At 72.0% G+C, this 57458-nt stretch carries 46 protein-coding genes and 1 pseudogene (1 of these 47 running past the window's edge); 22 read left to right on the top strand and 25 right to left on the bottom strand.

The features are described from left to right. Positions 1 to 474: 474 nt before the first annotated feature. Positions 475 to 1899, bottom strand: a complete 1425-nt coding sequence (locus ACFZBU_RS03490; protein ID WP_391581795.1) for a helix-turn-helix domain-containing protein — start codon at positions 1897 to 1899, stop codon at positions 475 to 477. A gap of 285 nt (positions 1900 to 2184) precedes the next feature. Here ACFZBU_RS03490 and ACFZBU_RS03495 point away from each other — a divergent pair, with 285 nt between their 5' ends. Then, positions 2185 to 2442: an SCO5918 family protein gene (locus ACFZBU_RS03495; protein ID WP_391581796.1), complete on the top strand. Its 258-nt coding sequence runs from the start codon at positions 2185 to 2187 to the stop codon at positions 2440 to 2442. A 387-nt stretch (positions 2443 to 2829) separates the two neighbouring features. Here the strand turns inward: ACFZBU_RS03495 and ACFZBU_RS03500 are convergent, their stop codons facing one another. After that, the gene (locus tag ACFZBU_RS03500) at positions 2830 to 3324 is read right to left on the bottom strand and encodes a winged helix-turn-helix transcriptional regulator (RefSeq protein ID WP_391581797.1); all 495 of its coding nucleotides are present in this window, start codon (positions 3322 to 3324) and stop codon (positions 2830 to 2832) included. 71 nt (positions 3325 to 3395) lie between these two features. On the opposite strand from ACFZBU_RS03500, the gene ACFZBU_RS03505 reads away from it, so the two are divergent. Continuing rightward, on the top strand, positions 3396 to 5006 hold the full coding sequence (locus ACFZBU_RS03505) for an MFS transporter (protein WP_391581798.1): 1611 nt from the start codon (positions 3396 to 3398) through the stop codon (positions 5004 to 5006). A gap of 313 nt (positions 5007 to 5319) precedes the next feature. Here the strand turns inward: ACFZBU_RS03505 and ACFZBU_RS03510 are convergent, their stop codons facing one another. From ACFZBU_RS03510 to ACFZBU_RS03520, 3 genes are all read right to left on the bottom strand, one after another. Continuing rightward, entirely contained in the window at positions 5320 to 5916 is a 597-nt protein-coding gene (locus ACFZBU_RS03510; protein WP_391581799.1) for an HhH-GPD-type base excision DNA repair protein, read from the bottom strand. A 206-nt stretch (positions 5917 to 6122) separates the two neighbouring features. Then, positions 6123 to 6806 (bottom strand): response regulator, encoded by a 684-nt coding sequence (locus ACFZBU_RS03515; protein ID WP_391581800.1) that lies wholly within the window; start codon positions 6804 to 6806, stop codon positions 6123 to 6125. Then, positions 6803 to 7873, bottom strand: a complete 1071-nt coding sequence (locus ACFZBU_RS03520) for a sensor histidine kinase (protein WP_391581802.1) — start codon at positions 7871 to 7873, stop codon at positions 6803 to 6805. The genes ACFZBU_RS03515 and ACFZBU_RS03520 overlap by 4 nt, the downstream gene beginning before the upstream one ends. A 315-nt stretch (positions 7874 to 8188) precedes the next feature. Here ACFZBU_RS03520 and ACFZBU_RS03525 point away from each other — a divergent pair, with 315 nt between their 5' ends. From ACFZBU_RS03525 to ACFZBU_RS03535, 3 genes are read left to right on the top strand one after another with little or no spacing between them, the layout of a single operon-like run. Next, positions 8189 to 9121, top strand: a complete 933-nt coding sequence (locus ACFZBU_RS03525; RefSeq protein WP_391581803.1) for an ABC transporter ATP-binding protein — start codon at positions 8189 to 8191, stop codon at positions 9119 to 9121. Then, the gene (locus ACFZBU_RS03530) at positions 9118 to 10608 is read left to right on the top strand and encodes an ABC transporter permease subunit (protein ID WP_391581804.1); all 1491 of its coding nucleotides are present in this window, start codon (positions 9118 to 9120) and stop codon (positions 10606 to 10608) included. Before ACFZBU_RS03525 ends, ACFZBU_RS03530 begins: the two co-directional genes overlap by 4 nt. Further along, positions 10605 to 11393 (top strand): ABC transporter permease, encoded by a 789-nt coding sequence (locus tag ACFZBU_RS03535; protein ID WP_391581805.1) that lies wholly within the window; start codon positions 10605 to 10607, stop codon positions 11391 to 11393. Before ACFZBU_RS03530 ends, ACFZBU_RS03535 begins: the two co-directional genes overlap by 4 nt. Here the strand turns inward: ACFZBU_RS03535 and ACFZBU_RS03540 are convergent. Continuing rightward, a complete protein-coding gene (locus ACFZBU_RS03540) occupies positions 11374 to 12348 on the bottom strand; it encodes a serine hydrolase (RefSeq protein WP_391581806.1) in 975 nt (324 codons plus the stop codon). The two genes, ACFZBU_RS03535 and ACFZBU_RS03540, sit on opposite strands and share 20 nt — an antisense overlap. A 321-nt stretch (positions 12349 to 12669) precedes the next feature. Between ACFZBU_RS03540 and ACFZBU_RS03545 the strand changes: the two genes are divergently transcribed. Together ACFZBU_RS03545 and ACFZBU_RS03550 are read left to right on the top strand one after the other, a co-directional pair. Continuing rightward, complete coding sequence (locus ACFZBU_RS03545; RefSeq protein WP_391581807.1) at positions 12670 to 13530, top strand: DUF5984 family protein; 861 nt, start codon at positions 12670 to 12672, stop codon at positions 13528 to 13530. An 8-nt stretch (positions 13531 to 13538) separates the two neighbouring features. Next, positions 13539 to 13766 carry a hypothetical protein gene (locus ACFZBU_RS03550; protein ID WP_391581808.1) on the top strand — a complete coding sequence of 76 codons (228 nt, stop codon included), beginning with the start codon at positions 13539 to 13541 and terminating at the stop codon, positions 13764 to 13766. Between the two features lie 136 nt (positions 13767 to 13902). Here ACFZBU_RS03550 and ACFZBU_RS03555 read toward each other — a convergent pair whose 3' ends face one another. Next, complete coding sequence (locus ACFZBU_RS03555; protein WP_391581809.1) at positions 13903 to 15579, bottom strand: AMP-binding protein; 1677 nt, start codon at positions 15577 to 15579, stop codon at positions 13903 to 13905. A 334-nt stretch (positions 15580 to 15913) separates the two neighbouring features. On the opposite strand from ACFZBU_RS03555, the gene ACFZBU_RS03560 reads away from it, so the two are divergent. The 3 genes from ACFZBU_RS03560 (at position 15914) to mtnC (ending at position 18359) form a co-directional block, all read left to right on the top strand. Beyond that, positions 15914 to 16771, top strand: coding sequence for a LuxR C-terminal-related transcriptional regulator (locus ACFZBU_RS03560; RefSeq protein WP_391581810.1), 858 nt, complete (start codon positions 15914 to 15916; stop codon positions 16769 to 16771). Positions 16772 to 17034: 263 nt separating this feature from the next. Continuing rightward, positions 17035 to 17616: an acireductone dioxygenase gene (locus ACFZBU_RS03565; RefSeq protein WP_391581811.1), complete on the top strand. Its 582-nt coding sequence runs from the start codon at positions 17035 to 17037 to the stop codon at positions 17614 to 17616. Continuing rightward, the gene (mtnC, locus tag ACFZBU_RS03570) at positions 17613 to 18359 is read left to right on the top strand and encodes an acireductone synthase (RefSeq protein WP_391581812.1); all 747 of its coding nucleotides are present in this window, start codon (positions 17613 to 17615) and stop codon (positions 18357 to 18359) included. Before ACFZBU_RS03565 ends, mtnC begins: the two co-directional genes overlap by 4 nt. Positions 18360 to 18576: 217 nt before the next feature. On the opposite strand, the gene ACFZBU_RS03575 is transcribed toward mtnC, so the two are convergent. The 8 genes from ACFZBU_RS03575 to ACFZBU_RS03610 form a co-directional block, all read right to left on the bottom strand. Next, complete coding sequence (locus ACFZBU_RS03575; RefSeq protein WP_391582434.1) at positions 18577 to 19332, bottom strand: ferredoxin reductase; 756 nt, start codon at positions 19330 to 19332, stop codon at positions 18577 to 18579. A 91-nt stretch (positions 19333 to 19423) separates the two neighbouring features. Then, the gene (locus tag ACFZBU_RS03580) at positions 19424 to 20038 is read right to left on the bottom strand and encodes a sulfite oxidase-like oxidoreductase (RefSeq protein WP_391581813.1); all 615 of its coding nucleotides are present in this window, start codon (positions 20036 to 20038) and stop codon (positions 19424 to 19426) included. Between the two features lie 77 nt (positions 20039 to 20115). Beyond that, positions 20116 to 21528, bottom strand: coding sequence for an amidohydrolase family protein (locus ACFZBU_RS03585; RefSeq protein ID WP_391581814.1), 1413 nt, complete (start codon positions 21526 to 21528; stop codon positions 20116 to 20118). Continuing rightward, complete coding sequence (locus ACFZBU_RS03590; protein ID WP_391581815.1) at positions 21525 to 22313, bottom strand: nucleoside phosphorylase; 789 nt, start codon at positions 22311 to 22313, stop codon at positions 21525 to 21527. The genes ACFZBU_RS03585 and ACFZBU_RS03590 overlap by 4 nt, the downstream gene beginning before the upstream one ends. Further along, the gene (locus ACFZBU_RS03595) at positions 22310 to 23278 is read right to left on the bottom strand and encodes an ABC transporter permease (protein WP_391582435.1); all 969 of its coding nucleotides are present in this window, start codon (positions 23276 to 23278) and stop codon (positions 22310 to 22312) included. Before ACFZBU_RS03595 ends, ACFZBU_RS03590 begins: the two co-directional genes overlap by 4 nt. Before the next feature lie 2 nt (positions 23279 to 23280). After that, positions 23281 to 24585 (bottom strand): ABC transporter permease, encoded by a 1305-nt coding sequence (locus tag ACFZBU_RS03600; protein WP_391581816.1) that lies wholly within the window; start codon positions 24583 to 24585, stop codon positions 23281 to 23283. 13 nt (positions 24586 to 24598) lie between these two features. Continuing rightward, on the bottom strand, positions 24599 to 26221 hold the full coding sequence (locus ACFZBU_RS03605) for an ABC transporter ATP-binding protein (protein WP_391581817.1): 1623 nt from the start codon (positions 26219 to 26221) through the stop codon (positions 24599 to 24601). A 265-nt stretch (positions 26222 to 26486) separates the two neighbouring features. Further along, positions 26487 to 27560, bottom strand: coding sequence for a BMP family ABC transporter substrate-binding protein (locus ACFZBU_RS03610; RefSeq protein WP_391581818.1), 1074 nt, complete (start codon positions 27558 to 27560; stop codon positions 26487 to 26489). An 818-nt stretch (positions 27561 to 28378) separates the two neighbouring features. Between ACFZBU_RS03610 and mtnA the strand changes: the two genes are divergently transcribed. Beyond that, a complete protein-coding gene (gene mtnA, locus ACFZBU_RS03615) occupies positions 28379 to 29374 on the top strand; it encodes an S-methyl-5-thioribose-1-phosphate isomerase (RefSeq protein WP_391581819.1) in 996 nt (331 codons plus the stop codon). Between the two features lie 1066 nt (positions 29375 to 30440). On the opposite strand, the gene mtnB is transcribed toward mtnA, so the two are convergent. Then, on the bottom strand, positions 30441 to 31088 hold the full coding sequence (mtnB, locus tag ACFZBU_RS03620; RefSeq protein ID WP_391581820.1) for a methylthioribulose 1-phosphate dehydratase: 648 nt from the start codon (positions 31086 to 31088) through the stop codon (positions 30441 to 30443). A 300-nt stretch (positions 31089 to 31388) separates the two neighbouring features. Continuing rightward, positions 31389 to 32372 carry a LysR family transcriptional regulator gene (locus ACFZBU_RS03625; RefSeq protein ID WP_391581821.1) on the bottom strand — a complete coding sequence of 328 codons (984 nt, stop codon included), beginning with the start codon at positions 32370 to 32372 and terminating at the stop codon, positions 31389 to 31391. 230 nt (positions 32373 to 32602) lie between these two features. On the opposite strand from ACFZBU_RS03625, the gene snpA reads away from it, so the two are divergent. The 3 genes from snpA to ACFZBU_RS03640 all read left to right on the top strand — a co-directional run bounded on the left by snpA (position 32603) and on the right by ACFZBU_RS03640 (position 35033). Then, positions 32603 to 33274: a snapalysin gene (snpA, locus tag ACFZBU_RS03630; protein WP_391581822.1), complete on the top strand. Its 672-nt coding sequence runs from the start codon at positions 32603 to 32605 to the stop codon at positions 33272 to 33274. A gap of 750 nt (positions 33275 to 34024) precedes the next feature. Continuing rightward, the gene (locus ACFZBU_RS03635; RefSeq protein ID WP_391581823.1) at positions 34025 to 34444 is read left to right on the top strand and encodes an NTP pyrophosphohydrolase; all 420 of its coding nucleotides are present in this window, start codon (positions 34025 to 34027) and stop codon (positions 34442 to 34444) included. Between the two features lie 133 nt (positions 34445 to 34577). Beyond that, on the top strand, positions 34578 to 35033 hold the full coding sequence (locus tag ACFZBU_RS03640; RefSeq protein WP_391581824.1) for a hypothetical protein: 456 nt from the start codon (positions 34578 to 34580) through the stop codon (positions 35031 to 35033). 335 nt (positions 35034 to 35368) lie between these two features. Here ACFZBU_RS03640 and ACFZBU_RS03645 read toward each other — a convergent pair whose 3' ends face one another. After that, positions 35369 to 36343: a hypothetical protein gene (locus tag ACFZBU_RS03645; RefSeq protein WP_391581825.1), complete on the bottom strand. Its 975-nt coding sequence runs from the start codon at positions 36341 to 36343 to the stop codon at positions 35369 to 35371. Positions 36344 to 36800: 457 nt separating this feature from the next. On the opposite strand from ACFZBU_RS03645, the gene thpR reads away from it, so the two are divergent. From thpR to ACFZBU_RS03660, 3 genes are all read left to right on the top strand, one after another. Beyond that, entirely contained in the window at positions 36801 to 37388 is a 588-nt protein-coding gene (thpR, locus tag ACFZBU_RS03650) for an RNA 2',3'-cyclic phosphodiesterase (RefSeq protein ID WP_391581826.1), read from the top strand. 598 nt (positions 37389 to 37986) lie between these two features. Next, on the top strand, positions 37987 to 38802 hold the full coding sequence (locus ACFZBU_RS03655) for an alpha/beta fold hydrolase (RefSeq protein WP_391581827.1): 816 nt from the start codon (positions 37987 to 37989) through the stop codon (positions 38800 to 38802). A gap of 1294 nt (positions 38803 to 40096) precedes the next feature. Then, positions 40097 to 40840, top strand: a complete 744-nt coding sequence (locus ACFZBU_RS03660; protein WP_391581828.1) for a hypothetical protein — start codon at positions 40097 to 40099, stop codon at positions 40838 to 40840. A gap of 311 nt (positions 40841 to 41151) precedes the next feature. Here the strand turns inward: ACFZBU_RS03660 and ACFZBU_RS03665 are convergent, their stop codons facing one another. Further along, positions 41152 to 43371, bottom strand: coding sequence for an NADP-dependent isocitrate dehydrogenase (locus ACFZBU_RS03665; protein ID WP_391581829.1), 2220 nt, complete (start codon positions 43369 to 43371; stop codon positions 41152 to 41154). Between the two features lie 256 nt (positions 43372 to 43627). Next, positions 43628 to 45124, bottom strand: a complete 1497-nt coding sequence (locus ACFZBU_RS03670; RefSeq protein ID WP_391581830.1) for an MFS transporter — start codon at positions 45122 to 45124, stop codon at positions 43628 to 43630. 292 nt (positions 45125 to 45416) lie between these two features. On the opposite strand from ACFZBU_RS03670, the gene ACFZBU_RS03675 reads away from it, so the two are divergent. Further along, on the top strand, positions 45417 to 46007 hold the full coding sequence (locus tag ACFZBU_RS03675) for a TetR/AcrR family transcriptional regulator (protein ID WP_391581831.1): 591 nt from the start codon (positions 45417 to 45419) through the stop codon (positions 46005 to 46007). Positions 46008 to 46134: 127 nt separating this feature from the next. Here ACFZBU_RS03675 and ACFZBU_RS03680 read toward each other — a convergent pair whose 3' ends face one another. Continuing rightward, entirely contained in the window at positions 46135 to 47256 is a 1122-nt protein-coding gene (locus tag ACFZBU_RS03680) for a glycerophosphodiester phosphodiesterase (protein WP_391581832.1), read from the bottom strand. A gap of 469 nt (positions 47257 to 47725) precedes the next feature. Next, complete coding sequence (locus ACFZBU_RS03685) at positions 47726 to 48826, bottom strand: saccharopine dehydrogenase family protein (protein WP_391581833.1); 1101 nt, start codon at positions 48824 to 48826, stop codon at positions 47726 to 47728. A 666-nt stretch (positions 48827 to 49492) separates the two neighbouring features. Here ACFZBU_RS03685 and ACFZBU_RS03690 point away from each other — a divergent pair. The 4 genes and pseudogenes from ACFZBU_RS03690 (at position 49493) to ACFZBU_RS03705 (ending at position 52659) form a co-directional block, all read left to right on the top strand. Further along, positions 49493 to 50893: a M1 family metallopeptidase gene (locus ACFZBU_RS03690; RefSeq protein WP_391581834.1), complete on the top strand. Its 1401-nt coding sequence runs from the start codon at positions 49493 to 49495 to the stop codon at positions 50891 to 50893. Positions 50894 to 51082: 189 nt separating this feature from the next. Beyond that, positions 51083 to 51316: pseudogene (locus ACFZBU_RS03695) on the top strand (FAD-dependent monooxygenase); the annotation flags it as partial. A 40-nt stretch (positions 51317 to 51356) separates the two neighbouring features. Then, the gene (locus tag ACFZBU_RS03700) at positions 51357 to 51449 is read left to right on the top strand and encodes a hypothetical protein (protein WP_391582436.1); all 93 of its coding nucleotides are present in this window, start codon (positions 51357 to 51359) and stop codon (positions 51447 to 51449) included. A gap of 745 nt (positions 51450 to 52194) precedes the next feature. After that, positions 52195 to 52659: a winged helix-turn-helix domain-containing protein gene (locus ACFZBU_RS03705; protein WP_391581835.1), complete on the top strand. Its 465-nt coding sequence runs from the start codon at positions 52195 to 52197 to the stop codon at positions 52657 to 52659. Positions 52660 to 52769: 110 nt separating this feature from the next. On the opposite strand, the gene ACFZBU_RS03710 is transcribed toward ACFZBU_RS03705, so the two are convergent. The 3 genes in view from ACFZBU_RS03710 to ACFZBU_RS03720 are tightly spaced (at most 52 nt apart) and all read right to left on the bottom strand, a layout consistent with a single transcriptional unit that may run on beyond the window. Continuing rightward, positions 52770 to 54140, bottom strand: coding sequence for a condensation domain-containing protein (locus ACFZBU_RS03710; protein ID WP_391581836.1), 1371 nt, complete (start codon positions 54138 to 54140; stop codon positions 52770 to 52772). After that, positions 54137 to 57196, bottom strand: coding sequence for an amino acid adenylation domain-containing protein (locus tag ACFZBU_RS03715; RefSeq protein WP_391581837.1), 3060 nt, complete (start codon positions 57194 to 57196; stop codon positions 54137 to 54139). Before ACFZBU_RS03715 ends, ACFZBU_RS03710 begins: the two co-directional genes overlap by 4 nt. A 52-nt stretch (positions 57197 to 57248) precedes the next feature. Continuing rightward, positions 57249 to 57458, bottom strand: the final stretch of a protein-coding gene (locus tag ACFZBU_RS03720) for a phosphopantetheine-binding protein (RefSeq protein ID WP_391581838.1). 3093 nt of this gene lie beyond the right edge of the window; 210 of the gene's 3303 nt are visible here — the last part of the coding sequence; its start codon lies off the right edge, out of view; its stop codon occupies positions 57249 to 57251.

The raw sequence follows: 57458 nt of genomic DNA on the forward strand, positions 1-57458 counted from the left end.
CCTTGGCGAGACTGTCCAGGCCGCTGGCGGCCGCCCGGTCGGCGGCGGATACCGCGAGTGCCTGGGGGTTGGCGGGGGGAGGGGACGGGTCGGCGGCGGCCGAGGGTCCGGCCGCGCCGATCGCCAAACCGGCGAGCATGGCCAGGACGGTCCCGGCCGTGGTCGTTCTGCGATTCATCGAGGCTCCTTGGGTGGAAGGCAGACCTCGACCACGTCGCCGGCATGCGCCGCGTACGCCTTGTGAGCGACGCGGGCGACCGTGCAGGCCGGGTTCGTGCCCGAGCGAGCGAAACACTCACACGGGTGTGGGGACTTGGTGAAGTGATCGGCAACGGCCGGCAAATTCTGGCAAACGCCAAGCAGACCCCGGGAGTCGCGGGAGTGCCGGGTCAACCGATCGGGCGGCCGTTCGCTGATTTCGGTGCCTGCTCCGGGGCTGTTCCGACGACCCCGGGACCTGCGCCGATCCGCCTCTCAGTGACCGGGCATCTGCTCCAACAGGTCGCGGACCTCGGGCAGATCGCTCCAATGCTGGGTCAGACGCCGACGCAGGCTCAGTAGTTCCCGATTGGTGGTGGCCGTGCCCAGTCCCGCCGCCTCGTGCACCACCGGCGCGGCGGCGAGCACCGCCGCGTCCGGCTGGCCGGCACACGCGAGCGCGTCCGCCAGGCGCACCGTAAGCAACACCCGCGCCGGTTGCATCGGCACCGGCAGCAGGTCGAGTGCCGCCTGTACCGACTTGACGGCGGAGCGGGCCGAGGCCAGGTCGCCGGTACGCGCGGCCAGATCGCGCAACGCGCCGCCGATGGTGGCCTCCATCCGCAGCCGACCGGCCAGCCCGGTCAACCACGGCGCCTCGGCCCGGTCGCGTTCGTCGAACCGACTCACGTGTCGATGTGCGGTGGCGATGCGCTGCCGACACTCGGCGATGTCGCCGCCGAGCGCGTGTCCGCGCGCCTGGTACAGCTGGGCCAGCGTGGTGATCCAGGCCCGGCCGGCGTCCACCGCCTCCAGCGCGCGGGCGTAGGCCAGCGCCGCCGCCGCGTCGCCGTCCAGGCGGGCCAACGAGCACACGTCGCCGAGCAGCGACGCGCGGGCGCCCGGGCTCTCGCACACGTCGGCCCAGTTGAGGCCGCGGTCGTACCAGGCCATGCCGATCACGCTCTGCCCCTGCTGCATCCGGAACCGACCGGCCAACTGGGCGTAGTCGGCGGCCAGGCGCAGCTGGGCGTGCGGGGAACGGCCGTGCGCGTTGAGCGATTCGGCCCAACTGACGATCCGGCGCAGCACGTACTCGACCGAGCCGACCAGTCCGGTGGTGGAGCCGTGCAGACCGGCCTGGGTGTAGCCGCCGAGCAGGGCCGTGAGCACGTGTACGACGTCGGGGTCGACACCGGCGGGGTTCGTCCCGTCGATGTCGCCCAGGATGGTGAGCGCGTCCGCGTACGGCGGCACCTCGCACTCGTGACAGCCGTCCTTGCCGTGCAGCGGGCAGGGCAGCCCGTGGTACGGCAGCCGATCGGGCCAGAACCGGTCGGCCAGCGGCGCCAGACCGGCGGGTGCCTCGCCACCGGGGATCACCGAGAAGTGGGTGCGATGCAGGGCGGGCGGCGGAATCGATCGGCTCGTCAACAGCGCGGACAGGTCCCCGCCGGTGTCCAGGAGATCGTCGAGTCGGCGCGGTAGGCCGGCGGGGGGTTCACGCAGACCTGCCTCCAGCTTGCTGATCAGGCTGTGGTGGTAGCCGACGCGTAGCCCCAGCTGCTGCTGCGTCATTCCCGCGAGGCGGCGCCGGGTCCGCAGCGTGCGGCCGAACTCCGCCCACAACGGTGTGGACGCGACCTTTAGCGGTGGGGACGCGACCTTTGTGGTGACGGGCGCGTTCGGGAGCCTGTTCACGTTCGTCCTCCCCGAGGTAACTCCGGATGGTCGACGGTTGGTCACTGCCCGGAGCAGGGTGACAGACGGCGGTGGGCGTTGTCTGCGGTGGAACGAGCCATTCCGCTTTTGCCGGATGGGTGCATGATGGGTGTACGGGGCCGGAACCCGACCTGACACGATGTGACATATCACCCCGCATTACCCGGCTGGACCCCGGACGGCGGTCGTGGACTGTGCTTGCGGCCGGGACTGCGCAAGACTTGCCACACCGGTAGCACTCACCCCTTCCTTTGCTGAGGCAATATGCGCTGCACGATCGCTGGCCAGTCCTTCCACCTGCAGATGAACGAGGTGGAGCGCGCGATGAGCGGGGTCAAGCCCGACCCGATCACCGGCGAATCGGTCCGTATCGGGCGCCGTACCTATCCGGTCAAGCAGGTGGGATCGGTGATCACGGGACAACTTCCGCGTGATTTCAGCGCGGCGGAGGTCTCGCGGGCCCTCACGAAGCTCGGATTCACCGTTCTGCCGACGGCGCCGCCGGCTCCGCCGGAGTTGTGATCCTGCGGGGTTTCGGGGCCTTCGGGGGCTTTGGGCCTTCTGGGGCTTTGGTCCTGTGCGGGCCTTGGTTCTTCGCGGGCTTTGGTCCTTCCAGGGCATTGGTTCTTCGAGGGCTTCGGTCCTTCGGGGGGCTTTGGTTCTTCGAGGGTCTTCGACCCTGGGGTCTTTGATCCTGGGGTCTTTGATCCTTGGCCCCGTGGGGTCTTTGACCTTGTAGGTCTTTCGGTTCGAATGCCGGCCGGGCTGTGACTGCTCGGCCGGCGCGTGCCGGTTGCTCGGGGGCGGGCTTTGGGCGCCCGGTGCCGAGCGTGGGGCGCTGAGCGCCGGGTGTGGAGCGCCGGGCGTGGGCTGCGGGGTATCGGGTTTCGGGGGCGTCGGGCGTCGCTTTCAGGCGCTGGGTGTTGCCTGGCGGGGCAGGCCGTCGAGGAGTCCGTCTCGGGCGCCCGGGCCGGCCGAGGCGCGCAGGTCGTGCGAGGTCAGCGGTTCGCCGCAGTGTGAGCAGACGTGCACGGCCGTGGTGGGTTGGCCGCAGTTGGTGTGCGTGACGATCAGCGGCGGGCCGTCCGGTGCGGCCCACTGGTCGCCCCACTGACGCATCGCGTTGAGTACCGGCCACAACGCGCGGCCCTTGTCGGTGAGCCGGTAGTCGTAGCGCGCCGGCTTGTCCTGGTACGCCTCGCGGGTCAGGACCCCGTGCTCGATCAGGTGTTCCAGCCGCTGGGTGAGCACATTGCGGGAGATGCCCAGCCGCTCGTGGAAGTCGTCGAAGCGGGTCACGCCCAGGAAGGCGTCCCGCACGATCAGCATCGTCCACCACTCTCCGGCCACCTCCAGGAACTGGGCGACCGAGCAGGACATCTCCTGAAAACTCTTCCGACGCATGGCGCCATTCTAGCCGGTGAGTCCTTTCATGGAACTGAGTGAGTTGCATTATAGAACTTACGCGCCCTACCTTGAGTTTCGTCATAGAACTCGACCAAGGGGGCCGCGCCTTCATGGCCAGCACCGATCCGGATCACCCGCCCCGCGCGCTCGCCGCAGTCCTGGTCTGCGCAGGCGTCGTACTCGTCAATCTCGACCTGTTCATCGTCAACGTGGCCATGCCGTCGCTGGCCGATACCTGGTCCGACGCCTCGCTCGCCGACCTGTCCTGGGTGCTCAACGCCTACACCGTGGTTTTCGCCGCGCTCCTGGTACCGGCCGGCCGACTCTCCGACCGGATCGGCCACCGGCGTGCGTTTCTGGCCGGGATCGCCGTGTTCACCGTGGCGTCCGCGCTGTGCGCCGCATCGCCCACGCTCGCGGTTCTGGTGATCGCCCGGCTGATCCAGGCGGTCGGCGCCGCGCTGCTGATGCCCGCGTCGCTCGGCCTGCTGCTCACCTCCTATCCGCCCGAGCGGCGCGGCACGGTGATCCGTGCGTGGGCCGCGATCGGCGGACTGGCCGCCGCCCTCGGGCCGGTCCTGGGCGGGCTGCTCCTCGAACCCGGTTGGCGCTGGGTCTTCCTGGTCAACCTGCCGATCGGCGTGTTCACGCTGGTACTCGGCGCGCGTCGGCTGCCCGACCCGGCGCCCACCGACCGCGGTCCGCTGCCCGACCTGCTCGGCGCCGCGTTGTTGACCGCGGCGATCGGTGCGCTGTCGCTGGGCGTGGTCCGCGCGCCGGACTGGGGCTGGTCGGCCGGTCGTACGGTGGGCGTCTGGGTGCTCACGCTGCTGTTCGCGGCCGGCTTTCTGCTGCGCAACGCGCGCCATCCGCGCCCGGTCGTCGAGGGTGCGCTGGTGCGCAACCGGACCTACGCGGTCTCGGGCATCGCCAACACCCTGTTCGGGGTCGCGTTCGCGGGGATGTTGATCTCCGGCTCGATGTGGATGCAGACCGTGTGGGGCTGGAGCGCGCTGCGCACCGGGCTGGGCACCGTGCCCGGACCGCTGTGTGTGCCGTTCGTGAGCATTCTGGCCGGCCGCTACGTGGCCCGGTTCGGACCCGGACCGCTGGTTTTGGTCGGCGGGCTCTCGTTCGGTGCGGGACTGGGGTGGTGGATCGTCCGGCTCGAACCGCACGCGCACTACGCGAGCGACCTGCTGCCCGGTTCGATCCTCACCGGCATCGGCGTCGGCCTGATCCTGCCCACGCTGATCGCCACCGCCACCGGCGCACTGACGCCGGACCGGTTCGCCACCGGCTCGGGAGTGATCACCATGCTGCGCCAGGTCGGATCGGCCCTCGGTGTCGCGGTATTCGTGGCGGCGGTGGGCGCACCGGCCACGCTCGACGGGTACGACCGGGCCTGGTACATCCTCGGCGGGGCGACCCTGCTCACGGCGACGGCGGCCTTGTTCCTGCCGCGGCAGGGGCGGGATGCGGGGGCGGGAGGTTCGGGTGTGAGGGGTTCGGAGGGTTCGGAGGGGTCGGGGGGCTCGGGCGGTTCGGACGGTTCGAGAGCTTTGGGAGATGCGGTGCGGGGTTCGACGGCGGGTGCGGGTGCGGGGGCTTCGGGGGGCTCGGTGCGGGATGCGGCGACGGCTGCGGGGGCGGGGGCGGGCGCGGCGCCGGGGGCGTGATGGTGCGCGGGGCGGCGTTGGGTGGGGGTTGAGGCTGGAGGGAGGGGGCTTCGGGGATGGGGGCTTCGGGGGGCTCGGCGCGGGAAGCGGCGGGCCCTGCGGAGGTTGGGGCGAGGGTGGGAGCGGCGCCGGGTGTGTGGTCGGCTGGGGGCCCGTGTTGGTGCGGGGGGAGCGAGGGTGCGGGTTTGTGGGCAGCCCATCTCGGTGGCGGTGGCGGTGGCGGTGGCGGTGGGGGTGGGGGTGCGGCCCGCGGCTCGGCGCGGCGTTGCGGCCGGGGGGCCCGTGGAGGGGGCCGGCCGCGACATCGGGTCGGTCAGGATTCCTTTGTTGCCTTGGCGGCCTTGGCCGCGCGCTTGGCCTCCTGCTTGTGTGCGCGGACCTTGGCCAGTGACTCGGGGCCGGTGATGTCGGCGACCGACCTGTGCGAGCCGACCTCGCCGTAGCCGCCGGCCGCCTCGCGCCAACCGTCCGGAGTCACGCCGTACTGCTTGCCGAGCAGGGCCAGGAAGATCTGCGCCTTCTGCTTCCCGAAGCCGGGCAACTCCTGGAGCCGCTTGAGCAACTCCGTGCCGGTCGTCGCGTCGGCCCACACCGCGGTTGCCTCGCCGTCGTAGTGCTCGACCAGATACCGGCACAACTGCTGCACGCGGTTCGCCATCGACCCGGGATAGCGGTGCACGGCGGGCTTGGTGGACAGGAGTTCGGCGAACCCGTCCGGGTCGTACTCGGCGATCTCGTGCGCGTCCAGGTCGGTGCGGCCCAGGCGTTGGGCGATCGTGTACGGGCCGGCGAAGGCCCATTCCATCGGGATCTGCTGATCCAGGAGCATGCCGACCAGCGCCGCCAACGCACTGCGCCCGAGCAATTCGTCCGCCTCGGCCTGCTGGGCGAGGTGCACTGTCGTATTCATCCTTCGATGATCTCCCGGTGGGCACCGGAGACGCACTCGGACTCGCCGGATCCCACCGCCCCGCCGCCACCTCTCCCGCCCTCCGCCGCAGGATCCGTCTCCGCCCCGCCGCCGCCGATGCCGCCACGACCGCCGCCGTCCCGCCGCCGCGGTCCCACCACCACCGCTGCCGCCGGCACAGCCACTTTTGCGGGGCGCGGCGGGGATCAGTGGGTGCCGGTGCGTGGGATGACCAGGCCTGATTCGTAGGCGATGACCACTGCCTGGACTCGGTCGCGCAGGCCGAGTCGGCGTAGTACTCGGCTTACGTGCGACTTGACCGTTTCCTCGCCGACCACCAGGCGCGTGGCGATCTCGGCGTTCGACAGGCCCTCGGCGACCAGGCGCAGTACGTCCACCTCCCGTGGGGTGAGCTCGGCCAGACCGGGTGGGGCCGGGCGTGGTCGCAGGCGGGTGAATTCGCCGATCAGTCGCCGGGTGACGCTCGGTGCGAGGAGTGCCTCGCCGGCCGCCACCACGCGGACCGCGTCGAAGAGGCGTTCGGCGGTCACGTCCTTGATCAGGAAGCCGCCCGCGCCCGCGACCAGGGCGTCGTAGACGTGCTCGTCGAGGTCGAACGTGGTCAGCATGAGGATCCGGGGCGGTTCGCCGTCGACGCCGCCGGCGCGGATGCGGCGGGTCGCCTCGATGCCGTCCATCACCGGCATGCGCACGTCCATCACCACGACGTCGGGGCGCTGCTCGCGGCAGTGCAGGATCGCCTCGGCGCCGTCCGCGGCGGTGCCGACCACGGTGAAGTCCGGTTGGGTGTCGAGGAGTGCGGCGAAGCCGGCTCGGACCACCTCCTGGTCGTCGGCCACCACGATCCGCAACGCCGCCTGCCCGTTCATCCCGTGCTCCCGGAGCAGGCAAGCCCCGCGCTGCCGGTCGGGCCCCGGGCGCCGGATATGCCGCCGGTGTCCGCCGGTCCACCCGTGCCCGCGACTCGGGGGGCCGGGAGCGTGGCCTCGACCACGAAGCCGCCCATCGACGTGGCCCCGGCGCGCACCTCGCCGCCCACGCTCGCCGCGCGCTCGCGCATGCCCAGCAGGCCGTGCCCGCCAGGGCCGGTGCCGGTACGCGGACCGATGTGCGGGCCGGGCCCGTTGTCGCGTACGCGCACCAGCAGCAGATCTTCGTCGGAGTAGTCGAGCAGTACGTCCACGGCGGCTCCGGGTGCGTGGCGGCGGGCGTTGGTCAACGACTCCTGGACGATGCGGTAGGCCGCCAGCTCGACGCCCGGGTCGAGCACGGCGATCCGCCCGCGCACGATCAGCCGCATGCCTGCGCCGGCGAAGTCCCGGGACTCGTCGATCAGATCGAGCAGTTGCTGGAGGCCCGGCTGCGGCCGGCGGGTCGGCTCGGCGCCCGCGTCCTCGCGCAGCACCCCGAGCAGGCGGCGCATCTCGGTCAGCGCGGTGCGGGCCGTGTCGCCGATTGCGAGCAGCCGTTCGGCGCCCTGTTCGGGCATGCCCGGAGTGGTCAGTCGGGCGGTCTCGGCCTGCACCGAGATCATCGAGATGTGGTGGGCGACGACATCGTGCAACTCCCGAGCGATCCTGGCTCGTTCGCCGCGCGCGGTGAACTCCAGCAGGGTGCTTTCGATCGCGTGCCGAGAGGCGTCCCGCTCGGCGGTGCGGGTGCGCGCGCCGCGCACCCGTATCCGCACCAGCGCCACCCACGCGGCGAGCATCGCGATCGACCCGGCGATCGGAACACCCTGATAGAGCACCCCGGTGGGCACCGCCGCCGCGGTCACCGTCACCGCGACCGTCGCCGGGCGGCGCGGCGCGAACACCAACGGCACCGTCGCGCACAGGCCCAGGATCAGCGCAACCGACAACATTCCCGCCGCCTGGCCGGAACGAAGTGCGGTGCGCACCACCGTCTCCGGCAGCGAGAACAGGCCGAGCGCCACCCCGGCCCCGAAGGAACACCACAGCGGTTCCCTACGCCATGGTCGTGGTCGCCACCCTTGTGTTCGCCACGATTGCACGTGCCACAGCGATCTGCCGCGCCACCGACCGGGTTCGGGGGCGCGGCCCGGGATCGGATCGCTGTGCTTCATGACGTCATTGTCTCGGTCGGGCCGCCGGGCCCGCTTCCCCCGGGCCGGGGAATCCGCCTCCCCCGTATCGGGGAGGTCGGCCGCGAGCTTCCCCCCGCGCGGGGAAACCGAGTTGGCTCGCATGCGTGATGCCCCGAGGCCGGCCGAATTCATAGCCTCATGGACATGGAAGCAACCATCGAAGTGCGCGGCCTGCGCAAGAGCTACGGTCCGCATACCGCCGTCGACGGGCTGTCGTTCACCGTCGAGCCGGGCCAGGTCACCGGCTTCGTCGGACCCAACGGCGCCGGCAAGTCCACGACGATGCGGATCGTCCTCGGCCTCGATCGCCCCGACGACGGCACCGCGCTGGTCGGCGGCCGGCCGTACCGCACGCTGCGCACGCCACTGCGCGAACTGGGCTCGCTGTTGGACGCGGCGGCGCTGCACCCGGCCCGCCCGGCTCGCGACCACCTGTTGTGGATGGCGCACTCCAACGGCCTGCCCGCACGTCGGGTGGACGACGTACTGGAGACCGTGGGCCTGACGTCGGCGGCCCGCCGGCCCGCCGGTGGCTTCTCGCTCGGCATGCGGCAGCGCCTGGGCATAGCCGGCGCGCTGCTCGGCGACCCGCCGATGCTGATGCTCGACGAACCGGTCAACGGCCTCGACCCCGAGGGCGTGGTGTGGATCCGGGGGCTGCTGCGCTCGCTGGCCGCGGAGGGGCGCGCGGTGCTGGTGTCCAGCCACCTGATGAGCGAACTGGAGGACAGCGCCGACCATCTCGTGGTGATCGGTCGCGGCCGGCTGATCGCCGACACGAGCATCGGCGAACTGCTCGCGGTCGCGTCCGGCGGCCGGATCGTGCTGCGTACCGCACAGCGCCGCGAGGCGATGACCGTGCTGACCGGCGCCGGCGCGACCGTCGCCGCGACCGAGCGTGACGCGCTGACCGTCACCGGTCTGTCCGCCGAGCGCATCATCGGGCTGCTCACCGAGCACGGCGTGCCGTTCACCGGGATCGCCGAGCACCGCGCCTCGCTCGAAGAGGCCTATATGGAACTCACCCGGGACGCGGTCGACTTCCGCGCCCCCGGCGAAGTCGAGGAGCGGGCATGAGCGGCCCCACGACCACGCCGTACCGCAGCACGCTGACCGGCGGGCGGGACACGTTCGGCCGGTTGCTGCTCGCCGAGTGGACCAAGCTCAGGTCGGTCCGCCGCTGGCTGCTCACGCTGATCTCGGCGGCCGTGCTGACCGTGCTCGTCGGGCTGTTGATCGCGAGCGGCACCGGTGGCACCCGGGATGTGGCGGGCGAGGGTGGGGGCGGCAAGGTCGACCTGGCCGAGCACTTCATGGACGGCGGGCAGTTCGTCGAGCGCGAGCTGACCGGCGACGGCGAACTGATCGCGCGCGTGACGACGCAGGAACGCAGCGCCGGTCGGGCCAAGGCGGGCCTGATGATCCGGGCGAGCGACGCGCGGGGCGCGGCGTACGCGGCGGTGGTGGTCACCCCCGACCACGGAGTCCGGTTGCAGAGTGCGTACGGCCGCGACCAGGCGGGTGGCGGCGGACCCGCCCCGCGCTGGCTCAAGCTGGTCCGGGCCGGTCGGACGATCACCGCGTACGAGTCGAGCGACGGCAGCGCCTGGCGCCGGGTCGGCCGGGTCGATCCGGGCAGGCTCCCGCAGACCGCCCGAATCGGGCTGTACGTCGGTTCACCGGACGCCGTCGAGGTCGAGCGGCAGTTCGGCAGCGAGGGCATCTCCGGGCAGACCACCACCGGCAAGGCCACCTTCGACCATGTGAGCCTGACCCCCGCGCAACCGCAACAGCCGACCGGGCCCTGGCGCAACCGGGTGGGACCGGACGGCTCGACGGGCCCCTCCGGCCCGGCCGTCGACCGCCCCGACGCCGGCCCGCCGCCGGGCTTCACCGAGGCCGATGGCACGTTCACGGTGATCGGCAGCGGCGACATCGGCCTGGACCGGTTCGGCGACGACGGCACCCAGACGATCCTCGGCGGCGTACTGATCGGCATGATCGCGGTGGTGGCGCTCGGGGTGTTGTCGATCACCGCCGAATTCCATCGGGACACGATCCGCACCACGTTCGCCGCCGTGCCCCGACGAGGGCGGGTGCTCGCCGCCAAGGCGATCGTGCTCGGCGCGGCCACGTTCGTGGTCGGACTGCTCGGCGCCTTCGGCGCGTTCCTGATCACCGGCCCGGTGGAACGTTCGAAGGACCGCATACCGGCCGGCCTTTCCGACCCGAACGTGCTGCGTGCGCTGATCGGGACGGCCGCGCTGCTCGCGCTGGTCGCGATGCTCGCACTGGCGATCGGTACGATCCTGCGCCGAGCCGCACCCGCGATCGCCGTGGTGCTCGCGCTGCTCCTGCTCCCGCGCATCATCGGCAGCGGCCTGTCGGTCTCCACCGCGACCTGGCTGGAACGGCTCACTCCCGCGGCCGGGTTCGCCATCCAGCGCACGTTCGACCGCTACGACAGCACGATCGGGCCGTGGACCGGGCTGGGCGTGCTGTGCGGCTACGCGGCGGTGGCCCTGGTCTTCGCCGGATGGCGGCTGCACCGGCGGGACACATGAGAAACGCCGTGCACGCCGAATGGACCAAGCTGCACACGGTGCGCTCGACCGCCTGGCTGCTGCTCGGCCTGATCACGGTCACCGTGCTGGTGAGCGTGCTGAGCACCTCGGCCATGCACACCTCGCACTGCCCGACGCCGACCGGCTGCTTCGAGGACACCACCAAGGACAGCCTGATCGGCATCCGGGTCGGTCAGATCGCGGTCGTCCTGCTCGCGGTGTCGGTGATCGGCAACGAATACGGGACCGGGATGATCCACACGTCCCTGACCGCGCTCCCACGCCGTCGCACGCTGCTCGCGGGCAAGGCACTGCTGCTCGTGGCGATGGTCGCGGTCGCGGGCACGCTCGCGGTGCTCGGGTCGCTGTGGGCGGGGCGCACGATCCTGGCCGGCAACGGCTTCACCCCCGAACACGGCTACCCCGCCCTGTCCCCGACGGACGGCCCGACCCTGCGCGCAGCCGCAGGCACGGTCCTCTACCTGATCCTGATCGCCCTGCTGTCCCTCGGCGTCGCCATCACGATCCGGGACACGGCCGGCGCCGTCACCGTGCTCCTCACCCTCCTCTACATCCTTCCTCTCCTCGTACAAACCATCACCGACCCCACCTGGCACGACCGCCTCGAAAAGCTCCCACCCATGACCGCCGGCCTGGCCATCACCACCACCCACAACCTCGACCGACTCCCCATAGCCCCCTGGCCCGGCACCGCCCTCCTCGCCGGCTACACGGCGGCGGCCCTACTTCTGGCAACCCTGACCTTCACCCGCCGCGATGCGTGAGGGCGGGAGGCGCGACCCACCCCGCTCGGTTCGGGGCGCCGGCCACAGCCGGGACGATTGCCCGGGCTGCTGTTTCGAGTTGGGTCATGCCGTCGGCCATGGAGATTTGGTTGTCGGAGAGCACGGCGATCAGGAGGGGCCGGCCGGCGTGGGTGATGTGGGCGATGCTGTTGATCACCCATAGGCCGGTGGCGTCGCGGGGGAGCCAGCCGTTTTTGAGAGCCGGGGTGGTGCCGGGGTCGGCGGCGGTGGACACGCCCCAGGTCTGGCCGGCGTCGACGGAGGTCATCAGGTCGGCGAGGTAGGCGCGGGAAGCGGCGTCGAGGGGGGAGTCGCCGGTGGTGATCGCGTCGAGCAGGCGGACCTGGTCGCCGGCGGTGGTTCGGGTCAAACCCCAGGAGAGGCCGGTCGCTTCGGTGTCGATCAGGCCCAGGATGGTGTTGGCGGCGCGGAGGCCGGCGGCGCCGCCGATGGCGGACCACAGGGTGTCGGCGGCGTCGTTGTCGCTGTGTTCGATCATGGCGGCCGCGGTGGATCGTTCGGTGGTGGTCAGGGTGCGGTGCTCCTGTTGGGCCTGGAGGAGGAGCGTGGCCAGGATGTCCACCTTGACGATGCTCGCGGTGACGTAGGGGTGGTCGGCGTTGTAGCCGACGAGTTCGCCGTCGGCCGGGTCGAGGATGGCCACCGACAGGTTGCCGGTGATCTCGGGCAGCGCGGCGGCGAGGGCGGACGCGACCGAGCCGTTGACAATGGTCGGGCCGACGGCGGGCTGCGGGCCGGCGCCTCGGGCGACGTCGGTGCGGGCGTCGGTGGAGGCGGGGGTGTCCGACGGGGGCAATGCGGGCTCCGGGCTCTCGGGCGATGCCGCCGGCGCGGTCGGCCCGGCGCGGAACGAGGCCGGCTCGGCGCGGTTGCCCGAGACGACCAGCCAGAGCAGCGTCGCACAGGCGAGCACGATTCCCGCCGGAGCGAGGAGGGTCCGGCGGCGAAGGCATGCCGCGCGATGGGCGCCCTCACGACCGTTACGCCCTTCACAACCTTTGCGATCGTCGTTACGACCGTTACGACCTTCATGATCTTTGCGAGCGGGGCTCATGGTCGACACGATGCTGCGCGGGGCTGGGCGGTGAGTGAGACGAAGATGAAGAGTCGATGAGAGTGTGCGCTCGGTCGGCCGTCGGCGGCATCCGCCATCCGCCATCCGCCATCCGGCGTTCGGCATTTCGGGACCGGGGCGCCCGGGTGACGTGGGCTACGGGCCTGGGAGACTCGCCGGATGGTGCGCTTTCGGTTCGTGCTGCGTCCGGTTTCGGCGGTTCGGCCCTGGGGTGAGGACTCCCCTCGATGGGGCTGGTTCATCCTGACGGACGGCCGGTACCGGATCGAACCGGGCGGCGACGAACTGCCGGGCCACACCGACGGTACGGCGGACTCGCAGTCGTCGGCGGGCGGGTGTGCCGGGGTGCCGGCGCCGCCCTGGGTGGACTACCACGTGGCGCGGGTGTGGGAGGACGTGGTCGACCTGATGCCACGGATCCTGGAGCCGGTGCCGGCGGACCTGCTCGACTTCGTGGCGGGCGAGTCACTCGACGTGGCGTGGCCGGCTGCGCCGGAGGTCGAGGCCGCGAGGTCCTGGCACGCGGGTCACGCGTTGGACGTGGGGCACCTGCGCACCTCGCCGGACATCCGGTTCCGGCGCACGGTCTCGGCCGACGCCGACCCCGACCCCGACGCCGACCCCGACCCCGACCCCGACACCATGACCGTCACCTGGTCGCATCCGGTCGACCCGGACGACGACGACCCGACCGGGTTCACCGCCCCGTCGACCCACCGGGTCACCCTCCCGACCGGGGCCTTCATCGCTGCGGTCACCGCATTCGACCGTGAGCTGTTCGCCGCGATGGAGGAACGGATCGCCGACCTGGAGGCGACCGGCCCACCCGCCGGGATCGCTCTCGACCTGCGGCAGCTCCGCCACGAACAGCGCGATCGCGCCACATGGTTGGGTCGAGCGATGACCCGCGGCACCGACACCGATTGGCCCGCCGTACGAGCGGGCGCCGCCGCGCTGCTCGGGCAACCGGGTGGGTCGCCGGGCGGGCCGGCGGACGCGCCGCCGGGCGGTACCGGCTGATGCCGGCCATGTGGGCTCAGGGCCGGGTTCGCACAACGGCGGAGACGCCTACCGACCCCGCAGCCGACCTGGACGCGGCTGTGGTGGTGTACCGCGAGGTGGTTGGCCCCGGAACCTGCGACCTCGCCGAGGCGGTGCGGATCGTGGCCGAGTACCGCGACGTGTGTGGTGCGGACGGCGGTTACCACGCCCGCAATCCGCACCTGATCGGCGAGGCGATCGAGCGGCTGCGCTGAGGACGGGCCCGGACGGGGCCGGGGCCGCCGCGCAGACTCGCTCTGCGCAGGTGCGTCGAGGCAGGCGCTTGCTTCGAAGTAGGCGCCTCGCCCCTTCTTGCCTGCCTCGTCGAGGGGTAGGTGCCGGGACGGGTGGTCAGGTCGGTTGTTGGTTGAGGAGTTCGATGGAGTGTTCGCGCATTTCGATTTTGCGGATCTTGCCGGTCACCGTCATGGGGAACGTGTCCACGAGGTGTACGTAGCGCGGGATTTTGTAGTGCGCCAGGCGGCCCGTGCAGAATTCGCGGAGTCGGGTTGCGGTGAGTTCGGGGGCGTCGGGGCGGAGTTTGATCCAGGCCATCAGTTCCTCGCCGTAGCGTTCGTCGGGCACGCCGACGACCTGGACGTCCTCGATGTCGGGGTGGCCGTACAGGAATTCCTCGATCTCGCGCGGATAGACGTTCTCGCCGCCACGGATCACCATGTCCTTGATCCGGCCGACGATCGAGACGTAGCCGTCGGCGTCCATCGTGGCCAGGTCGCCGGTGTGCATCCAGCCGTCTGCGTCGATCACCTCGGCGGTGCGCTCGGGATCGCGCCAGTAGCCGAGCATCACCGAGTAGCCCCGGGTGCAGAACTCGCCGGGGGTACCCTCGGGCACGGTTGCGCCGGTGGTCGGGTCGATCACCTTGATCTCCAGGTGCGGGTGCACTCGGCCGACCGTGCCGACGCGGCGTTCCAGCGAGTCGTCGCGGCGGGTCTGGGTGGACACCGGGGAGGTCTCGGTCATGCCGTAGCAGATGGTCACCTCGGTCATGCCCATCCGGTCGATCACCCGCTTCATCACCTCGACCGGACACGGTGAGCCCGCCATCACGCCGGTGCGCAGCGTGGACAGGTCGTACTTGCCCGCCTCGAGGTCGGGCAGCGCGAGCTCGGCGATGAACATCGTCGGGACGCCGTACAGGACCGTGCAGCGCTCCTCGTGCACGGCGCGCAGCGTGGCGACCGGGTCGAACAGGGCGGCGGGGATCACCATGCACGCGCCGTGGCTGCTTGCGCCGAGGTTGCCCATCACCATGCCGAAGCAGTGGTAGAAGGGCACCGGCAGGCACACCCGGTCGGCCGCCGTCCAGCCCTGGATCTCGGCGACCTGGAAGCCGTTGCCCAGGATGTTGCGGTGCGAGAGGGTGGCGCCCTTGGGGAAGCCGGTGGTGCCGGAGGTGTACTGGATGTTGATCGGATCCTCGGGACGCAGCGTGGCCTCGCGGGCGCGCAACCGTTCGACCGAGACCGTGGCGCCTTCGGCGAGCAGGGCCGGCCAGTCCGGGGTGTCGATGTGTACGACGCGCTCCAGGTCCGGGCATGCGGGGCGGACCTCGGTGACCATCGCCGGATAGTCGCTGGTCTTGATGCGCGATGCGGCGACCAGCAGCCTGGTGCCGGATTGGGCCAGCGCGTACTCGATCTCGTGCACCCGATAGGCCGGGTTGAGGTTGACCAGGATCGCGCCGACTCGGGCGGAGGCGTACTGGACGAGGGTCCACTCGGCACAGTTGGGCGACCAGATGCCGACCCGGTCGCCCGCCTCGATGCCGATGCCGATCAGGGCGCGGGCGAGGTCGTCGACGGCGGCGTCGAACTCGGCGTACGTCCAGCGCCGGCCGCTCGCGCACTCGACGAGGGCGTCGTGGTCGGGGTACGTGGCGGCGATCCGGGCCAGGTTGGCGCCGATGGTCTCGTTCGGGAGCGGCGGCGTACGTTCGCCCTGGCGGGTGGCGAGGCGATTCGGGGCCGGGGCGTCCGAGGGCTGCGGGGGCGGGGAAGCGGTCATCGCGGGTCACCTGCCTGGTCGGAATGCGGGGGGTGCCGTGGGCGCGAGGGGTGGTGCTGCGGTGCCTTGGTGCCTTGGTGCCTTGGTGCCTTGCGGCTTTGGGGCTGTGGTTCGACGGTTTCCGGGGTTCTGCGTTGTTGTCGGGGACGGTAGGCGGGGGTGGGCGGGGGCGGCGAGTGGTGTACCCCCGAATGGGGGTGATGCGATGCGGGGCTCGGCAGTACGTTGCCTTTGCGCCGGGGGCGTGGGGCTCGTGGCGGGTCGAACGCGGGTTCGTCCCGGGCCGGGTGCAGGCCGGGTGTAGGCCGGTGCAGGCCGGACGTACGGAGGAAGCATGAGCGGGTACGCGGGCTCGGTCGGCGATTCGGTGGGTCGGGCAGTCGAGCGGTTTCGGGCGCGGACCGGGGTGGATGTCGCGTTCGCCGGGCCGTGTCCCGGCGCGGGGGATCGGCTGGTGATCTCGTATCTGAGCGGGACCTCGACGCGCGTGCTCGCGGGGCTCACGGTGGTGGCGGGGACCGGGGTCGGCGGCAAGGCGATCACCACGCGGCGGCCGGTTCGGGTGGTCGACTATGTCGCGGCGTCGGCGATCAGCCACGAGTACGACCGCGCGGTCACCACGGAGGGGGTGCGTGCGGTGTTCGCGGTGCCGGTGCTCGCGGGGCGCGGGGTGGCGGCGGTGTTGTACGGGGCGCTGCGGCGGCCGTCGGACTTCGGCGACGGGATCCTGACCTCGGCCTGTGACGCCGCGCGGGACGCCGGGCGCGAGATCGCGGTTGCCCGCGAGGTCGAGCAACGGATCGCGCAGGCGGCGGAGTTGCCGGGATGGGCGGCCTTGGAGATTCGGCTGGCGTACGCCGATCTGCTGGCGCTGGCCGGGGCCGCGACGGATCCCGGGCTGGGGGAGCGGTTGCGGGAGGTCTGCGGGCGGCTGGCGCGGACGGCGGGCGCGAGTGCCGCCGGCGAACCCGCCGATGAGGGCCGCGGGGTGCGGAGGGTGCGGTTGACGCCTCGGGAGACGGATGTGCTGGCGTTGGTTGCGGTGGGGCGGACCAATGCGGAGGTGGGGCAGGCGCTCGGGCTGGGGGCGGAGACGGTCAAGAGCTACCTGCGGGCCGCGATGCGGAAATTGGGGGCGCACAATCGGGTCGAAGCGGTTGTTGCGGCGCGCGCGGGTGGGCACTTGCCGTAGGCGGTGGCGGATGGCCGCGTAGTCGCCTGAGCGGCGGGCCGGGCCGTCCTCAAGCGCCGGACGGGCTGTGAACGCACGCGGGGGCCTGCGGCCCCGCTGGTCCTCAAGCGCCGGGCGGGCTGGATGGCCGGGCGGGCCGGGTGGCTGGGTGGGTGTCTCGGGGGGTGGGCTTGGGGGTGGGTGGGTTGGGGGGAGACGGTAGTTTTGGGGGTGATCCGTTGCTTGGGGGGTCCGCCCCGATTGAGTTGCCAAGGAGGGACGTCATGTCCTTGCTGACCGTTTGGCCAGAGACCGACGCCGCCGAGGAGATCCTGCGTACCTCCGACCCCGTCGAGATCGCCGCCGCGCTGGAGCCGATCGGTGTGCGGTTCGAGCGCTGGACGGCCGACGTGGAGCTGCCGGACGGCGCGACGCAGGACGAGGTGATCGCGGCGTACCGGACCGAGGTGGACCGGATCACCGCCGCCGAGGGCTACATCCAGGTCGACGTGATCCGGCTCCAGCCCTCGGACGACCCGGAGTGGCCGGCCAAGGTCGCCGGGGCGCGGGCCAAGTTCCTCACCGAGCACACCCACGACGACGACGAGGTGCGCTTCTTCGTCGAAGGCGCGGGCATCTTCTACCTGCACATCGCCGGCCGTGTGCACGCCGTGCTGTGCGAGGCGGGCGACCTGCTCTCGGTGCCCAAGGGCATCACCCACTGGTTCGACATGGGCGTCGAGCCCTCGGTCGCCGCGATCCGGTTCTTCCACGACGAGGACGGTTGGATCGGCGACTTCACCGGCGACCCGATCTCCTCCCGCTTCCCGGACTTCGACGAGATCTGGGCCGGGTACGCGGCGTGAGCGACGGCACCACCACGCCGCTGACGGTCGTCGTCGACATCGAGGGCACCACCAGCGCCACCGGCTTCATCACGGAGCAGCTCTACCCGTACTCCCGTGCGCACTTCGCCCGTTGGCTGGACGAACACGGCGACCATCCGGACGTCGTGCGGGCGGCCGACGGCGTGCGCGCACTGATCGGCGAGCCGGACGCGGACACCAGGCGGATCGTCGAGGCGCTCAACGGCTGGCTCGACCGGGACGAGAAGGTCACCCCGCTCAAGGCCCTCCAGGGCCTGATCTGGGCCGAGGGCTTCGCGTCCGGCGAACTGACCTCGCACTTCTACCCGGATGCGATCCCCGCGCTGCGCGCCTGGCACGCGGCGGGGCATTGGCTGTACATCTTCTCGTCCGGCTCCGTCGCCGCGCAGCGCGCGTGGTTCGGCAGTTCGCCGGAGGGTTCGTTGTTGCCGCTGTTCTCCGGCCACTTCGACACCGAGAACGCGGGCCCCAAGCGGGTGGCCGACTCGTACCGGACGATCGCGGCGATGATCGGCGAGCCGCGACCGGAGCGCCTGGTCTTCCTCTCCGACCTGGTCGAGGAGTTGGACGCGGCGCGCGAGGCCGGCTGGTGGACGATCGGCGTGCGCCGGCCCGACGCGGACGAGCCGTACTACGACCGGGGCGTGGGCGACCACCCGGAGACGGCGACCTTCGCCCGCCTGGACCTGACCGGCGACCGCCCGATCCTGCGGGAGCCCTGATCCCTGATCCCTGATCCCTGAGTCCGGAGCCCTGGATCCCTCAGCCCTCGGCCTCAGCCCCGAGTCCTGAGTCCTGAGTCCCTGAGCCCTCGGCCCGTGCGGATGGCGTGAGCCCGAGTGGGCGGCGAAAAGCGGCCGGTGGCACGGAAGTTCGTGCCGCCGGCCGCCCGGTCGACAGCAGCCCCGCCGGTCCCCCGCGCGGGCCGCCCGCACTGCCTCAGCCGAACCGCTCCACCCGGATGCGTGTGGTCGGCACCCCCGCCGCGGTGAGCAACCGCCCCGCATGCTCCGCGAAGCCGGTCGAGCCGCAGACGAACACCTCGTAGCGCTCGTCCGCGAGCACCGCCGCGGCATGCGGTGCGATCGTCTCCGCGCCGAGCCGGCCCACCGGATGCGGATACCCGGCGGGCGCCGCGCGGCTGTACAGCACGGTGTGCTCCTCGCCCGGCAGTGGGGCCAACTCCCGTGCGTACAACAGGTCTTCCGGCGTACGGGCGCAGGCCACCAGGCGCAGCGGCACGGTCAACCCGCGCCGGCGCCGGTGCCGGACCATCGCCATCAGCGGGACCAGTCCCGAACCGCCTGCCACCAGCAGTGCCGGCCGGTCGCCGGGCCAGGCGAAGAACCCGCCGAGCGGGCCGCGTACCTCCAGGACGTCGCCGACCCGGGCCACGTCGTGCACGAAGCCGGACACCTCGCCGCCGGGCAAACGGTCGACGGTGAACTCGATGTGCCCCTCGTCGTCCGGCGCCGAGCCGACCGAGTAGTGCCGCTGCGCGGTGTACCCGTCGGCGGCGGTCAGCCGCAGCATGTAGTGCTGGCCCGCGACGTGCGGGTGCCACACCGGCAGCGCGAGCCGTACCGTGACCGCGTTGGGCGTCTCGCGGCGCACCTCGACCACGGTCCCCGCCTGCCAGTCCACCTTCCCGCGCAGACTCGGCGCGGCGCGGCCGGGCGCGGCGAAGGCGGGAATCGGCGGCAGGCCCGGCCGGCTGGGTTCGCCGGCTCCGTCCGACCCGTCGGCCCCGACCGGTCCGCTGCGTGCGCTCGTCGACACGGTCGCCTCAGTCACCGGAATACCTCTCCTCCGCCCACGGATCACCACGATGGTGATAGCCGTTGACCTCCCAGAAGCCCGGTTCGTCGTGGTCGAGCAGGCGCAGGCCCGCGATCCACTTGACGCTCTTCCAGAAGTACAGATGTGGCACCAACAGCCGCGCGGGCCCGCCGTGGGCCGGGGTCAGCGGCGCGCCCTCGAAGTCGAACGCGATCCAGGCCCGGCCGCCGGTCAGGTCGGCGAGCGTGAGGTTGGTGGTGTAGCCGGTGTGCGAGTAGGCCACCGCGTGGGTGGCCGTGGACCGCGGGCCCGCCTCGGCCAGGAACGCGTCCAGCGGGATACCGGAAAAGTCGGTGCTCAGCTTGGACCACGAGGTGACGCAGTGGATCGGCCCGTCGTAGGTCTCGCGGGGCAACTCGTGCGCCTGTTCCCAGTCCCACGCGCGCGGCCGGTCGACCAGTCCGTCGATCCGGAACGACCAGTCGGCCGGCGCGAGTTCGGGGGTGACCTCGGCGGAGAGCACGGGGAAGTCGTGGCGTGCGTCGTACTGGCCCGGAGGCAATCGCGGGTCGCGTTCGGCGGCCGTGTGTCGACCGACGAAGCCGCGCGTGGTGGAACTCATGTCGAGACCTCCTGACTCATGTCGAGAACCTTCCGGCTCATGCCGAGACCTTGTGGCTCATGCCGAGACCATCCCACTCACGTCGAGACGTCGTTCCGACTCACGCGGAGACGTTGCGACTCGTCCGAGAGCCCATGGCTCATACCAGGTCGCCCGGACGGGTTCGGCAGCGTGGCGGCCAGTGCGTTCAGTTCCTCGATCGCCGCGCCTTCGTCGATCGTAAGCAGTCGACGGTCGCGCATCACGACCCGGCCGTCGATCACCGTGTCCCGCACGTCGCCGGGGCCGGCCGCGTAGGCGAGCATCGACCACGGGTCGTGCCGGGGCGTCAGGTGCGGCCGATTCAGGTCCAGCACGACCAGGTCGGCCGCCTTGCCGACCTCGATCGAACCGGTGAGCGCGCCGATCCCGATCGCCCGGGCGCCGTCCGCGGTGGCCATCCGGACCGCGGTGCGGGCCCCGATCAGGGTCGGATCGGGCGTGCCGCCCGGGGTGACCCGGTGCAGCGTCGCGGCGGCGCGGATCGGGCCGAACAGGTCGAGCGCGTTGGCACTGACCGCGCCGTCGGTGCCCAGGCCCACCGGCACACCGGCGGCCAGCAGTTCGGGCAGCCGGGCCACGCCGGAGGCCAGCTTGAGGTTGGAGACCGGGCAGTGCGCCACGCCCGCGCCGGACGCCGCGATCAGCGCGATCTCCTCGTCGGTGAGGCAGACCGCGTGCGCCAGCAGCGTGCCCGGGCGCAACAGCCCCAGATCGTGCAGGAGTTCCACCGGACGGCGGCCGTACCGCTCGCTTACGGTGGTCACCTCGGCCGCGTTCTCCGCCGCGTGGATGTGCAGCAACGCGTCGTGTTCGCGGGCCAGTTCGCCGACCGCGAGCAATTGCTCCGGGTTCAGCGTGTAGGTGCTGTGCGGGGTCACGCAGCGGGCCGGCGCGGTGCCGGCGGACGCTCGGCCACCCGCCGAGCGGGCGAGCGACGCGGGCGCCAGGCGCAGCCGCGCGGCGAAGTCGAGCCCGTCCGGCGGCCCGGGCACGTCCATGAAGGTCGGCCCGGTGACCAGCCGAAAGCCCGCCTCGGCGGCGGCCGCGAGCCCCGCCTCGGGGAACCAGTACATGTCCATCGCGGTGGTCACCCCCGCCCAGATCGACTCGGCCAGCGCGAGGCGGACCGCGACGCGCACGACCTCGGCGGTCAGCACCGCGCTCTCGGCGGCCACCAGCCGCTCCAGGAACACCTGGAGGTCGACGTCGTCGGCCCGACCCCGGAACAGCGTCATCGCCGAGTGCGCGTGCGCGTTGACCAGGCCGGGCACCACCAGGCACCCGCGCGCGTCCAGGGTCGGCGCCCCCGGATACCGGGCGGCCGTCTCGGTCGCCGAGCCGACCGCGACGATCCGGCCGGCCTCGATCGCGACCGCGCCGTCGGGTACGTACGTGTCGGCGGCGTCCGCGGTGAGCACCGCCCCGCCGGTGACGAGCAGGTCGATCACGCCCGCTCCGCCGCCTCGCCGGCCTCGTCCAGGGCCAGCCGGTACAGCGCGTCCAGCGCCACCACGACGCCGCGCTCGACGCCCTCGGCGACCACCCGACGGTGCGGGTCGTACGTCGAGCTGCCGGACTCGTCGACCAGGTCGTCGGCCGCGATCCCGTCCACGACCAGTACGCCGCCGGCCCGGTGTCCGCCCAGCGCGGCGAACACCAGCAGCGCGGACAGCTCCATCTCGATCGCGAGCACCCCGGCCGCCTGGTACGGCTTCATCGGCAACTCCAGCACGCCCGGCATGAACGCGGCCCGGGTCCATACGACGCCCCGGTGGTGCGGCGCGGCGTGTGCGCGGGCCGCGGCATCGAGCGCGAGCACCACCTCGGGAGTGGAGAAGGCCGGGAACTCGGCCGGGACCAGCTGCTGGGTCACCCCGTCGTCGCGGACCGCGCCGGTGGCCACCACCAGGTCGCCGTCGCCCACGCCGCGCGCCATCGCGCCCGCGGTGCCGAGTCGGATGAAGGTACGCACGCCCGCCTCGGCCAGTTCGCCGAACAGGCACACCGCGCCGGGACCGCCCACACCGTGCGAGGACACCACGATCGGCACGCCGCGCCAGCTGCCCGCGTAGCTGACGTACTCGCGGTTGGCGCCGATCTGCCGCGCGTCGTCCAGCCGTTCGGCGACCAGTGCGGCGCGCGCCGGGTCGCCGACGACCAGCGCGTGCGCGGGCAGGCCGCTGCTGGGGATCTTGGTGATCGGCAGTATGGCCGGGCGGGTGGTGCTGCTCATGGCTGCGACTCCGAGGTGGTGCGGGCGAATCGGCGAGGACGGGGGATGCGGCCGGTGAGCCGGCCCGGGGGCGCGGCGCCGCGGCGGGCCCGCGAGCGGGTGGCCAGGAACAACGCGACCAGGGTCATCACGTACGGCGCGGCGTCGGCGGCCTGCTGCGGCATGCCTTCGCCCTGGAGGCGGAAGCCGACCGCCTCGACCAGGCCGAACAGGATGCCCGCGAGCAGGACGCCGATCGGCAGCGCGCGTCCGAGCATCACCGCGACCACCGCGATCCAGCCCCGACCGGCGGTCATGTTCTCGGAGAACAGCGTCACGTTGCCGAGCGCGAGCTGGGCGCCGGCCAGGCCGCACAGGGCGCCCGAGGTCAGGATCGCGGCGTAGCGGTAACGGGCGACGCTGACGCCGAGCGACTGGGCGGCCTCCGGCGCCTCGCCGACACCGCGCAGCCGCACGCCCCACGGGTGCCGGGACAGCAGTACGGCGATCACCACGACGGCGACCCAGGACAGGTACACCAGCGGGGAGTGACCGGACAGCGCGCGGCCCAGGAAGGGCACCGACTCCAGGCCGGGGATGTCGACCGGTTGCAGGCCCTCGAGGTCCGGGTCGCCGAAGGTGCCCTGCTTGCCGAAGACGGTACGCAGGAGGAAGCCGGTCAGCCCGACGGCGAGCAGGTTCAGCGCGATGCACAACACCACCGCGTCCGCGCCCAGCGTGACCGCGCCGATCGCCAGCAGCAGGGAGAAGACCATCGCGGCGAGCACCGCCGAGATCACGCCGACCCACACGCCGCCGCCGAACCAGCTGCCGGTGACGGCCGCGAAGCAGCCGATCAGCATGGTGCCTTCCAGCGACACGTTGAACACGCCGGCGCGTTCGCACAGCGCGCCGCCGAGGGCGGCGAACAGGATCGGGGTGAGCGCGCGCAGCGCGGAGAAGATCAGTTCGGCGTCGAAGGACATGGTCACTTACCTCCGTCGCCGCGCGCGGGGGCGGGCGGCCCGGCGACGCCGGGGTCGAGTGCGCGGGTGTCGAGTGCGCCGGTCGCGGGCCCGCCGGTGTCGAGCCCGCCGGTCGCGAGGGCACCGGTCGTCGGGGCGCCGGCTTCGAGGACGCCGGCTTCGAGATCCGGCGGTGGGTGGGCCGTGGTGTCGGGCCCTCGGCCGAATCGGCGCAACCAACCGCCCTTGCGGAACACGCCGCCGCGGACCGCGAGGAAGAGGATCACCACGGCTTGGAGCACGGCGGTGAGCTGCTGCGGCACCGCGGTCTCCTGCTCCATGCCGAAGCCGCCGATGGTCAGCGCGGCGAAGAAGAACCCGGCGGCGACCGTGCCCAGCGGGGACGCGGCGGCCAGCAGCGCGGCGAGCAGGCCGGTCCAGGTGTAGCCGGGCGTGGTCAGCGCGCCGTCGACCATGCGGTACGGGAAGCCGAGCACGGTGATCGCGCCGACCAGGCCGGCCAGCGATCCGGACGCGAACATCAGCCGCAGGGTGAGCCGGGACCGGTCCACCCCGGCGTAGCCGGCGAAGCGCGCGCCCAGGCCGGTCATCCGCACCTCGTAGCCGGCGGCGGTGCGATGGTCGACCACGAAGTAGACCACCGCGGCCAGCACGATCAGCACGATGCCCACGCTGACCCCGGTGCCCGCGCCGGATCCGGCGGCGAACTCGGGCAGCTTGACGCCCTCGGGCAGCCGCTCGGTCTGCGGGATGCCGGAGCCCTTCTGGAGCAGCGGGAAGCGCACCATGTAGGACACGAACGACATCGCCGGGTAGCTCAGCAGCAGGCTGCTGACCAGCAGCGGGACGCCGCAGCGCGTCTCCAGGACGGCGGCGAGCGCGGCCCACAGGCCCCCCGCGAGCATGCCCGCGAGCAGGGCCAGGACCACGGTGATCGCGCTGGGGAAGGGCGAGTACAGGCCGACCGAGACGGCGGCCAGACCGCCCAGCACGAGTTGGCCGTCGCCGCCGAGGTTGACCAGGCCCGCACGCAGCGGGATGGCCAGGGCCAGGGCGAGGCCGACGATGGGGATGCACTCGCCGAGCGTGTCGCCGATGCCCTCGGAGCCGAACGCCCCGGTGAGCACCGAGCGGTACGCGGTCAGCGGGTCGGCGCCGGTGCCGGCCAGGATGATCGCGCCCAGGATCAGCGCGGCCACGATGGACACGGTGACCGGGGAGAACACGGCGCCGCGCACCCGCAGCGCCACTCGTGCGACCGGGCCGGATGGATGCTCGGTGGCCGTACCGGCCTTGCTGGCAGTCATATCTGATAACCCGTCAGGCCTGGTGGGCGGTGGTCGGTGCGGTGGGGGAGGCGTCGGCGCCGGCTTCGGGGTCGGCCGCGGCGGTCGAACGCGCCGGGCCGCCGCCCGCCATGGCCAGGCCGATGGCGTGCACATCCGCCTCGGCGCGCGGCAGTTCGGCGACGATCCGGCCCTCGTACATCACCAGGATGCGATCCGACAGCGCGAGGATCTCGCTCAACTCGGCGGAGACCAGCAGCACGCCGTGGCCGGTGTCGCGATACTCGACCAGACGCGCGTGGATGTTCTCGATCGAGCCGATGTCCACGCCGCGAGTGGGCTGCTCGACCAGCAGCAGCGGCGCGTCGTGGGTGATCTCCCGGCCGAGGATGGCCTTTTGCTGGTTGCCGCCGGACAGCGTGCCGATGGTGACGGCGGAGGACGCGGCCTTGACCCCGAAGCGCTCGATCACGCGCGCGGCGTGCTCGCGGATCGCCGCGCGGCGCAGGAAGCCGCCGCGGCCGGCCAGCGGCGGGGTGCGGTGGAAGCCCATCGCGAGGTTGTCGGCCAGCGAGGCGTCGCGGGCGGCGCCGACCGTGGCCCGGTCCTCGGGCACGTAGGCCAGGCCCGCGCTGCGGCGCTGCTGTACCGAGGCGCCGCCGACGTCCTGCCCGGCCACGAGCACCCGGCCCGCGGCGATCGGGCGCAATCCGGCCAGCGCCTCGACCAGTTCGCTCTGCCCGTTGCCGGCCACGCCCGCGACGCCGACGATCTCGCCCGCGCGCACGCTCAGCGACACGTCCTCGACCAGCGGCTTGGCGCCGCGTCCGGCGGACACGGTCAGGCCGCGCACGTCGAGCACGTCGGCGGCGGGGGTGCCGGCCGGGTGGGTGCGGTCCAGATCGATTCGGCGGCCGGTCATCGCGAGCGCGATCTCGGCCGGGGTGGTCTCGGCGGTGGCGAGCCGGGCGGTGACCCGGCCGTCGCGCAGCACGGTGACCCGGTCGCTGACCGCCATCACCTCGCCCAGCTTGTGGGTGACCAGCAAGATCGTGCGGCCGGAGCGGGCCAGGCCGCGGATGACGTCCAGCAGGCGGTCCGCCTCGGCCGGGGTCAGCACGGCGGTGGGCTCGTCCAGGATCAACACGCGCGCGTCGCGGTAGAGCAGCTTGAGGATCTCCACCCGCTGCTGCACGCCGACCGGCAGGTCCGCGACCCGGGCGTCCGGCGGCACGTGCAGGCCGTGCGCGTCGACCAGTTCGGCGACCCGGGCCCGGGCGGCGGCCCGATCCACCAGGCCGCGCCGGGTGGGTTCGCTGCCGTAGACCACGTTCTCCGTGACGGTCAGCGACGGGAAGAGCTTGAAGCCCTGGTGGACCATGCCCAGTCCGGCCGCGATCGCCTGCACGGGCGAGCCGAAGGAGTGCTCGGTGCCGCGCAGCAGGATGCGGCCGGCGTCGGGCCGTTGCAGGCCGTACAGGATCGACATCAGCGTCGACTTGCCCGCGCCGTTCTCGCCCATCACCGCGTGGATCTCGCCGGACGCGACCCGCAGGTCGACCCGGTCGTTGGCCAGCACGCCCGGGAAGCGCCGGACGATGCCGCGCATCTCGACCTCGGCGATGTCACCGGGGGCGGCGGCGTGCTGATCGTTCATCGGGCGTCTCTCCGGTCGAAGGGGGCTGGGGAGGGCGGGCGTTCGCCGGTGTCGGATCCGTGGACGTTCATGGGCGTCCGGTGGCCTCCGTGGATGTCCGCGGACCTCGGTGGATGTCCGCGGACGTCCGTGGACCTCGGAGGACCTCCGTGGACCTCCGTGGACGTCCGTGGACGTCCGTGGAGCCGACACCGGCGCAGCGTGGGCCCGGTTCGGTGCCGGGCCCGGCGACGGGGTGAACGTCGCCGGGCGGGGCACTACGGCACTACTTGGCGGTGGCCGGGTCGGCCACGGTGACGCTGCCCGCGACGATCTGGTCGCGCAGACCGAGCACGGTCTTGAGCACGTCCGGGTGCTGGGCGATCAGGCACTGCGAGGTCTCCACGCCGGGCTCCATGCCGGTGAGCGTGATGCCGCCCTCCTTGAGGCCGTACGAGGTGACGCCGCCGGGCTTGCCGCCGGAGATCTGCTCGACACCCTTCTCGACCGCGATGTCGGTGCGCTTGATCACGTTGTCCACGACGGTGCCGGGCGCCGCCGAGCACTGGTTGACGTCGACGCCGTACGCCTGCACGCCGGCCGCCTTGGCCGCGTTGAACACGCCGAGGTTGCCCGCGGCGGAGGCGGCGCCCATGATCTGGTCGACGTCCTTGGCCTTGAGCGACGCGGTCTGCTCGCTGGCCCGGGCCGGGTCGTTGAACGGCTTCTGGCCGCCGACGAACAGCTGGGTGAAGGCGCTCGCCGGGTTGGTCTGCTTGGCGCCCGCGCCGAACGGGTCGGAGAAGCGGCGGATCTGCGGGCTGTCCAGGGCGACCACCGCGCCGACCTTGCCGCTCTTGGTCAGCAGGCCCGCCTCGGCGCCGGCGAGGAAGGTGCCCTCGTGCTCGCGGAACGTCGCGCAGGTGATGTTCGGGTACGGCTTGCTCGTGCACGAGTCGACGAACAGGAACTGCTGCTTCGGGTTGGCCTCGGCCTGCTGGGCGAGCACGTCGGCGAACTCGAAGCCGACGGCCACCACGACGGCGGGCTTCTGGCGGACCGCGGCCTCGACGTTCTGCTGGATCGCGCTGGTGTCCTTGCTCTCCAGCACGGTCGCGCTGCCGCCGGCCTTCTTGGCCGCGTTCTGCGCGCCGGTGGCGGCGAGCTTGAGGAAGTCGTTGACGCCGATCGGTTCGGGCGTCACCAGCACGACGTTCTTGGCGGCGTCCCCGCCGCCCGTGCCGCCGGCGGCCGGCGACTTGTCCTTGTCGGCGGAGGCGTTGCACGCCGTGGCGGCGAGCGCGGTGCCGACGACGACGGCGGCCACGGCCAGGCGGTGACGGGAGGTGATGCGGTACATGAGCGTCCTTGGGAGGAGAGTCGATCCCGGCGGGGCGGCCCGGAGTCGGCGGTTCGGGGGACGGAACCTCGCGGTTCCGTCGGTCTCGGCGCCCGATGGCGCGTTCGGTTCCGCGGGGCTGTGCTGGCTGCGGTGACTGGTGCGACTGCGGTGACTGGTGTGTCTGCGGTTGCTGTGGTGGCTGCTGCGGTGCGTTCGCGTGCCGTGATCGGCGGTCGGCGGTCGGCGCGATCGATCGGGTGCGGTCGAGGGCGGTCGAGTGCGGGCGATCAGGCTCGAACGATCAGCAGGGGCGCCGGCAACAGCGGCCGGTGCGGCGGCTACGGACGCCGCGGCCGATACAGACGCCGCGGCCGGTACAGACGCCGCGGAGGTCGCGCTTGTCGAGCGGAAGCGGCGGACGGTCACACGCCATGGAGCGGCCGCGGCACTCGATACGTACGGCGTCGCAACGCCACGTTTCGGCCACAGCCGGCTCCTTTCCGGTCGCACCAGTCCGAGTCTTGATGTGATGATCACATCCGACTGGTTTCGGGGGAGGTTAGCACCCTCACCAGGCACTTCTCGCGCTTGTTCACAATGTGGACTCATTGTCCACGATGTGAACAATGGGTTACCGCGACGATACGCACCCGTCCCGGATGCCGGGCGCGGGTCGGGAGCGCGTTTCGCTGCGACGTAGCATCCGTAGTGCGCCACCGCGTGCGCTCGCTCCCACCCGCGGTCCGCCGCCGGGTCGGTGACTTCGCACACGTTCGCGGCCTCCGCGTCCGCCGCGACCACCCGGCGCTCGCTCATCCGCCCGGAAAGGACCCCCGATGGCCTCCGAGATACGCTCGCTCGCCTGGCACGGCACCGGCCTGCGCCTGCTCGACCAGACCGCGCTGCCGCAGCGGGTCGTGTACCTCGACATCACCGACGTGGACGCCCTGATCGACGCGATCCGCCGGCTTGCGGTGCGCGGCGCCCCGGCCCTGGGCGCGGCCGGCGCGTTCGGCGTCGCGGTGGCCATGCTCCAGGGCGCACGCGAGGGCTGGGACGCGGACCGGCTGGCGGGGGAGATCGCCCGGATCCGGGACGCCCGGCCCACCGCGGTCAACCTGGCAGGCGGCGTGGACCGGGTGGTGCCGTTCGCCGCCAAGGGCGTGGAGGCCGTGCTCGCCGAGGCCGAGGCGGTGGTCCGGGAGGACGTCGAGGCCAACCACGCGATCGGCCGGCACGGCGCGGACTGGATCCTGTCCCGGGTCGAGCGCCGCCCACTGCGCGTGCTGACCCACTGCAACACCGGCTCGCTGGCCACGGCCGGCTGGGGGACTGCGCTCGGCATCGTCCGCGAACTGCACGCGCGCGGCGTGCTGGAGGTCGTCTACGTGGACGAGACGCGCCCGCTGCTCCAGGGATCGCGGCTGACCGCCTGGGAGTTGGCCCAGGAGGGCATCGCGCACCTGGTCCAGCCGGACGGCGCCGCCGCGAGCACGATCCTGCGCGGGCTGGTGGACGTCGCGGTGATCGGCGCGGACCGGATCGCCGCCAACGGTGACACCGCGAACAAGATCGGCTCGGTCGGCGTCGCGCTGGCCTGCGCCGACGCGGGCATCCCGTTCGTGGTCGCGGCGCCGCTGACCACGTTCGACGACGCGACGGCGCACGGCGACGAGATCACCATCGAGGAGCGGCCGGAGTCGGAGGTGCTGGAGGTGGCCGGCGTCCGGGTCGCCCCGGACGAGTCGCGCGCCTTCAACCCGGCTTTCGACGTCACTCCGGCTCGGCTGATCAGCGCGATCGTCAACGAGACGGGTGTGCGGGAGTACTGATTCGGGGCGAGGGTGAGGGGGAGGGCCGAGGGCGAGGGCGGTGCTCCGGTACGAGAGCAATGCTCCGGTGCGAGAGCGGTGCTCTGGTGCGAGCGGTGCTCGCCGCTTCGGTACACCGATTGGGAGAGCGGTGCTCCGGTACGAGAGCGCTGCTCTCCTGCGCTCGTTTGGGAGAGCGGTGCTCTGGTGGACCGGGGCGCGGGTAGTACGCGGGCTGGTGCCGGGAGGAGCAGTGCTCCGGTGCAAGAGCAGTGCTCTTGCGGGTTAGGAAGAGCGCTGCTCCAGTCGAGAGCACCGTTCTGGCGCGCCCGCTTGGGAGAGGCGTGGCCTGGTAGATCCGCGAGAGCAGTGCTCTGGTGTGCCCGGGAGAACGCTGCTCCGGCGGGAGAGCGCCGCCCTGATGCGAGAGCACTGCTCTGGCGTGTTTGCCTGGGGGAGCGGTGCTCTTGCGCGAGAGCACCGCTCTGGCGTGCTTGCTTGAGAGGGCGGTGTGCTCCGGGCGTGCGGACAGAGCGGTGCTCCGGTGCGAGAGCAGTGCTCTGCTGTCGTCGTGTGCGAGAGCGGCGCTTTGGTGGGCTCGGGTGGGTGGTGCGCCGACGAGTCCGCGAGAGCAGTGTTCCGGGGGACTTCGGAGAGCAGTGTTCTTGTTTGCCGGGAGAGCGGTGCTCTTGCGCGAGAGCAATGCTCTGGCGTGCTTGCTTGGGAGGGCGGTGCTCCTGGCGTGCGGGCAGAGCGGTGCTCCGGTGTGAGAGCAATGCTCCGGTGTTCCTGGGAGGGCGGCGCTTTGCCGCGAGAGCATTGCTCTGACGTGTTTGTCTCGGAGAGTGCCGTTCTGGCGCGAGAGCAGTGCTCTGGTGTCCTTGCTTGGGAGAGCGGTGCTCTCGTGGAGCGCGGGTGAGCAGTCTTTTGGTGCGTCAGGGTGAGCGGTGCTCTGATGTGAGAGCACTGCTCCTATAGGCCTTGGAAGGCCTCCGCCCAGGGCCGCCCGGGACCGGGGAAGCGGCCTCGCCGCGTCCCCGGTGTGCCCTGTGCCCGAGGGCGGGGCCGGGCTTGGTTGCCGTTGGGGTCAGCCTTCGGCGATGCGGTATTCGAGGAGCCATTCGACGACCTCGACGTGGTGGCGGGCTCGGATCGGATCCGCGCCCCACACGTACATCCCGTGCGAGGCGACCACGACCGCCGGGACGCCGGGGACCAGCGCGGCCTCGAGTCGGTCGCCGAGTTCGGTCATGTCCTGGCTGTTGGCGATCACCGGGATGGTGACCGTCTCGTCGTGCGCGGAGCGGCCGATGCCCTTGAGCATCTCCAGGTCGCGCAACTCGATCCCGGCCGGCCAGCGCCGACCCGCGCGCACCGCCGAGACGGTGTGTACGTGGAAGACCGCGCCGGCGCCGGTCAGCGCCACCACCCGCGCGTGCAGCCCGGCCTCGGCGGACGGCCGGCGCGGCGGCGTGCCGGCCTCCTCGGGGACCGGCGCGCCGGACGCGTCCACCACGACCAGGTCGTCCGCCGCCAACTCGCCCTTGTCCAGCCCCGAGGCGGTGACCGCGAGCCGCAGCGGCTCACGGGAGAGCACCACGGACAGGTTTCCGGAGGTGCCGCGCATCCAGCCGAGTCCGGCGAAGCGCGCGGCCTCGCGCGCGAGGGTGGCCCCGGCGGCGGCGCGCGCGGAGGCCGGGACCGGGGCGGGGTTTCCGGCGTCGGGGGTCGTCATGGGGGTCCTCACTGTTCAACACTGTTCACAGTCCGGTCGATCCGGCTCACAGTGTGGTCGAACCGGCAGATCAGGCCATCATTTCACCCTCGCCTCGGCGAACCCGGATCGGTACCGGTCGGGCCGCCCGCGTCGGAGCTGCGCGCGGGGGTCGGGCGGGTCGGCGGCCCCGGCGGCCGCGTGGTTCGCGGTCGGCTGCGGGATTGGCTTTCGTGTCGCGGGATCGGGCTGTCCTCGCGCGGCAGGCGGCGGTGGTGGGCGGCGTGAGGGGTGGGTCGGTGGGGCGGGTGGTGCCGTGGGTCACGGTCGGCTGCGGGATTGGCCGTCGTATCGCAGGATCGGGCTGTCCTCGCGCAGCAGCCGCTGGCGGTAGGCCACCGCGAGCCAGGCTGCCTCGCGGTAGGCGGCTTCCAACTCGTGGTAGACGGTGTCGATCAGGGCCGGGGCGGGACCGTTGTCGGTGCGATAGGCAAGGAACAACCGGACCGCGAGCGGATCGCCGGCCAGCGGCCGGACCGCCATGTCCGGCCGCGGGCGGGAAGTGGGTTGGCACGGCGTGACCACCTCGCCGATCGCGACCAGGGATGCGGCGGTGAGGTAATCACCGTGCAGGATCCGGGGGTTGATGCCGGCGTCGGACAACACCTCGCGCAGCCCCTCCCACTCGCCGTCCACGCTCGGGTCGACCATCCACTGGTCGTCGGCCAGGTCGGCGAGCTTGATCTCGGACTCGGCCGCGGCCGGATGATCCGGTGACATCGCGATGAACTGCGGTTCCCGTTCCACGAGTACGCGACGCCGGACACCCTCCGGCACACGCAGCGGGAAGCCCTCGACCTCGTGCACGAACGCGACGTCGAGCTGGCCGGCGGCGACCATTCCGAGCAGCGTGCTCGCCGACACGTCCACCCGCAAGTACGTGTCCGTGGTGGGCAGTCGCAGCCGTAGCCGGCGCAGCCAGTCGGCGATCACCCGGTTCGCGGTCCCGCCGATGCGCAGGTGTGGTCCGGCGGTTCGGACTGCCTCGGCCTGGGTGTCGATGACCAGCGCACTCATCTCGGCCATGATGGGTCGGGCCCGATGCAGCATCGTGAGGCCGAGGGGAGTGGGTCGGCTGCCGGTCCGGTCGCGGACGAACAGGGGCGCGCCCAGGGCGTTTTCGATTCTTCTGAGCTGCGCGGTCAAGGACGGCTGGGTCATGCCGAGCAACCGGGCCGCAGCGTGCAGGCTGCCGGTGTCGCCGATGGCACACAGTGCGCGGAGGTGCCTCACCTCTAGCTCCATGATGCGGAGGATAGGACGCACTATCGCGGTCGTACCAGACACCGGCGGGCGTGGGATCCGGGGGCGGGGCGTGAATCTTCCGTAACACGATCCGTGAATGCTCGGTGACGGTCCGGGAACGAGCGGTGATACGACGGTGCTATCGCCGATTGTCATCATCCGGGCCGGACCGGGCTCCCGTGAGACTCATTGCGCACCGAACAGGTCTTCGGCACCCCAAGGAGCCCCCCATGTCCCCAGTGCGTCCCCGGAATCCCCGTAAGACCGTGATCACCGCAATTCTCGGCCTCGGCCTCGCGGCCGGGCTGGTCGCCGCGCCCTCGGCAGCGGCCGGCGACGACGGAGTGGCGGCCCCCCTCCGCTCCTCCGCGCAGTACTCCGGTCAGGAAGACCAGGCGCAGAACCAGGCGTTCTTCGACGCCGTGCTGAAGTCGGTGGCGGGCAAGCGTGCCGCGACGGGCAACTCGGCGGCGGTGGTCACCGTCACCTACAGCGCCGCCAGCGCACCCACCTTCCGTACCCAGATCGCCCGTTCCGCGCAGATCTGGAACAGCTCGGTCACCAACGTGCGCCTCCAGGAAGGCAGCAACCCGGACTTCCGGTACTACGAGGGCAACGACTCGCGCGGTTCGTACGCGAGCACGAACGGCCACGGCAGTGGCTACATCTTCCTCGACTACCGGCAGAACCAGCAGTACAACTCGACCCGGGTCACCGCCCACGAGACCGGACACGTGCTCGGTCTGCCGGACCACTACTCGGGTCCGTGCAGCGAACTGATGTCCGGCGGCGGCCCCGGCCCGTCCTGCACCAACCCGAACCCGAACGCGACGGAACGCGCGCGGGTCAACCAGCTGTGGCGCAACGGCCTCGCGGCGCTTGCCGCTTCCGCGGCCTCCTGATCCGTATCCGAACGGGTGGCGCGCACCCGGATGATCCGGGCTCCCCTACGCGTCGTCCCGTCACCTGATCCGGCACCCGGCCATCGCCTTCCGCGGTGGCCGGGTGCCGTTCCATGGCTGGGCCGCGGGGATATCGGGCGGGCCGTCGGGCGCGTCGAAGCCCGAAGTCGGCTTCGTCCTCGAGCGCCGGACGGGCTGAGTTGGTCGTGTGGAGCCGGTGGGGCCGCGAGGGCCGGTCGGCGCAGTGTCCTCAAGCGCCGGACAGGCTGGGGGGTTTGGGCGGCCGGGTTGGTCGTGTCGAGCCGGTGGGTCGCGGGGCCGGTTGGTGGAGTGTCCTCAAACGCCGGACGGGCTGCGGGTTTGGGCGGTCCCGGTCCGGGTCCCCTGGTCGTGCGGAACCGGTGGAGTCGCCGGGCCGGTCGGTGGGTTGTCCTCAAGCGCCGGACGGGCTGCCCGGCCCGCCCCGCGTCCCGGCCCGCCCCGCGTCCCGCCCACCTCGCCCCGCGCCCACCCCGCGTCCCGGCCCGCCCCGCGTCCCGCCCACCCCGCGTCCCGCCTACCTCGCGCCGCGCCCGCCCCGCGTCGCTCCGCGCCCGCGCCGCTCTGCGGCCGTCCTGGTCGAGTTGTCGTGTTGTGGCGGTGCGTTTGGTGTTGGGGTGTTTGTGGGGGTGGGGCTCGTGTGTTGCTTGGTCTTTGTGTGGTCGGTTTGTTCCGTGCGGGTTTGTGGCGGTGGGGCGGGAGGATGGGGGGATGGTTGGGGAATTGGTGCCGCTTGTGGTGGTGGATGCGGCGAATGTGGTCGGGTCGGTGCCCGATGGGTGGTGGAAGGATCGTCGGGGGGCCACCGAGCGGTTGCGGGACGGGTTGGTGGGGATGGCTTCGGGTGGGCTGCCGGGCGGGGCGAGTGTGCCGGAGTGGGCGCGGAGTGGGCCGTTGCACGTCGTGCTGGTGGTCGAGGGTGCGGCCGGCGGGGTGGCCGAGGTGCCCGGTGTGCGGGTCGTACGCGCCTCGGGCAGTGGCGACGACCGGATGGTCGAGCTGGTCGCGGCCGAGCGCGCGAGTGCGTCCGCGCGTCGCTGCCTCGTGGTGACCGCCGACCGCGGCCTGCGTGACCGGGTGCGCGCGCTCGGCGCCGAGGTGACCGGTCCGCGGGCGGTGCGGCCGGGCTGATTCGGGTCCACCCCCGGATGGCGGATATCGTGAGGTACGGCGGCCCGCCCACGCGGGGCCGACACCCCGAGGTCCCGTCCGCGCCGCCGGCCGTACTCGACACCCCGCCCCGTGGGCAATCGCCGGAGGAAGCATGACCACCAACCGAGTCCGCAAGGGCGTGATCCGAGGCCGGATGGCCGCCTCCGGCGAGTCGTACGTCGTCGCCGCCCGCCGGATGACCGTCCCGCGCGGCTCCAAGGCTCCCGACACCCGGACCGCCGCAGCGCTGGCCACCCGTTACTGGGAGCCCGCCGAGAGCTTCGACCTGCCCTGCCCGTGCGGCGGCACCTGCGCTCCCGGCGAGCGCTGCACCCGTTGCCACGCGACCTACCGGCACGCCGCCCGGATCCCCGGCAGCGACACCGACGTCGAGGTCTGGCAGGACCGGTACGACTGCACCGGATGCGCGAACAGCTATTCCTTCACCGTGACCCTCCCGGACCGCCCCTGGGGCACCGTACAGACCGTCCCGCGACGCGGCGGCCAGGAACCGGTGGTCCGGATCAAGCCGTTCGAGGGCATCGACCACCCGAACCTCCGGGCCTGAGCCTGCGGCCCCGCCGGGGATCGACGGGCCGGTCGCACACGCCGGCGGCCGGGTGCTGCCCGAGCGGAATGGTTGGCGAAGGAAGGGCGCGCGGTACGTACGCGCCCGCGCCGGGGGCTGCGCCGCTGCGCCGGATGATCCTGGCGCAGAGCGCGCCGAAGAGCCGAAGAGCCGGACAGCCGGACAGCCGGAGAGCCGGACAGCCGGAGAGCCGGATGATGTTGCCGCGTCACGGGGTCGAGTTGCTGCTGACGGCCTGTGTTGCCCAGGTCTCGGCCCTCGGCCGCGGTCCTCTGGTGGGTCCGTTCGGGACGTCGACGCACGGATTGTGGAGTTCACTGCCCGGGGGGCAGGGGCTCCTTGCCCTTCACGGGTATCAGCCGGAAGCGCTGGTCGGCGGTGCCCGAGCACAGGGCCTGGGCCGCCTCGGCCTTGACCGTGGTCTCGTGGGGGCCGCCGAGGATGCCGATGCACAGACCGCTGTGGACCGGGCGGAGCCGGAAGACGCCCGGGTCGACCGGTTCGATCAGGAAACGCTCGTGGGCGGAGCCGGCGCAATCCTCGGGGCCGAGCAGCGCGCCGGGCACCATGATCGCGTCGTCCACCCGCAGGCAGCCGACACCGTCCACCGGGTTGCGCCACTTGATCAGGTAGACGTCCGGCGCCACGGCGACCAGGTAGGTGTCCGGGACCACGCCGTCGCACGGGCGCTGGACGGCGATCGGGCGGTCGGTGCGGCCGTTGCGTTCCCTGCCCTCGCCCAGGCACAACGACCCGTCGGCGATATGGGTGGGCTTGATCAGGTAGAAGCCGTCGCGGAGCCGGTTGGGGAAGATGGCACTTTCGTCACCGTCCCCGTCGTCGGTGGCGTATCGGACAGCGCCGATCACGCCGATGGCGATCAGGAGGCCGGCCACGCCGATGGCGATCGGAATCAGCCGCCGGCGGCGGCGCCAGAACGGCAGGGGTGCTGCGGCGTCCGGCACCTCGGCGGGTGCGGGCGTCGCGGGCTGTTCGCTCACCCGGCCCGCCGCGAGGTCCTCGCGGACGGTCAGCCAGCGGGCGGCGGCGTCCGCGTCGAGGCCGCAGGCGAACACCAAAGCCTCGACCAGATCGGCCCGGGGGAGGGTGCCGCGACCGAGTGCGGCGGCGACCGTGCTTGCGGGCAGCACGTGCCCGGACGCCTCGGCCTTGGCCGCCAGTTGACGGTATGTCAGCGCCGACCACTCGCGTAACTCACGTAACGCGGCCACGTACTCCGCGGCGGTGGTTGCGCCGTCCGGCCGGGGAGCGTCGTCACGCCGTGTCACAGAGACCCCGTTCGTTCACGTGGAAGAGTACGCGCGGTAGCGAATTCGGCACCCATGGTGCCGGCAGTTCGCCGAGTCGGGGAGTCCCAGAAAAGTAGCAAATCGGACGGAAGTTCAGTCGTCTGCCGACATGTTCGCACTCGGCCGGAGTGAACCCGCGGGTCGGTGATTGGTCTGAACCCCCTGTCCCGAACGGATCGGGACACATGCCGGCCGACGCCGTGACCTGCCGGGACAGGCGAGCGCCGTCCGGGACAGCCGAATCCGCCCGGCGGCGATCGCGTCGAACCCGCACCGTGGGGGTGGGCCGACGGGTCGGGCCGCCGCGCGAACGCGGTGATCGGGGGTGGTGGGTCGACCCGTCGGGTGGACCGGTGCGGCGGCCGGGATCGGCCGACTTCCCGGCCCCGGTGGGCCGGCACGCGCCGGGCGGCGGTGATGCGGTACGAAATCACCTGTGAACGACGATGCCCCGACCCCGCCCCGGACCGTACGACTGTTCGTGGCGCTGGCCCCGCCGGACGATGCCAAGGACGAATTGGCCCGGGCGCTGCGGCCGGTCCACGCCGCGCATCCCCGGCTGCGCTGGAACCGGATCGAGGACTGGCACATCACGCTGGCCTTCCTCGGCGAGGTGCCGGTCGACGTGGTCGAAACGCTGCGCGCACCACTGGCCGAGGTCGCCGCCGTGACCCGGCCGGTCGGCCTGGAACTGCGCGGCGCAGGGCAGTTCGACGAGCGGGTGTTGTGGAGTGGCGTATACGGCGAACGGGACGCGCTGCACACCCTGGCCGACGCGGTTCGCGGCGTGATCCGGGCGGGCGGCGTCGCGTTGGCGGACCGGCCGCTGCGGGCACACCTGACGCTGGCCCGGGCCCGCCGGGACAACCCCGACGGCATCGCGGCCGCCGCCCGCGAACTGGCCGGTTTCGTCGGCCGCCGCTGGTCGGCCCGGCGATTGCATCTGGTCGGCAGCAACTTCGGCCGCGGCCCCGGCCCGATCCACTACCGCGACGTCGACTCCTGGCCGCTCACCGGCCGTTGACGGGCTGCCGGCGCGCGGGTGGTCGGCTCGGCATGGCGCGGGGATGGGGATCCGAGCAACTCCCTTGCCGTCCTGGCCCGCACGGCTGGTCGTGGCCACTCGATGGGGCGGCTTCGGCGCAGCTGAGGTGCGCCGCCGAGTACTACGGCCGCTGCGCCTCGGTCGGCGCCCACGCCGGCTCGGCCGGCCTTCGCCTCAACGGCGGTACCGTCGGCCACCGGGCGCGGCACGAGGATCCGTCGGCCACGGGCCGGCCGAACTCGCCACCGGAGTCGCGCCTTCCGCCGGCCGGGGGCACGCACTGCGCCTTCCCGCACCGCGCCTTCCGCCCACCGGTGGCGGCGCGGTGCGCTTCGGTCGGGCCGGGCCGCGTGGCGCCGCGTCGTATCCGGCGGGCCGGTGGGCGCACTCCGCGTGGTCGACGAACTTCGACGATCCTGTCGATCGGGCCCCCTCCCGTTCGTCGTCATGGTGAGGGAGCGGGAGAGCCGCCTCCGTGAACCGGTTCGAGCGGGCATCTTCGCCCCGTCCGAGTCTCGTCCGAGTCTCGTCCGAGCCCCGTCCGAGCCCCGTCCGAGCCCTGTCCGAGGAGGACACCATGACCACGAGCCTTTCCGTCGCGACCGGCACCCTCGAGGTTCCCGGTGCACGTCTGCACTACGAGGTGCGTGGCACCGGCCCGCTGATCGCCCTCGTCGGGGCTCCGATGGATGCCGCCGCCTTTGCGCCGGTGGCCGACCTGCTCGCCGACCACACCGTGGCCACCATGGACCCCAGGGGCATCAACCGGAGCCCGGTCGACGACCCCGACCAGGACTCGACTCCGGAACTGCGCGCCGACGACCTGTCCCGGCTCATCGCCCACCTGAACCTCGGGCCGGCCGCCGTCCTGGGCTCCAGCGGTGGGGCCGTCACCGCTCTGGCCCTCGCGCAGACCCGACCCGACCTGGTGCACACCGTCGTCGCCCACGAGCCGCCCCTGATCGAACTCCTCGACGATCGCGAGCGCCTCCACGCCGGAACCGACGACATCATCGCCACCCGCCTCGCCGGCGACGTCACCGGCGCGTGGGCGAAATTCATGGCGCAGGCCAACATCGTGCTGCCCGACGGCGCGATCGAAGGCATGTTCGGGGGCGAACGCGCGGCGAACGAGATCGCGGACGAACTCCGTTGGTTCGGGCACGAGTTGCGTCCCACCACGCATTGGCGGCCGGACCTGACCACACTGCGGTCGGTGCCCACACGCATCATCGTCGGCATCGGTGACGCCTCCGCGGGACAACTCTGCGACCGCACCTCCCGGGCCCTCGCCGGCATGCTCGGCGGCGAACCGGTCCTCTTCCCCGGCGACCACACGGGCTTCGTCGACGACCCCACAGGGTTCACCGCCCGCCTGCGCGAGGTGCTGTAGCCCACCGGCCCACGTCTCGACCTCCACGGCCTGTCCTCGATCCTGCGTCGGGTTCCTCGGCGCCCGGTGCCGTGCATCCGGGTGCCGGGGAGACACGGGCGGCGAGTGCCGTGAGTGCGGTGAGCGCGGCGAGTGCGGCGAGTGCAGCGAGGCCGGTGAATCCCACGTCTCCTACGACAGCACGGCCCGATCGGTTCCGGATCGATCCATGCGTCCTGTCCGGATTCCGACCACGTCGTAATACGCCGAAAGCATGAAACATAACGAGCGTTATGCGACCGACGGGCCGTTCTCGGTAGAGTGCCGATGACAGCAGCCGTCGCCATGCCCGGTGGCGGCGGCTAATCCTGCACTCTATCGGGCATCGGAACCGCCGTGGAGCACGCCCCGTCGCCACCTTGGCGGGTATCCGGTCGAAGAGGATGTTTCCATTTCTTCCACCTCTTCCACCTCTTCCATTCCTTCTACTTCTTCCATTGCCGACGCGCTCCTTGGCGACGGTTTGATGGCACGCGTGCGCCGGAACTGGCGCAGGCGAAAAAGAGGGCGAATATCACCCGCGGCATCAGGTGGAGGCATGTGGCCGCCGGCGGTGGCATGCCGTCTCGACGACCCGGTTTCCGGCCTGCCCGTCCGTGCCGAAGAACGCGAAGTGGGCGATCGGGTCGCTGCGGCGGCGGCGACCCGACCGGTCATTGTCCCGAGTGAACCGGTCACTGCCACCCGGGGTCCCGGACGATCGCTTGGACATCGACAGCGGCAGGAGAAATCCGGCAACGCCTCCGAAAGCATTCGCCGGCCGGGCGAACGTACGCCACCCCGCACACCCCGTGAACCGCCCTCTCCAAAGGGCGAAGCCTCGTCTGGCCGTACTCATGAAAACGCGCGCGGGGCCGACAAAGGCAGGGACGCCGGAAATCATCAGCCATACGGCCCACATCCGTTTCGAGGGTGTGCATCGTTTCCCCGAGCGTGACCCTCCACGCATCTTCCGTTTTCACTTTCCCCGCCACCATCACCAGACGTTCGTTTCCACTGGGAGACTGGGTTCTCATCCCCCGCGCGACCACCTTCCTCAACCGGTCGCCACACGCGCATCTCGTGCGGTCGGGGGAATGCGTCCGCCTTCGCCATTGCTCCGCCGAGGTGGAGCACTTTGCCCTGACGATGGCTTTGCTCGGTGCCGCGTTCTCGCGCCGCCTCGACGACATTTTGAGCAACCGATAGCCGCGCCGCCCCGAAATTCTCGGCGCCGGTTCAGAGTGCTCATCGCACATCGCAACGAGTGAGGCACATGTACGACGGCTTCGGACCCGACCTCTCCCGCTCCTCCGCCAACCCGGTACCGCACGGCAAGGTTTCCCCGCCTCTCGACCCCGAGGAATGGCCCACGGTCGAAACGCACGCATCACTCGACGCTCATTCCGCGTCGGTCCCGGCGGAGGAGTGGCGCTTCGAGGCGGAACTCGCCCGTCTCCTGGAACAACCCGCGCCGCATGCCCCCTCAGCCATCACCGAGGGGCTTCCCGCTCGTGGGATCGGACCTCCCGCCGGCCACCGCCGCCGCACCCCGACAACCCCCGAATCGTCCCGGCCACCGGCCACCGGCGCAGCGATACTGGATCGGCTCAGCCACACCATGGTCGCGGCCACCATCGCCCTGGTCGCCACGATCAGCCTGCTCGGCGCGGCCGTCACCCTGGAACCACTGCGTCACGCCGCCCCCACCGGACACGGCCCTGCCCGTTGGTGGCCCGTTCTCGTCCACGGCCCCTGGATCGTGGCCTGCCTGTCGATCCTGCGCTCCAGCCTCCACCACCACAGGGCGGTGCACTCCTGGATCGTGGCCATCACCTTCGCCGGGCTGTCCATGGCGCTCGCCGTCACCGACGCGCCCAAGAACCTTCACGGCATCGTCGCCGCCGGCCTCCCGGCCGTCGCCATGACCGCATGCCTGCACCAACTCGTCCGCCAGATCACCCTCACCCGACCACCTCGACGAACCAACCGGAGTCCCCGCCACCACCCCCGCCTGTGACCGATCGACTCGGGCTCGTCGCCGGCCGGCACTCACGCGTACCCACCGCGCACCGGCGCCGGTCCCGAACCGGGTGAGGGCTGCCGGTAGGCCGGGTGCCTGCAACGGGACGCACGGAAGCCGGGATTTTCCGCCCTGCGCGACTCCGGCGCCGCCCACGGACGGGTCGGCCCACACAGGCGGGGATGTCCCGGCCCGGCGACGTGACGGCGGTGGCGTGGCCCCTGGCCCGGCGAGCCTGCCTGACCCGAGGCCCGCAACGCCGAACCGCCCCGGCCGACAACACACTCGGCCGGGGCGGTTCGAAGGGGTCAGCTCAGCGAGGCCAGGGCCTCGTTGAAGGTGGCCGACGGGCGCATCACGGCCGACGCCTTGGCCGGGTCGGGACGGTAGTAGCCGCCGATGTCGGCGGGCGAGCCCTGTACCGCGATCAGTTCGGCGACGATCGTCTCCTCCTGCTCGGACAACGTCCGGGCCAGACCCGCGAACGCCTCGGCGAGCGCGGCGTCCTTGGTCTGCGCGGCCAACTCCTGGGCCCAGTACAGCGCCAGGTAGAAGTGGCTGCCCCGGTTGTCGATGCCACCGAGCCGACGGCTGGGCGACTTGTCGTTGTCCAGGAAGGTGCCGGTGGCGCGGTCGAGCGTGTCGGCCAGCACCTGGGCGCGGGCGTTGCCCACGGACTGCGCGAGGTGCTCGAAGCTGACCGCGAGGGCGAGGAACTCGCCCAGGCTGTCCCAGCGCAGGTAGTTCTCCTTGACCAGCTGCTGCACGTGCTTGGGCGCCGAGCCGCCGGCGCCGGTCTCGAACAGGCCGCCGCCGTCCATGAGCGGGACGACCGAGAGCATCTTCGCGCTCGTGCCCAGCTCCAGGATCGGGAACAGGTCGGTGAGGTAGTCGCGCAGCACGTTGCCGGTGACCGAGATGGTGTCCTCGCCGCGACGGATGCGCTCGAGCGAGAACGCGGTCGCCTCGACCGGCGACATGATCTCGATCCGCAGACCCTCGGTGTCGTGCTCGGGCAGGTACTCCTCGACCTTCGCGATCAGGTTCGCGTCGTGCGCGCGGCCCTCGTCCAGCCAGAACACCGCCGGGCTGCCGGTCGCGCGGGCGCGCGAGACGGCCAGCTTGACCCAGTCCCTGATCGGCAGGTCCTTGGTCTGGCACATCCGGAAGATGTCACCCGCGCCGACGACCTGCTCCAGGACCACGGTGCCCGCGCCGTCGACGACCCGCACGGTGCCGGTGGTCGCGATCTCGAAGGTCTTGTCGTGGCTGCCGTACTCCTCGGCCTTCTGCGCCATCAGACCGACGTTGGGCACCGAGCCCATCGTGGCCGGGTCGTACGCGCCGTTGGCCCGGCAGTCGTCGATGACGACCTGGTAGACGCCGGCGTAGCTGCTGTCCGGCAGCACGGCCAGGGTGTCGGCCTCGTTGCCGTCCGGGCCCCACATGTGGCCGGAGGTACGGATCATGGCCGGCATCGAGGCGTCCACGATGACGTCGCTGGGCACGTGCAGGTTGGTGATGCCCCGGTCCGAGTCGACCATCGCCAGGGCCGGCCCGGCGGCCAGCTCGGCGTCGAAGGACTCCTTGATCTTGGCGCCCTCGGGCAGCGACTCCAGGCCCTTGAGGATCCCGCCGAGACCGTCGTTGGGGCTCAGGCCGGCCGCCGCGAGCGCCTCGCCGTGCTCGGCGAACGTCTGCGGGAAGAAGGCGCGGACCGCGTGCCCGAAGATGATCGGGTCGGAGACCTTCATCATGGTGGCCTTCAGGTGCACCGAAAGCAGCACACCCTCGGCCTTGGCCCGGGCCACCTGCGCGGCGAGGAACTCGCGCAGCGGCGCCGCGCGCATCACCGAGGCGTCCACGACCTCGCCCGCGAGCACGGGTACCGACTCGCGCAGCACGGTGGTGCTGCCGTCGTCGCCCACCAGCTCGATGCGCAGCGAGCCCGGCTCGGCGATCACCGCGGACTTCTCGGTCGAGCGGAAGTCGTCGGCGGTCATGTGCGCGACGTTGGTCTTCGAGTCCGCGGTCCAGGCACCCATGCGGTGCGGGTGCGCCCGGACGTAGTTCTTGACCGACGCGGGGGCGCGGCGGTCCGAGTTGCCCTCGCGCAGGACCGGGTTGACCGCGCTGCCCAGCGTCTTGCCGTAGCGGGCCCGGACGTCCTTGTCCTCGTCGGTCTTGGGGTCGTCCGGGTAGTCCGGCAGCGCGTAGCCCTGCTCCTGGAGCTCGGCGATGGCCGCCTTGAGCTGCGGGATCGAGGCCGAGATGTTCGGCAGCTTGATGATGTTGGCCTCGGGCGTCTTGGCCAGCTCGCCGAGCTCGGCAAGCGCGTCCTCGATGCGCTGCTCGGCCTTCAGGTGCTCCGGGAAGTGCGCGATGATCCGCCCGGCCAGGGAGATGTCACGGGTCTCCACCTTGACCCCGGCCGTCGCCGCGTACGCCTGGACCACGGGCAGGAACGAATACGTCGCCAGGGCCGGGGCCTCGTCGGTGTGCGTATAGATGATGGTCGGGTCAGTCACAGGATGCTCCGCTCCATGTCCGCAACATTGCTCGACATCAAGATATCTTGCGGCGGATCCCTGCGCGTCGCGGCCCCGGGCCGGACACTCGGCGAGCCGACCCGTCCCGGGGCCGCCGTGCCACGCCGTTCGCGTACGGACGGCGGGTCACTCCGGCGGTGCCGTGCCGGGCCGCTCCGGACCGGAGTCGGGCGGCGTGGCGAGGCGCTGTGCTACCGGGTCTCGGGCTGCGGCGGGCCTCGGTCGCCGGTGGTGATCAGGTCGGGCGTTCGGCGGTCGAGCGTTCGGGAGCCGGGCGGGCCGGCCGGATCACCAGGACGGATACGGCGAGGGCGCAGAGTGCGAAGACCGCTGCGCCGACGGTCGCGCCGGCGATGCCTTCGGTGAGTGCGTGGCGGGCGCTCTGCTCGGGATTCGTGCCGGTCGGCGGGTGCTGCGCGGCGTCCCTGCTCGCGGCGTTGGAGACGGCGGCCAGGATGGCCAGGCCCAGGCTCGCACCGACCTGCTGGAGGGCCTGGAGCAGCCCGGAGGCGGCGCCCGCGTCCGCGGCCGGGACCTCGGACAGGATGATCAGGTTCAGCGGCATGAAGCTCAGTCCCGAGCCGATGCCGAACAGGATCATCGGCCCGAGCACCGCGCCGGCGTAGCCGGCGGTGTCGTCGATACGGGTCAGCCACAGGATGCCGGCGGCGACCAGGACTCCGCCCAGGACCAGGATCGGCTTGGCGCCGAATCGGGGCAGCAGCACGGGTGTTGCCCGGGCGCAGGCGAATTGGCACAGGGCCATCGGCAGGAACGCGCAACCGGCCTCGAACGGGCTGAGGTTCAGCACGTTCTGGAGGAACTGGGTGAGGAAGAAGAACATCGCGAACATGGTGGCGGGCAGCAGCAGCATGTTCAGGTAGGCGCCGGCCCGGTTGCGGTGCGCGAGCAGGCGCAGCGGGGTGATCGGCTGGACCGCCCTCGTCTCGATCGCGACGAACGCGCCGAGCAGCACACCGGCCGAGGCCAGCGCGCCGAGGGCGATGCCGTCGCCCCAGCCGTGTGCGGCGGCGCGGATGCACCCGTAGACCAGCAGGACCATGCCCGCGGTCGAGGTCAGCGCACCCGGGACGTCGAACCGGCCGGGGTGGCGCTCGGGTTGGCGGATGTGCCGCGGGGCCAGGACGAGGATGGCGATGCCGATCGGCACGTTGACGAACAACACCGCGCGCCAGGATGTGGTGTCGGTGAGCAGGCCGCCGCAGACCAGGCCGAAGGCCAGCCCCGCGCCGGAGACCGCCGAGTAGATGCCCAACGCCCTGGCCCGGGCCGGACCTTCGAAGTTGGTGTTGAGCAGTGCGAGGGTGCCGGGGGCGGCGAACGCGGCGCCCACCCCCTGGACGGCCCGGGCGGCGAGCAACATGCCTGCGGAGTCGGCGAATCCGCCGACCAGTGAGGCGACGGTGAACAGTGCGATGCCGGCGAGGAACACGCGCCGACGGCCGAGGATGTCCCCCGCCCGGCCGCCCAGCAGGAGCAGCCCGCCGAAGGCGAGCGTGTACGCGTTGATGATCCAGGTCAGGCCGGTGGGCGAGAAGCCCAGGGCGCGGCGCATGTCGGGCAGGGCGATGTTCACGATGGTGGCGTCCAGGACGACCATGAGTTGGCAGGCCAGGATGACGGCCAGCGCGAGGCCGGGGCGGGGTGTGCGCGGCTCGCCGGGTGGGGCGGGCGGGGCGGTAGAGGTACCTGATGCGGGTGAAGTGGACATGGTGCCCCCGTGGAATAAGCGGAGAGTGTCTCGACTTAAAATACGGAGAGAGTCTCGACTTTTCAATCGGCAGGCAACTCGCGGACCGGGGAGGGTGGTTCGGGTTGGGCTGGGCAGGGTCGGTCTGGGCAGGGCGGGGCAGGGGAGGGCCGCGGGCCGGCCGGGGCACGGAGTGGGGACCGGGGGCGCCGCTCGCGCGGCCCGGCCTACCCTGGGGCGCGGTGGCTGACGCGGATCATCGGGCAGCCGGACGACCAGGCAATCGGGCAATCGGGCAACCAGGAGATCGGCGATGACCACTGACCGGCCGCCGGCGCGGGCGATGCGCGCGGACGCGCGGCGCAACTACGAACGGCTGATCGTCGCAGCCGGGGAGGTCTTCTCCGAGAACGGCCCGGACGCGCCGCTGGACGACATCGTGCGTCGGGCCGGAGTCAGCCCCGGCACGCTCTACCGCAACTTCCCGACCCGGCACGCCCTGCTGGAAGCGGTGTTCCACGACGGCGTGGAGGGGCTGTGCGGCGAGGCGCAGGAACTGCTCGGCGCGTCGGTGCCGGAGGAGGCGTTGGCTCGCTGGCTGCGTTCGGTGATCGCCTACGCGACCACCTATCGAGGGCTGGCGGCGTCGCTGATGGCCACGATGGTGCACCAGGAGGACGGGACGTCCTCGTGTCACACCCGGATGCGTTCGGCCGGCGCGGCGCTGCTCCGGCGCGCCCAGCAGGCCGGTTCGGTGCGCTCGGACACCGACATCGGCGACCTGCTCAAGCTCGCCAACGGCATCGCGTGGGCGGTCGAACAGGCGCCGGGCGACGCGGGCCAGACCGACCGGCTGCTCGAGGTGATGATGAGGGGCCTGCGCACGGGTTCGACGGCGGGCTGAACTACCGTGTGAGGTAACGGAGTTCGGCGCGCGCACGAAAGGGCCCCGGGTCGCGTGGGCGAGGCGGGGCCCTTCGAGGTGGGCGGTACGACCGACCGACGGGCGGGTGGTCGGTCGTGGGTCGGACCTACGCCGGCAGGCCGGCGCGGGCGGCGACGGCGGTGTCGGGCTGGTCGGTGAAGACGCCGTCCAGGCCGAGGCCGTAGAAGAGTTCGTACTCGGACGTGATGTCGCCGCGGGCGTTCGGGTCGGCGCCGAGCCGGAAGTCCAGCGGGAGGAACTGGTTCTCCGCGCGGAACGTCCAGGCGTGCACGATCAGTCCGGCGCGGTGCGCGTCCCGGATCACCGAGGTCGGGGCGAGCAACCTGCCTGCGGCGTCACGCGGGACGATCAGGTTCTTGTTGGTGCCGATGCCGTCCGCGTAAGTGCCGATCCACTTCAGGTTCTCCGGCTTGACCAGATCCTGGTACGTGCGCGGGTCGTTCGCCACCGCGAGGTCGTACGGTCGGCCGGTGGCGTCGAGCAGCTGCACGAGCTTGACGTCGATCATCCGGTTCAGCTTGCGCAGGTTCGTGGTCTCGAAGGACTGGATGAACACCTTGTCCTTGCGGCCGGAGAGCCGGTTGTGCTCGAGCGTCTGCACCAGGGGCTCCTCCAGCGGCAGCCCGATCGACTGGAAGTAGGTCGGGTGCTTGGTCTCCGGGTACACGCCTATCGTGCGGTTCAGCCGCCGGCCCTCGGTCCGGGCCAGGTCCAGCACCTCCTGGAGGGTGGGCACCTCGAACCGGCCGTCGAACGCGGTGTTCGTGGGCCGCACCTGGGGCAGCCGCTCCTTGGCGCGCAGCGTCTTGAGCTCGGCGAGGGTGAGGTCCTCGGTGAACCAACCGGTGACCGGGGTCCCGTCGATGGTCTTGGTGGTCCTGCGTGCGGCGAACTCCGGGTGCGCGGCGATGTCCGTGGTGCCGGAGATCTCGTTCTCGTGCCGGGCGACCAGCACGCCGTCCCTGGTCGAGACCAGGTCGGGCTCGATGTAGTCGGCGCCCATCCGGATCGCCAGGCGGTAGCTCTCCAGGGTGTGTTCGGGCCGGTATCCGCTGGCACCCCGGTGGCCGATCACGATCGGGTGGGCCGAGGGCCGCGACGAGGCGCGGGACGTGTCGTCCTGGGCCGCGGCAGCGGGTACCGCGACCAGGGTCGCCAGCAGCACGCCGGCCACGCCGAGCGCGGGAAGGATACGTCGCAACGCCATCTCCTGTTCGTCCGGACGCGGCGAAACCGCGCGGCAGCACGCATCGTGCGGGCACGCCGAGTCAACCCGGATCGCCCGATGCCCCGCCAGGACGAACCCGTGGCCCGTGGATGAACCTCCGGAAAACGGCCGGGGGTGCGTCGTGTCGGTGGGGGTGTTGCGTCCGGGGGCGGGGCGGGGCGGGGCGGGGCGGGGTGAGGCGGCGGTGCGGTGATGTGGCGGTGATGTGGCGGTGACGCGTCGGCGGGTCGGCGGTGCTGCGTCGTCGTGGTGCCGCGTTGGCGGGTTGCGTGTGGTTCGGCCGGGCGGGGGCCGACCCCCGTTCGGTCCCCGTCCGGCCTTGTCCGGCCACGTTCGGCGCGGCCGGGCCGTGGTGGGCCCGACCGCCCGCTGCGGCCCGGTTCGCGACCACGCGTGGCCCGGTTCGCGGTTCGTGCCGAAGGTGTGCGCGGTCCGGGTCGTGATCCGGTCAGCGGGTGGACGCCGCCGTCGGGAGTTCGGTGAAGATCTCGAAGCGGGTCAGGTGCTCCGGGGTGAGCGCGCGCAGGAAGCTCTCGGCGGCGAACGCCTGGCCGGCCGCCACGGTGCCGGTCGCGGTGTGCGCCCCGGCGAGGATGCGCTCGACGGCCTCCACCACGATCGGCGCGGTCACCGCGTAGATGTCGCGTCCGGCGACCACCGCACGCTGCTCCCGGTCGCCGCGCCGGACGATCGCCTCGACCACATAGGTCTGCGCCGACCGGCCGTGCTCGTCGGCCGCCGAGGGCGCCGGGGTGGCCGGGTTGCGGATGTCCGTCAGCGGTGCGAGGTTCATCACCGCGCGGACCTCCGGAGTGTCCAGGTGACGCGGAATGGTGACCTGGTCGGCCGAGGAGAATTCGTTGATCTGCTGCTTCCCGAACGGCGCCGGGAACTCCCAGTCGGAGACCTCGGTCGAGTAGGAGAACGGGCTCAACCGCCCGTTGGTGAACACCATGTGCTGTCCCGCGTTGGTCTCACCGGTGAGCCGGGTGCCCGCGGTCGGCAGCCAACTGTCCAGCGCGAAGGCGAGGGTGATCTCGTCCGCGTTCGGCCAATCGCCCATGGCGACGGTGGCCAGCAGGTCGCCCAGCCCGCCGTAGAAGGCCATCGACGGCGCGAGCACGAGCCCCTGCTCCGCGGCCGGCTCGGACCGGGTGTCGAACAGCGCCACCGTCGCGGCCTGTTCGGCGGCCACGTCCAGGTAGTGCGCACCCGCGCGGATCGCCGCATCGGCCACCGGGAGCGTGGTCTCCAGGAACGGCCCCGCGCAGTTCACGACCGCCGCGACGCCGGCGAACGCACGGTCCAGCGCCTCGGGGTCGTCGGCGGCGGCGACCCACCGCGGCGCGTCCGGGTAGTCGGCACCGAAGGCGTCGAGCTTTCCCCCGTCCCGGCCGACGAGCACCACGGGGCGGCCTCTGCGGTGCAACTCCGCGACCACGAAGCGCGCCGTGTGCCCGTAGGCCCCATAGACGGCGACCGGGCGAGCCGAGGACGTGGGCGAAGTCTCGGCGGCGGCGAGCGGGTTCGAGGCGCTGTTGTCGATCATCGTTTCTCTCTCTGGAACCGGGACCCGGCCGACGGTGCGACCGAGCGGAAGGGAGTACGTGTTCATGATCCGTTGGCAACACGACCCACACCAGCGTCTGAAACGACATGGCCCGTACAGTTTCGGACACGCGACACGGACACGGACACGGACGCGTGCCCGGGCGCGAACACGCACACGGCCACGGGGGCGGACGCGACACGGGCGCGGACGCGAACACGGCTGTGCCCGTGGGCCCGGTGGATTCGGGCACTTCGAGTTCGAGGCCGCCTCGAGGGCGACTGTCACCCGGATGATTGCCTGGAGCTGGTTCATCGCCCAGGAGTTCGACCGTAGAGTGATTGCCGGCGTGCGGGTCGGGGTTCGCGTGCTTTGTATCGCTTTGTCCGCGCCCCGTTGCCGACTTGCCGCTGCGCCCTTCGTCCCTCCGTCCCTTCGTCCGTTCGCCCGTTCGTCCCTTCGATTCCTCGTCTCTTCGCCGTCGTTCGTCCGTTCTTCCTCTGTCCGACCCCTCGCCGGGTCGGATTCGTGTGTCGTGTCGCGTGGCGGCCGTGTCAGCGGCCGAGTGCGTGGGTTCGGCGCGCGGACCCGGCGACGCGTTGATCGTGTGCGCCGGCGGATCCGCCGCCACCTCGGAATGCAGCCACGACACAGGAGGCCCACGCCTTGGCTTCGAAGTTCGCTCGCCCCGTCCTCGCCCTCGTCGCGACCCCCGCGCTCGCCGCCCTGCTGATCGGCGCCGCCACCTCGGGAGGTGCCGCGACGCCCGGTGCCCCCGGCGCGGGCGACCCGTACTTCCCGCTGTCCGGCAACGGCGGGTACCACGTTGCCCACTACGGTCTCGACCTCGACTACACCCCCGAGACCAGACGGCTCGAAGGCACCGCCGACCTCGCCGTCACGACGACGCGCAAGCTGAGTTCGTTCAACCTCGACCTGTCCGGACTGACCGTGGAGAGTGTGCGGATCGACGGCAGACGGGCCGCGTTCCGCCGCGACGGCGCCGAACTCACGGTCACGCCGGCGCATGCGCTGGACAAGGGGCGCAGGTTCCATGTCGTGGTCACCTACTCGGGTGTGCCGGAGCATGTGACCGACCCCGACGGTTCGCCCGACGGGTGGATCATCCAGCCGGACGGCTCGGTATTCGTGGCCAATGAACCGCAGGGTGCGATGACCTGGTTCCCGAGTAACAGCCACCCGAGCGACAAGTCCACGTACGACGTCAAGGTGACCGTTCCCGACGGCTGGACCGCGGTGTCCAACGGTCGACTGTGCGACCAGCGCAGCCGGGCCGGCAAGACCACCTTCTCGTGGTCCGAGGCCAAGCCGATGGCCGCCTACCTGGCCACCGCGAGCATCGGCAAGTTCCAGGTCGAGCAGTACGTGACCAGGAACGGCCTGCCCGTCTACAACGCCGTGGTGCCGAGCCAGGCCGCGGCGGCCAAGCCGGTCCTGGACCAACTGCCCGCCGTGATCGAGTGGGAGAGCGGGTTGTTCGGCCGGTACCCGTTCGAGGCGGCAGGCTCCATCGTCCAGGACGCGCCCGACGTCGGCTACGCGCTGGAGACGCAGACCCGGCCGATCTACGACCGGGCCCCGAGCATCGAAACACTGGTCCACGAGACGGCGCACCAGTGGTTCGGCGACTCGGTCTCGCCGACCAAGTGGCAGGACATCTGGCTGAACGAGGGCTTCGCCACGTACGCCGAGTGGCTCTGGACCGCCGAGCACGGCGGTCTCAGCACTGCCCAGCAGTTCGCCGCCGACTACGCCCTGCCGGCCACCGACTCGCTGTGGGCCTTCCCCGCGGGCGATCCCGGCGACGGTGGCCACCTCTTCGCCAAGCCGCCCTACGAGCGCGGTGCCATGGTCCTGGAGAAGCTCCGCCAGACCGTCGGCGACCGAGACTTCTTCACCATCCTCAGGACCTGGGCCGGCGAGCACCGCTACGGCCACGGCGACAGCGCCCAGTTCATCGCCCTCAGCAAGCGAATCTCCGGCAAGAACCTCGACGCCCTCTTCGCCACCTGGCTCTACGGCCAGGGCAAGCCGGCGACCCCGTAACCCGACCTCCTCGCCGACCTCACCACATACGGTGAGGTCGGCGAGGCCACCACGACGACATGGGCAACGGCACGACCCGCCCACGGCCGGCGGATCACCGGCCACCAGGCGCGAGTGGAGATGACCGACACCGAGGGCCTGGGCATCGGCTGGAACACGACCGGGATCGGCATCCACGCACACCACCCGATGCCGGGACGGATCCTCACCGCGACGTTCGACGTACCGTCGAGCGACCCCGAAGCACCGGCCACCGCAGGGGAGTTGCGGGCGAGCGTGCGTGCCGTGTCCGGGGTGGACGTGACGGTCGTGAAGGTGCACACCGCGACCCGCTTCACCGACAATGCCCGGCAGGCGAGCTCCCACCGCAAGGGCCGGGGGCTGCCGGCGGGCGATGCGGCGCACGTGCACTCGCCGTTCGGCGGCCAGGGCTTGAAGGGCCTTGCCGGTCCGGCCCGACGGTGTGGTCGCCTGGGCCGCCCACCGGACCACCGACCCGGTCGGGCGGCTCGGGGCGGCCCGGCTCCGCTGGTTCGGCGAGCCGTCCCCGGCCTGACGGACGCGGGCCCGTGTTCGCGGGTCGACGAGAGCCCGACCCGACGTCCCCACCACTCGTTTGTCGACCCGGGGATTTCGCTCGGTGAGGCGTCGGCGAACACGGTGTGATCGGCCGTGCTATTCCACTCGGGAAATGCCGCCACGAGCGCTCGGTGAGGGTTGCGTCGAACGAAATGTGTTTAGCATCATGGCAGCGGGACAGATTGTGTCACAGTCGGCGGGTATCGCGGCGTCGACGGTACGACGTGAACGGCGCGGCGGTGGATCCGGTTTGCGTTCGTGTCTCGGAGCCGAGGAAAAACGGTTGGTCTCGGCGTCGAATCGGGCCGGTAAGTCTGCGAGTCGGCCGTGTGGGGACCCTGTTGCGGGTGCGTCTTGCCCGCCTGTCACGGGGATGGGGTCGCCGCCCGGTGGATGCGGCGCATCGCCGGGCATGGGCGCGGAGCGACATGGTATCGCAGACAAACAACAAATGCCGGGTTTGCGTGGCGAGGGACGGCGCACGGCGGGCGGGCGTATTCGTGGATTACGAATCCCGGCCCGATATACACATGTGCCCGAGTTCGGGTGCGTCGATACACGAAGGTTCGCCGACAGTCGTGGGCGAATGACGTGCCGGGCCGACTTCACCGTCTGTGAGCCCGTAATTTCCATGAGCATTCCGAAATGGTGATCATGTGGAAGTCAAGGTTTTACGATGGCCATCCGAGGCGGAAAAGCGCGCAGTGTGCAGATCGAGGGGGATGCCCTGCCTGCTGGTCCTGGAGGGCCACGGGGTGTCGGTGCCCACGGGGCTGAACGTCCTGGAGGACTGGGTCAGGCCACCGATCAGCCGGGAGGACTTCGGAGCCCGCCGTGCCGCCCTCGCGGCCAGGGCCCAGGCGGGCGCTCTGCCGTGCATCGATCGTGAGGGTGTGCTGCGGTTCGGCGGACGCCGACTGTCGTTGTCTCCGGCCGAGGCGGATCTGATGCGGGTCCTGGTGGAGTCGTTCCAGGAGGTCGTGTCCCGGGAAAGCCTGGTCCGCCGGGTGTGGCCGGGCGACTGTGCCCAGCGGCGCAACGCGCTGGACCTGCGCATCCTGCGGCTGCGCCGACGCATCGGCTCCCTGCACCTGTCCATCCGTACCGCCTGGGGTCGAGGATATCTCCTCGACATCCACGACCCGCGGGAAGGCGACCTCGTCTGGTCGAGCGCCGGCGGGCACTGACGCCCGACCCGTGACCGCGCATCGGGCACCGACGACTCACCCGTCCGTACACCGCGGATCGGGACGTGCTCCCGCTCGACGCGCATCAGGACGTGCACCCGCGCGGCGGTTCAACCGGTGAGCCGGGACAGCGCAGCCAATCGCGCGTGCAACATCCCGGTCAACTGCGCCGCGGCCGCGCGGGGCACGTCCGACGGTCGATAGGCCACGACGCCCGTCGGCCCCCGATCCGGCCGGATGGCCAACTCCAGGCTCAACGAGGTCTTCGCAAAGCCGAAGTCCACGTCCTCGACGCCGAGGCAGCCGGGCAGGGACGCCGTCCCGTCCTCCTCGTCCAGGGTCAGCCGCACCCGGATGTCCTGGTCCAGGACGGCCTCGGCGCCGGTCAGGGCGGCGAAGACGCGCTCGAAGGGCGCGTCGCCGTCGCCCAGCGCCGCCGTCAGCTCGTCCCGGATCCGGTGGATCGAGGCGGCGCCCGCCGGCTGCGGCCGACCTGGCACCCGGACCACGAGCGTATTGGCCAAATCGGCGAGCACAGCGCCCAGTTCCGGCCGCTGGCGACCCGAGGTGCAACACCCCACCAGGACCTCCGGGCGGTCGTGCCACTCGGCCACCGTCGAGCCCCAGGCCGCCAACAGCACGGCGAACAGGCTCGATCCGGTCGATCGCGCCAGGTGGTCCAGCCCGCGGCCGGTCGCACCGTCGATCCGCACCGGGATCCGCGCGCCCTCCCGGACCCCGGAGTCGGGCAGGTCGAGCGGCGCCGCCCCGGCCAAGCGGGCGGTACTTCGGCCGAGTTGCTCGCGGATCACCCCGGAGACCAGACTGCGTCGTTGCCAGTGGGCCACGTCGCGCGGCCGCAACCGGCCGGGTACCGGCACCCCGCACAACCCCGGCAACAAGACCGTGCGCAGCCCGTACCGGTCACACGCGATGTCGTGTGCCACCACCGTCAGCAACACCGCCGCCGGCCGGGCGTCCAGCACCCGCAAACGCACCGGCGGTCGATCCAGCCGAAACGGTGATCGCCCGTCCGCCACGGCCAGTTGCCCGGCCGCGCGGAAGGCGTGCGCCGGATCCGGCGACGCCGCGACGACCCGCTCCACCGGTACGTCGTCGGCGTCGTGGACGCGCACCCGCACACCGCCGAGTCCGTCCGGGACGTAGGAGCCGCGCAGCGCCTCGTGCGACTCGACCGCCCGACGTACGGCCCGGGCCACGTCCTCGGGGTCGCGCTCCGGCGCAAAGCCGCACACCAGGCCGACGTGGTGGAAGGCGCCGTCGTCGCCGTCCCGATGGGCCCGCCACAACGACTCCTGCTTCGTGGTGACCCGGTCCGGCTCCGCCTCGACCCGCTCGGGGCCGCCGTCCAGGTGGTGCAGGAGCCCGCGTTCGGCCAGGCGCGCGGTCAGCAGTTCGCGCTTGGCCGGCGACAGCGCCGCCATGCGCGCGCGCAGATCCGCTCCGGTGTCCGTGCTCATCGGCCCGGCTCCGGCACCTCGTCCTCGGCCAGATCCGCGACCTCGGCGACCAGCGCGGCCACGCTCTCCTCGCCCTCGCGGTACCGGTCGATGGCGGCGGCCAGGTCCGCGACGGCGCTGGACTCCAGCCATGTGCGCAGCGGCAGGCGGACCCCGAACCGGCTGCGCACGGCGGCGATCACCCGAGTGGCGAGCAGCGAATTGCCGCCCACGGCGAAGAAGTCGTCGAGCACGCCGACGCTCGGTACGCGCAACACCTCCTGCCAGATCTGCGCGACGCCGCGCTCGGTGTCGGTGCGCGGCGCCACACCGGCGGTCAAGCGTTCGTCGATGCTGCGCCGGGGCGCGGGCAACGCCTTGCGGTCGATCTTGCCGGTGTGCCCGAGCGGGAACGCGGAGAGCAGCGAGATCGAGGTCGGCACCATGTAGCCGGGCATCCGCGCGGAGAGGAAGGCGCGCAACTCGGCCACGTCCAGGTCGTCCGCACGCGGCACGATGTAGCCGGCGAGGCTGCGTTCGCTGCCGTCGCCCCACGGGACGACCAGGCATTCGCGGACCCCGGGGTGTGCGGCGATCTCCGCTTCCACCTCGTGCAGTTCGATCCGGATGCCGCGCACCTTCACCTGATGGTCGCTGCGGCCCAGGAAGTGCAGGTTGCCGTCCGGCAGCAGGGTCGCCACATCCCCGGTGCGATACAGCCTGGCCCCGCCGCCCGCGAACGGGTCGGGCACGAAACGGTCGGCGGTCAGGCCCGGACGCCCGTGGTAGCCGCGCGTGACGCTCGCGCCGCCGATGTACACCTCCCCGCGCGCGCCGAACGGCACCGGCGCCAGGTGCCGGTCCAGGACGTACGTCGTCTCGTTGTTCATCGGCCGCCCGGATCGCACGAACGGCAACCCGCGCTCCCGGGGCACCACATGGAAGGTGGTGTCGATGGAGACCTCCGTGACGCCGTACAGGTTGATCAGATCCGCGTCCAGCGTCGCGTGGAACCGCTCGGCGAGCGTGGGCGGGATCGGCTCGCCGCTGGCGAAGACGAAGCGCAGCGACGTGCACGCGGCGGCGTCCTCGGCGGTGAGGAACGTCTGCAGCATCGCCGGCACGAAGTGCAGGGTGGCGACGCGTTCGGCGCGGATCAACTCGGTGAAGCGGTTCAGGTCCAAGTGCAGCCTCGGCGGGGCGAGAACGGCTCGCGCCCCGACGAACAGCGGCCAGAACAGTTCCCATACGGCGGCGTCGAAGCTGTACGCGGTCCACTGCAACGCGGCCTCGTCCGGTTTCAGTTCGTAGAGCCGGCTGATCCACCAGACGAAATTGACCGCGCCGCCGTGCTGGACCAGTACGCCCTTGGGGCGACCGGTGGAGCCGGAGGTGTACATCACGTAGGCGAGGTTGTCCGGAGCCACCGCGGTGTGCGGCCGATCGCTCGGATGATGCGCCCACGCCTGCGGCTCGTCCAGGACCACCGGGTTGCGTGCCCCAGGCAACAACCCGACGAGGTGCCTCTGTACGAGCACCACCGGGCAGTCCAGGTCCTCGGCCAGGTAGGCCAGCCGGTCCGGCGGGAACGAGGGGTCCAGCGGGGCGTAGGCACCGCCCGCCTTGAGGATCGCCAGGATGGCGATGTTCAGCTCGAATCCCGGCTCCGCGCACAGTCCCACGATGGTGTCGGGTCGCACGCCGAGGTCGATCAGGTGGTGCGCCAGACGGTTCGCGGCGCGGTCCAGCTCGGCGTAGCTCATCGATTCGCCCTCGTGGACCAGGGCGGGGCGGTCCGGTGTGCGGTCCACCTGATCCTCGACGTGCCGGTGCAGGCAGGTCTCGCGCGGATGCTCCACCGCCGTGTCGTTGTGCGCGTTCAGCGCCGCCCACTCGCTCGCGTCGACCAGGGGAAGCCGGCTCATCGGGGTGTCGGGCGCGGCGGCGGCCCCGGCGAGCACGGCCGCGGTGGCGCGCAGCAGCCGACCCACCTGCTCGGCATCGGTGACCTCCGGTGCGTATCGGGCCACCAGGGTCAGCGTCGCACCGTCGTCCTCGACGCCGACGACGAGCGCGGGCCCGGCCGGTTCCGGCGCCGGCACGGACCCGTCGTCGCGCGCGTCGACCACCGAGTCGTACAGCGCCGGGCCGCGTTCCGCACCGGAGAGTTCGTGCAACACCGCGCCCGGGAGTTGCCCGTGGGCGCGGGCCTGTTCCATCCACTCGGACAGTTCGGCGATCCAGGCCGCCGCGGGGGTGTCGTCCAGCCGCACGGGTGTGGGCAGGGTGCGTTCGAAGGGGCTCAGGCAGGCGCGCAGGGCGGCGGGCCGGGTGTCCACCGACAGCCCGATCACGGCGAGCGGTTCGCCGCGGAACCTGGCCACCACGGAGGCCCATGCGGCGGCGACGACGCGCAGCTTGCACGAGTGCGCGGACGTGGCGAACTCGCGGACCGCGGCGGTCACGGGAGCGGACAGCGCGACCCGCACCGTGCCGGGCTCGTGGCCGGACCGGGCGGGGGGATCGGGGAACAGCGGTGTGACGCCGTCGACATCGGCGAGCGAGCGCCGCCAGAAGTCGGTCGCCTCGGCCTGCTCCGCGGGGTCCGGACGGAGCGCGAGGTCGTCCGGCCGATCCACCGGCCGTTCGCCGCGGACCAGGGCCGCCAGGTCGCTCAGGAGCAGGTGCGCGCCCAACTCGTCGACCAGCAGCGGGTGGTAGGTCAGCACGGCCTCGCGCGTCGCGTCCGACCACACGAGGCGGCCCAGCGCGGCAGCCTGCTCCGTCGGGATTCCGCTTCGGGTCTCCTCGTCGGCGGCGCGTTCGTCCGCCGCCGGGTCGTCGTCCCGCAGGAACGGCGGCGCGATGCCGGTGTGCACGAGCGCGGGCTGTGCCTGCGACCAGTCGACGCCGATGGCCAACCCCGGTCGCAGGGACATGAGTTCGAGCCAGGCCTTGTGTACGTCGGCCGCCGATGCCTCGGGCAGGGGCAGGTGGGCCCGGCGGGCGGGTCCGCGTGCCGAGTCGTCCAGGGCCGTGGCGACGAGCACGTCCTGCCGGGCGGGGGAAAGGGGCACGCGATCGGGAACGGAGCGGCCGTCTGCGGGGGTATCCACTGCCACGGTGACCTCACGAGAGTCGATTCGGGTCGTTCGGATCCGCCTTCGCGATGCCGTCCGGTGCGTGCTCCGACGGGAGTTGCGTCGCGGGCTCCGGGGCGTCGTCGGGGGTGTCCTCCACGGTGGTGAGCAGTTCGTCGATGGTGTGCAGATCCCGGGACTCGACGGTACGGACGCGGTCGATCGACTCGGCGAGCCGGCGCAGCGTGGGAGCCGCGAA

This window comes from Embleya sp. NPDC008237, assembly GCF_042956465.1.
Lineage (GTDB): Bacteria > Actinomycetota > Actinomycetes > Streptomycetales > Streptomycetaceae > Embleya.

What these genes read in the sequence shown, in the direction of transcription:
- ACFZBU_RS03495 (WP_391581796.1), top strand. Translation starts at nt 2,185, where the DNA reads ATGCGCTGCACGATCGCTGGCCAGTCCTTCCACCTGCAGATGAACGAG.
- ACFZBU_RS03500 (WP_391581797.1), bottom strand. Translation starts at nt 3,324, where the DNA reads ATGCGTCGGAAGAGTTTTCAGGAGATGTCCTGCTCGGTCGCCCAGTTC.
- ACFZBU_RS03510 (WP_391581799.1), bottom strand. Translation starts at nt 5,916, where the DNA reads ATGAATACGACAGTGCACCTCGCCCAGCAGGCCGAGGCGGACGAATTG.
- ACFZBU_RS03515 (WP_391581800.1), bottom strand. Translation starts at nt 6,806, where the DNA reads ATGAACGGGCAGGCGGCGTTGCGGATCGTGGTGGCCGACGACCAGGAG.
- ACFZBU_RS03525 (WP_391581803.1), top strand. Translation starts at nt 8,189, where the DNA reads ATGGAAGCAACCATCGAAGTGCGCGGCCTGCGCAAGAGCTACGGTCCG.
- ACFZBU_RS03530 (WP_391581804.1), top strand. Translation starts at nt 9,118, where the DNA reads ATGAGCGGCCCCACGACCACGCCGTACCGCAGCACGCTGACCGGCGGG.
- ACFZBU_RS03535 (WP_391581805.1), top strand. Translation starts at nt 10,605, where the DNA reads ATGAGAAACGCCGTGCACGCCGAATGGACCAAGCTGCACACGGTGCGC.
- ACFZBU_RS03545 (WP_391581807.1), top strand. Translation starts at nt 12,670, where the DNA reads ATGGTGCGCTTTCGGTTCGTGCTGCGTCCGGTTTCGGCGGTTCGGCCC.
- ACFZBU_RS03550 (WP_391581808.1), top strand. Translation starts at nt 13,539, where the DNA reads ATGTGGGCTCAGGGCCGGGTTCGCACAACGGCGGAGACGCCTACCGAC.
- ACFZBU_RS03555 (WP_391581809.1), bottom strand. Translation starts at nt 15,579, where the DNA reads ATGACCGCTTCCCCGCCCCCGCAGCCCTCGGACGCCCCGGCCCCGAAT.
- ACFZBU_RS03560 (WP_391581810.1), top strand. Translation starts at nt 15,914, where the DNA reads ATGAGCGGGTACGCGGGCTCGGTCGGCGATTCGGTGGGTCGGGCAGTC.
- ACFZBU_RS03565 (WP_391581811.1), top strand. Translation starts at nt 17,035, where the DNA reads ATGTCCTTGCTGACCGTTTGGCCAGAGACCGACGCCGCCGAGGAGATC.
- ACFZBU_RS03580 (WP_391581813.1), bottom strand. Translation starts at nt 20,038, where the DNA reads ATGAGTTCCACCACGCGCGGCTTCGTCGGTCGACACACGGCCGCCGAA.
- ACFZBU_RS03590 (WP_391581815.1), bottom strand. Translation starts at nt 22,313, where the DNA reads ATGAGCAGCACCACCCGCCCGGCCATACTGCCGATCACCAAGATCCCC.
- ACFZBU_RS03595 (WP_391582435.1), bottom strand. Translation starts at nt 23,278, where the DNA reads ATGTCCTTCGACGCCGAACTGATCTTCTCCGCGCTGCGCGCGCTCACC.
- ACFZBU_RS03600 (WP_391581816.1), bottom strand. Translation starts at nt 24,585, where the DNA reads ATGACTGCCAGCAAGGCCGGTACGGCCACCGAGCATCCATCCGGCCCG.
- ACFZBU_RS03605 (WP_391581817.1), bottom strand. Translation starts at nt 26,221, where the DNA reads ATGAACGATCAGCACGCCGCCGCCCCCGGTGACATCGCCGAGGTCGAG.
- ACFZBU_RS03610 (WP_391581818.1), bottom strand. Translation starts at nt 27,560, where the DNA reads ATGTACCGCATCACCTCCCGTCACCGCCTGGCCGTGGCCGCCGTCGTC.
- mtnA (WP_391581819.1), top strand. Translation starts at nt 28,379, where the DNA reads ATGGCCTCCGAGATACGCTCGCTCGCCTGGCACGGCACCGGCCTGCGC.
- mtnB (WP_391581820.1), bottom strand. Translation starts at nt 31,088, where the DNA reads ATGACGACCCCCGACGCCGGAAACCCCGCCCCGGTCCCGGCCTCCGCG.
- ACFZBU_RS03625 (WP_391581821.1), bottom strand. Translation starts at nt 32,372, where the DNA reads ATGGAGCTAGAGGTGAGGCACCTCCGCGCACTGTGTGCCATCGGCGAC.
- snpA (WP_391581822.1), top strand. Translation starts at nt 32,603, where the DNA reads ATGTCCCCAGTGCGTCCCCGGAATCCCCGTAAGACCGTGATCACCGCA.
- ACFZBU_RS03635 (WP_391581823.1), top strand. Translation starts at nt 34,025, where the DNA reads ATGGTTGGGGAATTGGTGCCGCTTGTGGTGGTGGATGCGGCGAATGTG.
- ACFZBU_RS03640 (WP_391581824.1), top strand. Translation starts at nt 34,578, where the DNA reads ATGACCACCAACCGAGTCCGCAAGGGCGTGATCCGAGGCCGGATGGCC.
- ACFZBU_RS03655 (WP_391581827.1), top strand. Translation starts at nt 37,987, where the DNA reads ATGACCACGAGCCTTTCCGTCGCGACCGGCACCCTCGAGGTTCCCGGT.
- ACFZBU_RS03660 (WP_391581828.1), top strand. Translation starts at nt 40,097, where the DNA reads ATGTACGACGGCTTCGGACCCGACCTCTCCCGCTCCTCCGCCAACCCG.
- ACFZBU_RS03670 (WP_391581830.1), bottom strand. Translation starts at nt 45,124, where the DNA reads ATGTCCACTTCACCCGCATCAGGTACCTCTACCGCCCCGCCCGCCCCA.
- ACFZBU_RS03675 (WP_391581831.1), top strand. Translation starts at nt 45,417, where the DNA reads ATGACCACTGACCGGCCGCCGGCGCGGGCGATGCGCGCGGACGCGCGG.
- ACFZBU_RS03680 (WP_391581832.1), bottom strand. Translation starts at nt 47,256, where the DNA reads ATGGCGTTGCGACGTATCCTTCCCGCGCTCGGCGTGGCCGGCGTGCTG.
- ACFZBU_RS03685 (WP_391581833.1), bottom strand. Translation starts at nt 48,826, where the DNA reads ATGATCGACAACAGCGCCTCGAACCCGCTCGCCGCCGCCGAGACTTCG.
- ACFZBU_RS03705 (WP_391581835.1), top strand. Translation starts at nt 52,195, where the DNA reads ATGCCCTGCCTGCTGGTCCTGGAGGGCCACGGGGTGTCGGTGCCCACG.
- ACFZBU_RS03710 (WP_391581836.1), bottom strand. Translation starts at nt 54,140, where the DNA reads ATGAGCACGGACACCGGAGCGGATCTGCGCGCGCGCATGGCGGCGCTG.